This is a genomic window from Cupriavidus sp. L7L (assembly GCF_004353535.1).
Lineage (GTDB): Bacteria > Pseudomonadota > Gammaproteobacteria > Burkholderiales > Burkholderiaceae > Cupriavidus > Cupriavidus oxalaticus_A.
This window is the reverse complement of the sequence record NZ_SMNY01000049.1, coordinates 1-48,197: the sequence shown is the minus strand read 5'-3', so window position 1 is coordinate 48,197 and position 48,197 is coordinate 1. Positions and strand designations below refer to the sequence as shown.

Genomic DNA, 48,197 nt, shown 5'->3' with positions numbered 1-48,197 from the left:
CAGGGATGACTGAAACTGTCGAAGCAGCTTCGGATGTCGCCCTCTAGAATCCACTCTGCCGAACAGCGGCGTGACAGAGCACTGAAACACTGTTCGATGGCGTCAGCGGTCGAACGTTCAGGCCGGAAGCCATAGGAGTTCAGGTCCGCCAGAGTTTCCGCAACAGGTTCCAGCGCGAGCTTCCACAAAGCCTGCATCGCCCGGTCCCGCATGCAAGGAATCCCCAACGGACGCCTTTTCCCATTGCTCTTGGGTATATAGATGCGCCGCAACGGCATCGCTCGATAACCGCGATGCCGCAGCGACAACATCCCTTTCCACCTGGCCGCCGGAGATGTCCAAATCTTCCCGTCCACTCCCGGCGTTCTCTTGCCTCGATTCTCCATCACTCGCTTGACGGCCAACATCTTGCCGCTATGCGAGCGGGTCAGCAGACGTTGCAAGACTTTCGCCTTGCCCCATCGACCTTCCCGAACTGCCTTGGCGATACGCATCTGAAGCCGCTTCACTTCCGCTTCGATGCGGGGCCAGTTTGCCTGATCCCACATTAGAGCAGCAGGCGAGGACGCACCAACGCCCGGCACCTTCGTGTCGTTCGCCGTCATCTGCTTTTCCTCGTGCAACAGTTTCTCAAGATTCTCTCGCCATGAATGACCATGCGGAAGTCTGCCCGCTTTCGCGTAGAGTAATGTTGCCTTGCGACGCAACTCCTATCCGACCCGTTACAGGCCGACGTTCGCTTTCTCCGCCATCCTTTGCCCGCACCGCCAACAGTCTTCCTTGCGGTCGACCTGCCCATGTGGCCGGGCAGCGATACGGGTTTACCGTGTTCCGCGTCGTTCGCACGGATGGTTTAGGTTCCGCCTTTCCACCGGTGGCATTGTGTGTCCGTGCTGCCCGAGTACTTAACGAGCAGACCTGCCACATTCCCGTTTGGGTGAGGCCTGTCAGTGTCTTTGGCCCCTTGGTGATGACGATGTTTATCGGCGATTCAGATCCCTTAACCTTGCCATCCAGCCTAGCGCCCCCTCCGCGTCGACACTCGCAGAGGAACGTCGATCTCGCGATCTCCGTTTGGCTATTGCCGGGCTACATTGTCTCGGTGGCTTCATACCCAGCCGTTGCCAGCCACGCATGCACCGATAGACTACGGGCGACGGAACGCCCGGTTTCCTCCCGTCAGACTTCGACGGCAAAACAACGAACTACGCGACTTTCACGTCGCACAAGGACGATTACCCCGTTTTGGCGCGCTCTCATATGTTCGCCCCCGCGTCGCCGATGGAAGGCGTGCCCCGGCTTGGTTCTGGCGAGTGCTCGCTCCTTCGCCAGCCAATCCTAAACGGCACCTTCGGCACGTCGTCAAACTAGTCTCCCTCATAGGCAATCGTGCTGAGCGCTTGTCGTAGTCGCTTCATCTCGCCTGCGCCAATAAGCTCCTCGTATTCCTGCTCGACTGCGTCAATTGCTTCGTGGATCCTGAGCAAATATTCCAAACCTGCCTCGGAGAATGAAACCAGAAACGCGCGGCCGTCAACTTCGTCTTCCAACCTGATGACTAGCCCGGCATCTTCCAGTTCCTTGATCGCCTTGGCCACCGCTTGCTTGCTGATGCCCACACGGCGCGCAAGCTCAGAGCTGCGGGTACCTTCGAGATCAATGAATGGAAGGAGGTTGCTGCCTGGCAGCGACGATTGCATGCCTTCCCCGCTTCCCTCCATTCTGGCCGCAAGCCGACTGACGAAATCTCTACGCGCAAGTAGCAACAGGCGGCCGATGCCGAAACGTCTTGCGTGGCGCAGTTCATCAATTTTTTTAGTGCTGATCATGCTTGGAATGTATCCGATGTTGATGCGCATTTCCAATCTCACGCACACAGACGTTACGTATGATGCATATGGTCAACGTGGTTGACTACTTTGCGGAAAAGTTCTAGGATTACTTCAACGACAACTGGCCGCGCAAACGATGCAGGCAAGTGAAAAACACAAAACCAGAGGAGACAGACATGGCGACAGTCCGTGCATACGGCATTGCGCTGCTAGCAGTTGCCACCTTGTGGTCGGGGTCGGCATCTGCGCACGACTATCCTGATCACCCAGTGCGTTTAGTGGTCCCATACCCGCCGGGGGGTAGTACCGACCTGATCGCCCGCCTTTACGCAGAAAAGCTGTCCAAGGAACTCGGTCAGGCCGTGGTCGTAGACAATCGCCCTGGCGCTGCCACCAATATCGGCAGCGAGGCCGTCGCCAGAGCAAAGCCTGACGGTTACACGATCCTTTTCGGTGGGGGCGGCCCCACCATCAATGCAATCTTCGGGCCGATGCCCTCGTTTGACCCATTGGCCGCCTTCGCTCCAATCAGCTTGATCGCCAGAGTGCCATTCGTGGTCGCGGCGAACCCCAAAGCGCCCTTCTCCAATATCAAAGAGTTCTTGGCTGCGGCCCGCTCTGCGCCCGGAAAGTACTCGATATCAAGCGCCCAGTTGAACCTCTACGTTGAACTGCTGAAGAACCGCGCAGGAATCCGCCTGTTGCATATCCCGTACAAGGGCGGCGCGCAAGCCGCCACGGATGCGATCGCAGGCCAAGTCGATTCTGTCTACGCTCTTGTACCAGTGCTGTTGCCGCACCTGCAGGCCGGCAAACTCAAGGCGCTAGGCATCACTTCAAACAAGCGGCTGGAAGCGTTGCCCGCTACGCCGACATTTGTCGAAAACGGCGTGGATTACGACATCACCATCTGGTATGGCCTGCTTGCGCCCGCTGGCACGCCCAAGCCAATCCTGAATCGCTTGGCGGCTGCCACGCAGAGCATTGTCGTCGAGTCCGATTTCGTGCAGAAGGTCAATGCCGTCGGCGCTGTGGCCATCGCGAGCCAGCCCGGAGAATTGAGCGCGCAGATGAGGGCAGAGAACGCCACATGGCAAACGGTCGCCAGGACCATTCCGGCCCTGCTGCAAAGCACCGCCAATAAATAGGGGAAGCAGGATGTTCGAAAGACACATTGAAGAGTTTGAGCAACGCACTCGCGAAGCGATGTCCATGGGCGGGCCGGAAAAGCTAGAGGCGCGCAAGGTCCAAGGCGTTTTGAATGCAAGGGAGCGTATCGACCGACTTGTCGACGCCGGCACGTTCCTGGAGGCGGGTCGGTTTGCCACCTCCATCCGGCCTGAGGTCCGCGATCGCACACCGGCTGACGGCAAGATCACCGGATATGGCCGGATCGGAGGAAGGGAAGTCGCCGTCGTCTCCAACGACTTCACGGTGATGGGCGCCTCAAGCAGCTCCGTGAATACGAGCAAGGTCGGCCACATGAAACATGTGGCAACCCGCCGCGGCTTGCCCATGGTGTTCCTTGGAGAATCCACGGGCGCCCGCATGCCGGATGTCATGGGCGCAGCGGGCGTGGGCAGTGGCGACCGGCCGACGCAGTACCGCCGTACCCGCGAAACGCCATGGGTATCGGCGGTGTTGGGGCACTGCTACGGCTCGTCTTCTTGGTATGCCGCCCTTGCGGATTTTGTGGTGATGCGCAAAGGCGCTATTACCGCAGTTTCCAGCGTCAAGCTGACCTCGATGGCGATCTCTGAAGAAGTCGATCCGGAGTCGCTGGGCGGATGGCGGTTACATACCGAAACAACCGGCATGGTCGACCTAGCGGTGGATAGCGATGAAGAAGCGCTGGACGCTGTAAAGAAGTTCCTTTCCTATCTGCCTAGCCATCACAACGAAGCGCCACCTGTGTATGCGGTTCCGGCAGGCTCGGGGGCGGAAATCGGCAAGATACTAGACATCCTGCCGGAGTCGCGCAGTCGTGTCTATGATGTTCGCAAGATCTTGGCGCTGATCTATGACAAGGACTCCGTGTTTGAGTTGAAGGCCCGCTTTGGCAAGTCCATCGTCACCGCACTGGCGCGCCTCGACGGAAAAACCGTGGGAGTTGTCGCTAGTAATCCGATCGCTAAGGGCGGCGCCATCGATCCTGATTCCTGCGCAAAGGTTGTGAGCTTCATGGTGCTTTGCGACTCGTTCAATATCCCATTGGTCTTCATGGTGGATCAGCCTGGCTTCCTGATCGGAGTGGAAGGCGAGCGCAAAGGTGCCATCGGGCGCGTGATGAACTGGATGAACGCGCTATCGCTTGTTACTGTGCCGAAGATTTCGGTAGTCATGCGCAAATCCTACGGCCAAGCTGTCCTCAACATGGGCGGCGGGGGCAACGCCGATGAAGTTGCCTGCTGGTTTAGCGCAGAAGTCAATTTCATGGACCCCAGATCCGCCGTGTCCATCGTCCATGGCGTTAAAGAGCATGACGATCCGGCTCGCTTTGGAACCTTGCTAGGCGAAATGACCAAGGGGACTACCGCCTACGATGCGGCAGCCGTGAACGCTGCGCATGCGGTTATTCATCCTGCCGACACCCGAGCCTACCTGATACGCACTCTCGAGATTCACCAGATGCGCTTGAGCGGGGGCGTCGGCGAGCACTTGATGCGCACTTGGCCAACTAGCTACTAGAAAGCCCTTTGCTGGCGCAAGAATCGATGCGCGACGCCGTACAGGCGTCGTGCAGGGTATCTCACACCTCTTTCCAGGGGAAACAGCATGTTTAACAAGGTCATCGTGGCCAACCGTGGCGCGGTCGCGGCCCGGGTATTACGCGCCCTACGAGAACAGGGTATTCGCTCCGTCGCGGTCTATTCCGAAGCGGACGCCCGCCTACCCTACCTGGCACAAGCCGACGAGACGTTCTGCATTGGGGCGGCGGAAGCAAGGCAAAGCTATTTGAACCAGGATGCGATCCTTCGAGCCATGCGTGCCTGCGGCGCAGACGGTTTGCATCCAGGCTACGGCTTTCTTGCCGAGAATGCCGAGTTCGCCCGCAAAGTGAACGCCAGCGGAGCGCGTTTCATCGGGCCAAGTCCCGAGTGGATCGACGCGATGGGACACAAGACCCGCGCTCGGGAACTGATGGCCCGCCACGGCTTGCGCATGGCACCCAGTTCGGGACTGCTGGATGGCGACGAGGCTGCAGCGCTGAAGGCGGCGCACGAGATTGGCTATCCCGTCCTCGTCAAGCCAGCAGCCGGCGGCGGCGGGATCGGCATGCTGGCCGCACGCGACCCCGATGAACTGCGCTCGGCGATCGAACGCGCGGCTTCCCTATCGTTGCGTAGCTTCGGATCCGCAGAAGTTTATCTCGAGCGGCTGATGCACAAGCCGCGGCATATCGAGTTCCAAGTGCTCGCAGATCGCCATGGCAATGTCCGCCACCTCTTCGAGCGAGATTGTTCGATCCAGCGCCGACATCAAAAGGTCATCGAAGAATCTCCAGCTCCTCTGCTGCCGCGTGGCCTTGTCAATACCGCAGCCGATGAAATCGTCGAAGTCTTACGCAAGCTGAGCTACGACGTCATCGGCACAGTGGAAACCCTGCACGGTGACGGTGCCGGCTTCCAGTTCCTGGAGACCAACACGCGGCTACAGGTCGAGCATGCGGTGACCGAGGAAATCACTGGCATTGATTTGGTGAAAGCACAAATCAGGCTCGCCAGCGGCGAGCGGCTTAATACTGTCCTTCCAGAGGAAATCGCTGTAGACGGGCATGCCATTGAGGCACGCATCTATGCCGAGGATCCGGTGCGATTTCTGCCGTCGCCGGGGATCCTGAAGACTCTTCGCTTTCCATCCGGCACGGGTATTCGCATCGAGACTGGTTTTGAAGAAGGTGCAACGGTGACGCCTTATTACGATCCTTTGATCGCAAAGATCATCGTTCACGCTGCCCATAGACAGGCAGCAATCGATCGCCTGATCGAGGCCATTGACGGCACCGTGATCGAAGGTGTTAAGCACAATCTTCCTTTCGTTCGGCGCGTGCTGCAAAACGAAGCATTCCGCCGCGGTGACGTGCATACGGGGCTGGCCACAGAGATTCTGGCAACCGCCTCACAAAAGGCATAGCTAGAGAACCTTCATTGCAGCCTTGTGGCTGCCAATAGATATCAAGGAGAACATCATATGGCGCATATCGAAATTCAATGCGAGGTGACGGGAAAAGTTTGGAAGACGCTCGTTCCGGAAGGCACCCCGATCGCTGCGGAGGAGCCGATTCTGATCGTGGAGTCCATGAAAATGGAGATTCCCGTCATGAGCGACAAGGCCGGCACACTTATTGAACTCCGCGTGCAGGAGGGGGATGCCGTCGAGGATGGGCAGGTGATCGCGATCGTCCGGGTGTGACCACCGTTTTTGCTTACGTAATGAGAAGAAGGGGAGGCGGTGGCAGGATCTCCGCGCTGCTTACAGCGGTCGTCGTGGTTTGGTCAATTCGGTCGACCTCCCCTCATCAAGATCAATGGAGACATGGACAATGCGGAAGCTACGCAGACATCTGGTGAGCTTGCTTGGAATCCTGATAGCAGCCACGAGTGCAACTGCTGAGGAGTGGAAGCCCACCAACCGCGTGGAGTACATCATTCCCGCCGGAGCCGGGGGAGCGGTGGACAACTACGGTCGGATCATGAAGCAGGCGCTCGATTCGCGTGGTGTGTGGGGAGATCAAGTCTTGATCATCAGCAACAAGCCCGGCGGCCAGGGCATGATCGCAGCAGCGCCGCTGTTGCAGAGACCGGGAGATGCCACGGTATTCACTATGCTATCGACGGGCCAAATGCTGGCGCAGGTCCAGGGAGAGTTCAAGCACGATCTCCTGAACGATTTCACCATCGGTCCAATCTTCTTCGAGGAGGCGATCGGCGTGGCCGTCCGCGCCGACTCACCGATTCAAACTGCCGCCGATTTGGTGGCGCAACTTCGTCGCGCGCCGTCTTCCCTCAAGATTGCCGTGGCCCCTGGGCTCAACAACCATATCCATATCGGCATTCTCAAGCCGCTTAAGGCTGCCAGTGTCGATACGAGCAAGTTGACAGTTGCACCGTTCCGCTCCTCCGCCGAATCCGTCGCTGCCTTGCTGGGCGGCCACGTGGACGTCGCGTCTGCAAGTGCTGCCAATCTGCTCAGCGGGGTCAGAAACAAGACGCTGCGCGTGATTGCAGTGTCGTCGAGCACCCGCCTCAAGGGTACGCTGGCCCACGTCCCAACCTGGAAGGAGCAAGGTGTTAACAGCGTGTTCACCTCAATCCAGGGAGTCCTGTTTCCCAAGAACCTGAGTCCGGAACAGATTCGCTTCTGGGACAAAACATTCCGGATGCTTTCAACTTCGCGCGAATGGGCGGGCGCGCTGGAGCAATACGAAGTCACCCCCAGATTTATGGACCATGCACAGGCCCGGGCATATGTCGCCGAGCAGTTGAAGGCATCAGCCGTTCTCGTGCGTGAACTGGAACTGACAAAATGAACCAACATCACGTGGAACAAGATAACCGCCCTCTGGCTGGCCTTCGCGTCATTGAGATCTGCACCACAATCGCCGGCCCTGCTTGCGGCAGACTCCTGGCGGACTTTGGTGCCGATGTGATCAAGGTCGAACCACCTGATGGTGATCCGGTCAGGCAAATGGGCAGCCATGTTGGTGAGGTGTCACTGTATGGTGCGTCGATATTGCGCGGCAAGCGCTCCATCGCTATCGACCTGAAGACGCCAAAGGGCCGAGAGATCGGAGAAGCCCTGATTGAGAAGGCGGATGTCGTTCTCGAGAACAATCGGCCCGGTGTGCTGGAGCGCATGGGTCTAGGATATGAGCAGATGTCAAAGCGCAAGCCCGGCCTCATCTATGTGCGCATCAGCGGCTATGGGCAGGATGGCCCTAACTCTCGGCTGCCAGGCTACGGGGCGATCTGTGAAGCTTACGGCGGGGTACGCCACATGACGGGCGATCCTGATCGCCCCCCTTCGCGCGTGGCACTCGCGACGACCGACTATCTGACCTCCGTCTATGCCGCATTCGGTCTCATGGCTGCGCTGCGGCACCGGGATCGAACAGGCGAGGGGCAAGTCGTGGATGCGGCGCTCTACGAGACGGCGTTTTCGCAAATGGAGGCCATTGTCCCGGCGTATGAACAGCTGGGGACCGTACCTATGCGGCAAGGACCGAACCTCCCATCGATGGCGCCCAATAGCTTATACCCGACCCGCGACGGTGGCTATGTGCTGATCGCCGCCAACAGCAACGCGACTTTCTTTCGGCTGGTCGAGGCAATGAAACAACCCGAGCTGCTGTCTGACGCCCGTTTTTCGACAATTCGTTCTCGCGGCGAGCCAGCCAATATGCGGGCGCTCGATGCGATCGTGGGTGCCTGGACTTCCCAGTCGAACGGCGCCGACACTGAAGCTCTCTTGCGAACAGCTGGCGTGCCAGTGTCGCGTGTCCTAACCATCCAGGACATCTTCGCGGAACCACACTATCGCGCAAGGAACATGATCGAAGCCGTACCGCATCCTACGCTTGGCACATTGAGTCAGATCGGAGTCGTGCCAAAGCTATCGGCCACCCCGGGGCGCATCAATCACTGTGGTCGAGAAATTGGGGCCGATACCGAAGGCATTCTCCGGCAAGAGCTTCGTTTGAGCGATAGCGAGATCCGTGTGCTACTCGAATCCGGCGCGGTACGAACGGCGACCGCATCCACCGTCTGAAACACTCAGGGAGACCTAACATGCAGGCCAGTAAGGAATGGGCAGGCGCATTGCAAGAGCTTGAGCAGCGCCGCCGCTTCGCGCAGGCAATGGGCGGCGAGGACGCCTTGGCCAGGCTGCGCGCCACCGGTAAGCTCAATGCTCGCGAACGCATCGATGCTTTGGTTGACCCCGACTCTTTTGAAGAGTTCGGTGCCTTGGCCGGTAAGGGCCGCTATAAGGCGGACGGAGACCTGGAAACGCTGACGCCTTCAACCCAAGTCATGGGTCTTGCGCGGGTCAACAACCGCAAGACGGTCGTTGTTTCTGATGATTTCTCGATTCGTGGCGGCTCATCCGAGGCGGCCGTTGCCGAGAAATGGATCTATGCTGACCGCTATGCATACGAGTATAAGCTACCGCTTGTACGGATGGTCGATACCGCAGGCGGCAGCGTCAAGCTGTTGAAGCAAATGGGTTACACCAAGATCCCCGGCTATGCCCTTTTGCCTGGTGCGGCTTTGCTCGGCTGTGTACCGGTGGTTGGAATCGCCATGGGCGCTTGCGCAGGATTAGGCGCAATTCGCGCAGCGACGGCGCATTTCTCGATCATGATCAAGGGCAAGAGCCAAGTCTTCGCGGGTGGCCCACCAGTCGTCAAGCAGGCGCTGGGCTACGACATCGACAAGGAGTCTCTAGGCGGTTACGACGTGCACAAGATCAGCGGGGTGGTACACAACGCCGCTGACACCGAGGAAGAGGCATTTGCGTTGGCGCGGCGCTTTCTCTCCTATCTGCCACGGAATGTTTGGGAGGCGCCGGCTAGGATAGTGGTCGGTGACTCAGCCAAACGCACCGACGATTGGTTGAACGACGCGATACCCAACGACCGACGCCGTATTTTTGCGCCTCGCAAAATCCTGCAATCCATCTTCGATCAGGGATCGGTGTTCGAAATGTCGCCGCATTTCGGAGGTTCGTTGATCACCTGCCTGGCCAGGCTTGATGGCTACGCGGTGGGCGTAATGATCAACAATCCCATGGTCATGGGCGGTGCACTAACGCGTGCAGCCTCCATCAAGATGGAACGATTTGTCGATCTTTGCGACACATTTCATCTGCCCATGGTAAACCTCGTGGACCAACCAGGCACGATGACCGGCCTTGAGGCTGAACGGGATGGCACGATGTATGCCACCCTCAGAGCAGGCGCTGCCATCGAACAATCGTCCATTCCATGGTGCGCAATCGTAATCCGGCGCTGTTTTGGGTTGGCCGGCGCAATGCTGAGCCCGAAGTTCGGCGCTAGCGGGACGGCACTCGGACACCGCTTCGCGTGGCCGTCCGCGCGCTGGGGCTCGATTCCGATTGAGGGCGGCGTCGCCGCAGCGTATCGCAAGGAAATCGAAGCGGCCGAAGATCCGCAAGCACTGCGCGAACAACTGGAAGCCGAGTATCACAAGGTCAGCTCACCCTTCCGGACTGCGGAAAGATTCGGCATCGTCGACATCATTGAGCCAGCGGCAACACGTCCCTTGCTTTGTGGTTGGGCGGAGGACGCGTATCAGCGAACCCTTCTCACCTTAGGCACCAAGGCGCGCACCATGCGTTGATATGCGATCAGCATAGAACCCTATCGCTCCCTTCTATGGGGCTCGTTACACAGAGGAGCAGCAGATTGAATCGATCGCGGGTCGATTCACGTCGCTCTCGTGCGCCATAGAACCGTTGCTCCGATACATACCCTTTCTCGCTGCAGCATGAGCATGAGCCGCCAACACCGCTCTAAGGCTAGCACGCAGTGAGACTCATCGTCGCTGTGCAGACAGTGCGCGTCTTTTACAGGAGAGTTTCCGTGGACAATTTTTCCATTTCCAGCTCACACAGCGACGTCTCGGGGCACAGTACACGCTTGCACTTTTCCACATTGGGCCATCGCAGCCTCCAAGCTGTATGGCACCCGTGCACGCCGCTTAAGCCTAGCGGGACTGACGAGCCTCTGGCGATCGCACGTGGCGAAGGGCCTTGGCTGATCGACGCAGATGGCCAGCGCTACTTCGACGCCACCAGCTCCTGGTGGGTCAATCTGTTCGGCCACGCCCACCCTTTCATCAACGCCGCGCTCAAGGCCCAGCTCGACACGCTCGAACATGTGATGCTGGCCGGCTGCACCCACGCGCCTGCGGTGGAGCTGGCCGAGCGCCTGTCGGCCATGACCGGCGGCGCGCTCGGCCACGCCTTCTATGCCTCGGACGGCGCCTCGGCGGTGGAGATCGCGCTCAAGATGAGCTTCCACTTCTGGCGCAACACCGGCCTTCCGGCCAAGCGCGAGTTCGTCTGCGTGCGCCACGGTTACCACGGCGAGACCATCGGCGCGCTGGCGGTCACCGACGTGGCCGTCTTCCGCGACGCCTACGATTCGCTGCTGATGCATTCCCATGTGGTGATGTCGCCCGACGCGCGCCAGGCCGGCCGCGACGAGTCCGCCGCCGAGGTGGCGCAGCGCGCGCTGGACGAGCTGGAGGCGCTGCTGCGCGAGCGTGCCGGCCAGATCGCCGCCATCATCATCGAGCCGCTGGTGCAGTGCGCCGCCGGCATGGCGATGCACGACCCCGGCTACCTGGACGGCGTGCGCGCCTTGTGCGACCGCTACCGCGTGCACCTGATCGCCGACGAGATCGCGGTGGGCTGCGGGCGCACCGGCACCTTCTTCGCCTGGGAGCAAAGCCGCGTCGCCGGCGAGCCGCTAGCGGGCGGCCTCTGGCCGGACTTCCTGTGCCTGTCCAAGGGCATCAGCGGCGGCTACCTGCCGCTGTCGCTGGTGCTGTCGCGCACTGCCATCCACGACGCCTTCGTCGCGGACGATGTCGGCCGCAGCTTCCTGCATTCGCACTCCTACACCGGCAATCCGCTGGTCTGCCGCGCCGCGCTGGCCACGCTGGACCTGTTCGAGCAGGATCGCGTAATCGAGCAGAACCGCCTGCGCGCCCAATGGCTGGCCGAGGCCATGGCCGCCCTCGGCACCGATGCGCGCCTGGTGCACGCGCGCCAGCGCGGCCTGATCTGGGCTGCCGACGTGCGGCCCGAGCTGGCCGGCGCCGGCTTCGCCGCGCGCTTCCACCAGGCGGCGCTGGCTCAGGGCGTGCTGGCGCGCCCCATCGGCAATACCCTCTATGTGCTGCCGCCCTATGCTTTCGACGCGGGCCTGGCGCAATGGCTGGCGCGCCGCCTGCAGGCGGCGCTCGACGCGACGCTGGGGGATTCCTCGCCCGCTATCGATGACGCGGCGCAGCTCGATGCTGGGGAGGTGCGCCATGCTGCTTGAGCGCCTGGAACAGGCCGCCGCCGAACGCACCGCGCGTGGGCTGACGCGCCGCCGCCGCACCGCCCACACCGCCTGCGCGCCACACCAGGCGGTCAGCGACGGCCAAGGCGGAGCGCGCTCGCTGCTGAGCTTCTGCAGCAACGACTACCTCGGCCTGGCCAACCACCCCGCGGTGGTCGACGCCTTCGCTGAGGGCGCCCGCCGCTACGGCGCCGGCAGCGGCGCCTCGCATCTGGTCAACGGCCACTCGCTGGCCCACAACCAGCTCGAGGCCGAGCTGGCGCGCTGGCTGGCGCCCTGCATCCCCGAGGCCCGGGCGCTCTATTTCTGCACCGGCTATATGGCCAATCTGGCGGTACTGAGCGCCCTGGGCACGGCCGACACCACCCTCTTCTGCGACAAGCTCAACCACGCCTCGCTGATCGACGGTGCGCTCCTGGCGCGCGCCGACGTGCGGCGCTACCCGCACCGCAACACCGCCGCGCTGGCCAGGCAGCTTGCCGCCAGTGACAGCCTGCTCAAGCTGATCGTGACTGACGGCGTGTTCAGCATGGACGGCGACATCGCCCCGCTGGCTGAGCTGCTGGCGCTGGCCGAACACCACGACGCCTGGATCGTGGTGGACGACGCCCACGGCTTCGGCGTGCTGGGGGAGCGCGGCCACGGCGTGCTGGAGCATCTTAGGCTGGCCTCCGAGCGCTTCATCTACATCGGCACGCTGGGCAAGGCCGCCGGCGTGGCGGGCGCCTTCGTGGCCGCACACACCACTATCGTCGAGCACCTGGTCAACGTGGCCCGGCCCTACATCTACACCACGGCCGCGCCGCCGGCCGCCGCCCAGGCGCTGCTGACCAGCTTGGCACTGATCACGGGCGAGGAGGGCCACCAGCGGCGCGCGCAGCTGGCGCAATCGATCGCCCAACTGCGCGCCGGCCTGCAGACCCTGCAGGCCGGCCATCCGCAAGCCGGCTGGCAGCTGGCCGACAGCGCGACGCCCATCCAGCCGCTGATCGTGGGCGGCAACGCGGCGGCGCTGGCGCTGTCCGAAGCGCTGGACGGCGACGGCATCCGCGTCGCCGCGATCCGGCCGCCGACCGTGCCGGAAGGCACGGCGCGCCTGCGCATCACGCTGTCGGCCGCGCATGGCGCCGCCGACATAGCGCGCCTGCTGGACAGCCTGGGCGCCCTAGCAGCGCAGTGGGAGGCAGCATGAGACCGACGGCCCCTTTCCATGACATCGCCTGCTTCGTTACCGGCACCGACACAGGCGTGGGCAAGACTCACGCCTGCGCCGCGCTGCTACACGCGCTGCGCGCCGCCGGCTGCGCTAGCGTCGGCATGAAGCCGGTGGCGAGCGGCAGCGAATGGCGCAACGGCCATTGGCACAACGATGACGTGGCCGCCCTGCGTGCCGCCGGCAGCGTGGACGTGCCGCCCGATCTGACTTGCCCCTTCCTGCTGCGCACGCCCTGCTCGCCTCATTTGGCCGCCGCGGCCGAGGGCGCGCGAATCACGCCTGAGCCCATCCGCGCCGCCTTCGCCGCCCTGCGCGCGCAAGCCGGGGCGGTGGTGGTGGAAGGCGTGGGCGGCTTCCAAGTGCCGCTGGCCACCGGCCCGGCCTGCTGGGACACGGCCGACCTGGCCGTCATGCTCGACCTGCCGGTGGTGCTGGTCGTCGGCATCCGGCTGGGCTGCCTCAACCACGCGGCGCTGACCGCCGCCGCCGTGCGCGCGCGCGGACTGCGGCTGGCCGGCTGGATCGCCAACCGCATCGATCCCGACATGGCCCTGGCCGGCGAGAACATCGCCACCCTGCGCGAATCGTTAGGCGCGCCATGCCTGGGCGAGCTGCCCTGGCTGCAGGCGTCGGCCGAAGCCGCCGGAGCGCTTAATATCTCGCCGCTGCTGGCGGCCACCCCCGAACATCAACAGGTCGAGGCCCAAGGCCAAGCCGCCTGAACAGGATCCAGACATGACCATGATCGCCAACACCTCCACCCCCAACGGCAGCGACAATGACGGCACCATCGCCACGATCGATGCCGACGCTCTGCGCCAGTCCGCGCGCCGCGCCGCCGCGCAAGAACAAGCCGCTAGGCCGTCGCGTTGGAGCGTGGCCGAGGTGGCCGAGCTTTTCGCGCTGCCCTTCAACGATCTGCTGTTCCGCGCCCAGCAGGTGCACCGCGAGCATTTCGACGCCAACACGGTGCAGCTTTCCACCCTGCTCTCAATCAAGACCGGCGGCTGCGAAGAGGATTGCGGCTACTGCCCGCAGAGCGCCCACCACGATGCCGGGGTCAAGGCCGAGAAGCTGATGGTGCTCGACGAAGTGCTGCAGGCCGCGCGCGCGGCCAAGGCCAGCGGCGCCACGCGCTTCTGCATGGGCGCGGCCTGGCGCTCGCCCAAGGACCGCCACCTCGAGCCGGTGATGGACATGGTGCGCGAGGTCAAGGCGATGGGCCTGGAGACCTGCGTCACGCTCGGCATGCTCAAGGCCGAGCAGGCGCAGCAGCTCAAGGACGCCGGGCTGGACTACTACAACCACAACCTCGATACCTCGCCCGAGTTCTACGGCAAGATCATCACCACGCGCACCTACCAGGACCGGCTCGACACCATCGGCCACGTGCGCGACGCCGGCATCAACGTCTGCTGCGGCGGCATCGTCGGCATGGGCGAATCGCGCGAGGCGCGCGCTGGCCTGATCGCCCAGCTGGCCAATATGGACCCGTACCCGGAGTCGGTGCCCATCAACAACCTGGTGCAGGTCGAAGGCACGCCGCTGTCGGGCGTCGAGGCGCTGGACCCGTTCGAGTTTGTCCGTACCATTGCGGTGGCCCGCATCACCATGCCCGGGGCGATGGTGCGCCTGTCCGCCGGCCGCGAGGCCATGGACGAAGCCTTGCAGGCGCTGTGCTTCATGGCCGGCGCCAATTCCATTTTCTACGGCGACAAGCTGCTGACCACCGGCAACCCACAGGCCGACCGCGACCGCGCCCTGCTGGGCCGGCTCGGGATCCGTACTGAAGGTTACGCGGGGTGACGGCCGCCGCCCTTTCCGCACGCGCCGACGTGTGGTCGGAAGCGGCACAAGGGGGGCGCGCGCCTGGCCGCCCCTTGGTCGACGCCGAATTCCTGCGCGATCCCTATCCCGCCTATCACGCGCTGCGCGCGGCCGGCCCCATCCATTGGAGCGACGAGTTTTTCGGCGGTGCGTGGCTGTTGACCCGGCATGAGGACGTTGAGGCCGTGCTGCGCGACCCGCTCTACTCGGCGCGGCGCACCGGCGGCTGGGTGATGCGCGGCAGCGGGGACGAACGCCAGGCGCTGTGCCCCTTCCAGCGCCTGTTCAGCCGAGCCATGCTGTTCGTGGACGCGCCCGACCACACGCGGCTGCGGCAGGTGCTCAATGCGGGCTTCCGCCCGGCGGCACTGCGTGCATTCGCCAGCACCATCGAGCGGATGACCTCTGGTCTGATGGACAGGCTCGAAGGGGTGCAGAAGTTCGACTTTATGGAAGCGATGGCCAGACCGCTGCCGGCCATGGTGATTGCGAGCCTGCTCGGCATGGACGCCGCCGATCAGCCGGACTTTCTAGCTTGGTCCGAGGACCTGGCCACTTTCATTGGCGCGCCCGACCCCGACCTTGCACTGAAGCGGCGCGCGCAAGCCAGCTTGCTCAAGATGAGCGCCACCTTCGAAGCCATGCTCGCACACCGCCGGACGCAGGAGGCAAAAGGGCTGACGATCCGGCCCGGCGAACAGGGCCACCTGATCAGCCTGCTCATGCAGGCCGAGACTGAAGGTCGGATAAAGGGTGGGGCTGAATTGCTGGCGCAATGCGCCATGCTCTTGTTCGCCGGACACGAGACCACACGCAATCTGCTCGGCAACGGCTTGCACGCCTTGCTCAGCCATCCGGCGCAGTGGCAGCTCCTGCGACAAGCGCCGGAGCTGATGTCCAACGCCCTGCGCGAACTGCTGCGCTACGAGAGCCCGGTTCAGTACACAGGCCGACGGGTCACCACCGATACCATACTGCACGGGCTGCGACTGCGGCGCGGAGACTTGGTGGTGCCGCTGATCGGCGCCGCCAACCGCGATCCCTCGCGATATCGCGACCCGGACGCATTGGATGTTACCCGACGCGAAGGATCTCACCTCTCATTCGGCCATGGGCCGCATGTGTGCATCGGGGCGGCACTTACGATGATGGAAGCTGAGATCGTCTTTCGAGCGCTACTGACTAGACTGCCCCGAATCGAACTTGCGAATGCAGAACCGGATTGGAACGGCAACCCTGTCTATCGAGGTCTTGCCAGTCTTCACCTACGCCAAAACTAGAGGAAGCCAAACAAAGAACTGCTCCGTACGCCGTCTCGATCCGGTCCGAATCAAAAAAACATTTCTGCGCTAAGTCAACCTTTTGGCGTCCAAACCAAGGCTGCAAGGGCGTCGCTACCATCGCCGGTCCGCGCCACGAAACATCGGCGAAAACCTGGGGATGGTGGCTCCCAAAATCAATTGTCAGGGCGTCAAACAATAATTCTTACAGTGGAGATCAATGAGCATGAAGAAATCGCTTTTGGCGCTGGCAGCGCTTGGCGCATTTGCTGAGGTGGCGCACGCGCAATCGAGCGTGACCCTGTATGGCGTTGCGGACGCCAACATTGAATACGTGAGCAATATGTCGAGCGTCACGCCGTCGTCATCCAATGGCTTCAGAACTGGACCGGACGAGAATCTCTTCCGCATGTCGTCTGGTGGTCTGTCCGGCTCCCGTTGGGGCCTGCGCGGTATAGAAGACCTGGGCAGCGGCCTGAAGGCGCTGTTCGTGCTCGAGAGCGGTTTCGGCCTTGACAATGGCGGCATGCAGCAAGGCGGCCGCCTCTTCGGTCGCCAGGCGTATGCCGGCCTGGAGAGCGCACAAGCGGGGCGAGTCACGTTTGGCCGCCAGTACACCTCGATGTTCGACGTGCTCGCGAACTTCTCGCCGCTCGGCTACTCGACCCAGTACGAGCCGGTGGTGGCGCAGCTGGGCCTGAACTTCCGTTCGGACAACACGGCCAAGTACACCGGCAAGTTTGGCCCGGTGACTGCCATCGCCCACTGGTCGTTCGGCAACGGCGTCGCCGGCGGCGGCGAAGTCCCGGGCGAGTTCCGCCGCGACACCGGCTACGGTGCGGGCGTGGGCTGGGCGGCCGGTCCGTTCGGCATTTCGGCCGCTTATGACCAGTACAACCCGACCCTGAACACCGCCGGCGCCACCGGCGAGTTCAAGAAGGCCGCGGTCGCCGCGAGCTATGCCTTCGGCCCGGCCAAGGTGATGGCTGGCTACCGCTGGGGCATGAACTCGGCTCCCAACGGCAACAACATCCTGAAGGACAACTACTACTGGGTCGGCGGCAACTACCAGGTCACCCCGACGCTGGGCCTGACGCTCGCCTACTACTACGACGACGTCAAGAACCTGAACCTGGCCGCCAACGGCGCCACCAACAACATCAAGAACCCCTGGCAGATCTCGTTTGTCGCGGACTACAACCTGTCCAAGCGCACCGACGTCTACCTAACCACCGCCTACGCGAAGAACGCCGGCATCAACTTCGACACCTCGGCCATCAGCTTCGCCAACGGCTACTTCCTCGGCAGCGGGAAGGACAACATGGTCGGTGTGGCGGTGGGCATGCGTCACAGATTCTAATCGCCACGGCTTGGCGCATGCCAGCTCAAGCGCCGCCGGGGGCGACAACCGCGGCGCACTGGGCGAATGCGCCAAGCCGCGCGCTGGCGCCTCTCTGTTTCATTCCTTCGCGTTTCATGCCTGACCTCCCGCCGGAATGTGCAGCAGAGCGACGATCTGCCCTCGCAGACATAGCCGACCGAGCGGCCATCGCCGTCCACAGCGGGCAGGCGCAGAATCACGGCCGAGGCCACCAAATCGATATAGCGCACGCGCTTTTGCTGCTCATTCAGATCGTTTTCGGTAATGAAGTGAAGGCGTGATACGACTCGATCTTGTTGGTGGTCGCCGTCACTTCCTGCCGCATGTTCTCCTGCGAGATCCAGCGCAGCAGGTAGGCCGTGCGCAGCACGCGACCGAGTTCACGGGCCGCCGCAAACAGCCGGTTGTGCCGGCCCTCGTGGCTCAGCTTGCGCAGCAGATGGCGACACGACGCGGCCGGTCTGGCTTGAGATCGCCATCTGCATCAAGTCTTTCCAATGGTTGCGGATCAGATTCCAATCGATGACATCGCTGAACAGACGGTCGATGTGCTGGAAGCGGATGCCCTTCTCCGCCTTGTAGAAGCGCAGATCCTTCCAGAGGGCCGGCCGGGATTCGCAAAAAATCCGCCACATCTCCGGCAACTCATTGATTTTCTAGGGAATCTAGCCTTCCAGCGCCCCGGATAACGTCCCGAGCTGCGGCCCCGACCAGAGGGGGCTCAAATTGCGAATGAGTGCGCAAAACAGCACATGTCGGCAAAAATGGGCTGAGGTCGGGAGCGCTTGGCGCGTCGATCTGTCATCAAAGGCGGGCAAATTCCACATCCTGGCACGCACGCTGTCGAGGGGCTCCGATACCGGACCCAAGGGAGGTAGCGGATTTGGAAAACAGGGGGTGGACCTTGGCAGCTTCAACTGACGACAGAACAATCCGCAATGATGACGAGATCTGGTACATGGGGCACATCAATCTGGATGTCGTGCGGCACTAAGAATGCCCTCGATCCACGATACCGCCTATCCGGCGCTGCCGGCTGAGCTTACCGCCGCCGAACTGGAAGCTGCGTTCACACCGACACCGACCGAGATCCGCTTCGCGCGCAGCCAGTCCCGTCGCACCTCAACGACGGTCCTGATTCTCGTGCAGCTCAAATTGCTGCAGCGCCTTGGCTACTTCCCCATGCTGGCTGAGGTGCCTCCTGTCGTGATTGATCACGTGCGCGCAGCACTGCGGGCCTCTGCCCTACCTCGCGCAACAGTCAAGCGCTACGATGCCTCTGGCACCCGGTCCCGCCATCAGAAGTTGCTACGCGGGTATCTCCACATTCGACCGGTCGAAGCCAACACGCTGAAATGGCTGGAGGCGCTCGCAACCGAGGCGGCGCACACCAAGGTCGAATTGCCCGACATTATCAACGTGCTGATCGAAGAGCTGATCCGGCTACGGTGCGAACTGCCGCCATTAGCCAGTCTTCACCGAATGGCCACCCAGGCCCGCAGCCGGTGCAACGAAGCCATCTATCGTGCCATCGCTGACGCGCTCGACGACTCGCAGATCGCTCGGATTGAGGCGTTGTTTAACGGTCAGGGCGAGCAATCCGGTTGGAACCAGCTCAAGCGCGAGCCCAAGCGCCCCGCCGCACGCGAAATCGCAAGCTTCCTCAAACACATCCAGACCCTGCGAAGCCTGGCCGACGGTCTCCCACAGGCACCAGCATTGCTTTCCGTGTCCAAACGCACGCAACTGGTGACGGAGGCCCGGGCGCTTGACATTGCTGAGCTCAAGTCGCTCAAGCGACCCAAACGATTAACTTTAGCAGTGCTCTTCATTCACGCGCAGTTGCAGAAGGCGCTCGACGATGTGGCCGAAATTTTCATCAAGGTCATGCGCAAGCTCGGGGGCCTCGCCAAGACCCGACTGCAACAATATCAACTTGCGCATGCGGACTCCTTGGAAGACCTGGTCAGCCAGTTCCGTGATGTGCTGCAAGTTCTGGAGGATGACGGCATTGCCGATATCTTCCGGCTGGATAAGGTGCGTGAGGTCCTCGGTAACGATGCAGCAGGTGCGCTTGCCCGCTGCAATGAGCATATCGCGTACGCTGGCAACTTCGATCTCCCATTCATGCTCGCGCCTTACCGCCAGCAGCGCTCCCTGCTCTTTCAGTGCCTTGAGGTCTTGCCGCTCAAATCCAGTTCGCAGGACAAGACAGTCTTGGTGGCATTGGCCTGGATACAGGGCTTTCGGACCTCGCACCGCGAACATTTGCACCTTACGGACGACGATCTACTGAACCTTCCGCTCGACTGGCTCCCGGCCAAGTGGGAGAAGGCCATCTTTCCGGATGGCCGGAGTAGTCGTCTGCTCCATCGTAGGTACTTTGAGTTGTGCGTGTTCGATCAGGTCATGCGTGAGCTGAGCTCAGGCGATCTTTACGTGGAGGGCAGTGACCGTTTTGACGACTTCCGCCTCCATCAGGTATCCGAGGAGGTGTTCGAACGGGAGTTACCGCATTACTGTGAAATCGTTGGCCTGCCAACGGATGGCGAGAACTTCGTCAGAACACTATCGGACAGACTGAGCACGGCACTCGACGAGGTGGATGCCAACTTCCCCGAGAACGACGGCATCGAATTCGGAGAACAGGGGCTGATTATCCACCGGCCCAGCAAGGCACCTGACCCGCCCAACATGATGCTGATCGACCAGGCTATCACCGCATCGATGCCGCAGATCAGCATCCTTGACGTGCTGACCGAAACGGAGCAATGGCTCAATCTGCACAGACTGTTCGGTCCATTGTCCGGCTTCGATGCCAAGATCGATGACCCTCGCAAGCGCGTTATCTGCACGCTGTTCTGCTACGGCTGCAATCTGGGACCGAGCCAGACGGCTCGGTCCGTCAAGGGGTTGAGCCGCAAGCAAATTGCCTGGCTGAACCTGCATCACGTCACGGAAGAGCGGCTCGACAAGGCCATTGTGAAGGTCATCAACGCATACAATCAATTCGCGCTACCGAAGTACTGGGGCAGTGGCAAACGCGCGTCCGCGGATGGCACGAAGTGGACTCTATATGAGCAGAATCTGCTGTCGGAGTACCACATCCGTTATGGCGGGTACGGCGGAATTGGCTACTACCATGTCTCCGACATGTACATCGCGCTCTTCAGCAACTTCATTCCGTGCGGCGTGCATGAGGCAGTGTACATCCTGGACGGCCTCATCAGAAATGGCTCTGAGATTCAGCCGAATACCATTCACGGTGACACCCAAGCGCAGAGTGGCCCGGTGTTTGGCCTGTCCTACCTGCTGGGCATCAATCTGATGCCGCGCATGCGCAATATCAAGGATCTGGTGCTATACAAGGCGGATCGACGCCGACGATACGACCATATCGAGCGCCTGTGCCGCCGGTCCATCGACTGGGATCTGATCCAACGACACTATCCTGACATGATGCGGGTGGCCGTCTCGATCAAGGCAGGTAAGATGACGCCGTCGACCATCCTCCGCCGGCTGGGTTCGGAGAGCACGAAGAATAAGCTTTACTTCGCGTTCCGGGAACTGGGCCGCGTTATCCGCACGCTGTTCCTGCTGAAGTATCTGAGCGACCCGGAGCTCCGGCGCACTATTCATGCCGCGACCAACAAGAGCGAGCAGTTCAATGACTTCGCGCAGTGGCTGATGTTTGGCGGCGACGGCGTCATTGCCGAAAATCTGCGGCACGAACAGCGCAAGGTGATCAAGTACAACCAGCTGGTCGCCAACATGGTCATCCTCCACAACGTTCAGTGGATGTCGCGCAAGCTCAAGGATTTGCAGGAGCGCGGGCATCCGGTGAATGCCGACGTCCTCAAGGCGTTGTCGCCTTACCGGCGCGAGCACATCAACCGGTTCGGCGATTACCTGCTCGACCTGCAGCGACGCGTGCCGCCACTCGACCCATCGATCGATTTCGTATTCAAATCAGCGGCTTAGCGAAGATGTGGCGGATTTTTTTCGAATCCCGGCCACCCCTCCTATTGCCCCTTCTTCCAGACCCTGCATGACGAAACTCGCCCCGTGGGCAACCTCGGCCGTGGAACACATTACTCCATCCTCCGGGCGCCGGTCTGGCATGACGAGCGTAAGCGGTCTTTTGAGGGCGTCCCTTGCGGCCGCCGGCGGTATCCGCTAGGCGTCTGAGGACTTGAGCGTCCAGGGCAGCAGAGCCTCGTAGTCGTCGGCGGTCTGTGCGTGTGGCAACGCCTTGAACAAGGCAACGAGATACTGATACGGATCGACGTCGTTGGCCTTGCAGGTTTCCACCAGTGAGTAAAGACTTGCGCTGGCGTTGGCACCGGCCACGGTGTCGCAGAAGAGGAAGTTTCTCCGTCCGATCACGAATGGCCTAATCGCGTTCTCGCAGGGATTATGCCGGCTCCCCGATTATGCCGCGTCGTGCACGCGCGTAACGGTGGGTATGGCCTTTCATGATCGCTGTGTCGGCATAAACATATGATGTCTCAGGCTGGCTAATGCGCTGGCCAGGAGAGATCAGATGAATGCAACACGCACAGTCAGCGAATCCGGCGGGCTGCCGGCCCATCACATCGATGCATTTCTTGATCGTCTACGGACGGCACACTATTCCGAGGTATCGCTTCGCAAGAAACGAAGAGTCCTGTGCGCGTTCTCCGGGTGGATGAAGAACAGGAACATTGACCTGATCGATCTCGATGAGTCTGTCACGGCTCGTTTTATGAATCGCATGATCGACGCTTCAAGAGACCGCGTCCAGCGTGCGCGTCCCACCTTACGGCAGTTTCTTGCCTATCTGCGCGCGGAAGCCATTGTGTGTTCGCCGACGTTGGGCGGCCAGTCCGAGATTGCGCGCATTTATCGCCGATACCTGGACCATCTGAGGCAGGATCGTGGACTCGCGAAGAACTCGCTGCTCGTCTACGGCCCCTTCATTCGCGACTTTCTCGACAGCCACTCGGCCAACGACGGAACGATATTGGCAGATGCATTTTGCGCCGTAACGATCCGAGATCATTTCCTTGCCTACAGCGAAGGTCGATCGGCGGAGTACACGCGGCTGATGGCAGTTGCGCTTCGCTCGTTCTGCCATTTCCTCTTTCTGCGCGGCGATACGGCCCGAGACCTGTATGAGTCAGTGCCGTCAGTTCGTAAGTGGCGACAGTCAACTGTACCGACGTTCCTCACGCCTGAGCAGCAAGAAGCTCTCATTGCGTCCGCAGACCGGTCGACTCCGACTGGGCGCCGTGACTACGCAATCCTGCTGTTGTTGGCGCGGCTCGGTCTACGTGCCGGAGAAATAGTTGCCATGCAGCTCGACGACATTCACTGGCGTTCGGGGGAACTCGTCGTTCATGGCAAGGGGCAGATGGTGGAGCACGTCCCCCTGCCATCGGAGGTCGGAGCAGCAATCGCTACATATCTCCGCGATGGTCGCGGAGCAAGTGCATCGCGGCACGTATTCCTTCGTAGATTGGCACCTCGGGTTGGTCTGGCGGGACCGGCGGCGATTGGCAAGATTGTTTGTCAGGCCTTCGCACGTGCAGGTTTCCGCCCCGCGTGCCGTGGTTCCGCACATCTGTTCCGTCACGGTCTGGCGACGACGATGATTCGCCACGGGGCCTCGATCGCAGAAATAGCCGAGGTCTTGCGGCATCGCTCACCGGACAGTACCGCGATCTATGCAAAGGTCGCGTTTGAGGACCTGCGCGGGGTCGCGCGCTCGTGGCCCACGGCGGGAGGTGCAATATGACTTCGATCCGTGACTCCCTCGCTCGGTACGTGGCGGTCCGCCGCGCTCTCGGGGCATCATTCTATGAACCTGCATTGGCACTCGGTCATTTCGTTGATCTTCTGGAACATGAAGACGCAGAGTTCATTACTACCGATCTGGCTCTGCGCTGGGCGATGACGCCCGCACTCGTCGAACGCGCCACCTGGGGGCGGCGCCTCTCTCAAGTGAGAGGATTCGCCAGATGGATGAACGTCATTGACGGTCGAAACCAGATTCCTCCAGGAGGACTCCTGAGTGCCCGCAGACGGCGCAATGCCCCGCATATTTACACGGAGCAGGAAATTGATCTGCTTATGACCCGCGCCGCTCAACTGCGATCCCGAACCGGCATGCGAGCACTGACCTATTCGACGCTCATCGGGCTTCTTGTAGCGACGGGCCTCAGGCCAGGCGAAGCGCTTCGGCTCGACCGGTCCGACGTTGACCTCGTCAGCGGGATACTCTCCATCCGGGAATCGAAGTTCGGCAAATCGCGCTTTGTTCCTGTAGCAGAGTCGACCCGGGTGGCACTCGAACACTATGCCAAGAAACGCGATCAACTCTGTCCTTCACGATTGAGCGAGGCGTTCCTGGTTAGTGAGCGCGGCAAGCGATTGAAGGCCGGAACTGCACGAAGCATGTTCGTCAGAATGTCGCGCGCTGTCGGTCTGCGATCGGCGACAGAGGATGGGCGCGATGGTTACGGCCCGCGCCTCCAGGACTTCCGGCATAGCTTCGCGACGGGAAGGCTGGTCGAATGGTATCGCGCCGGTCTGGACGTAAGTCGAGAACTGCCGAAACTTGCCGCCTACCTCGGGCATGTCAACATCGGTCTTACGTACTGGTACATCGAAGCGGTTCCTGAGTTGCTTGAACTCGCGGCAGCCTATCTCGACAAGGACTGTCCGGGAGAACGGCCGTGAGCGCCGCCAGCCTCCCAGCCCTGGTTCAGCGCTTCTTCACCCAGCGCCTGCTCGAGCAGCAAGGTCTGAGTTCGCATACGGTGGCAAGTTACCGTGACACGTTCCGGCTGCTGCTGGCGTTCGCCACTAAGCATATCGGGCGCGCGCCGTCAAAGCTCCGAATCGAGGACTTCGACGTGTCGTTGATCGAGGAATTCCTGCAGCACCTCGAACACGGCAGAGGCAATTCTGTGCGCACACGCAACACGCGGCTTGCCGCCGTGCATGCCTTCTTCCGGTTCGTCGCAGTCAGCGAGCCTGCGTTGTTTCTGCAGTGTCAGCGCATTCTTGCAATCCCATCCAAACGCTGCGAGCACGGCCCAGTTGAGTTTCTGACCGAGAGCGAGGCCGCCGCTCTGGTAGGGGCGCCTGACGTACGAAACTGGATCGGCAACCGCGACCGAACGCTGCTTCTTGTAGCGGTTCAAACGGGTCTGCGCAATAGCGAATTGACCGCACTCCGGCGTCAGGATGTGACGCTCGGCACAGGCGCCCACGTTCGTTGCCTTGGCAAAGGCAGAAAGATGAGATGCACTCCGCTGCGACCGGATGTAGTTGCCGTCCTGAAACAGTGGCTGCTGTATCAACCAGGCGAACCAGGTGATCCGGTCTTCCCCAGTTCGCGCGGTGGTCATCTCAGTGCCGATGCTCTTCAGCGACTCGTTTCGCGCAACGCTGAGATCGCGCGCCTCTCGTGCCCCTCGCTGAAGAAGAAATCAATAACGCCTCATACGCTTCGGCACACGGCCGCGATGAGCCTGATGCATCACGGCGTCGACCTGACCGTGATCGCGCTCTGGCTCGGTCACGAGTCCTCCGAGACGACTCAGATCTATTTGCACGCCGACATGCAACTCAAGGAACGCGCGCTCGCGCACGCCACGGCGAGCGGTGTCGCGCCGACACGCTACAAGCCTCCAGATCCGTTGCTCGCCTTCCTGGAGGCTCTTTGATAATGCCGACAATCGGAGCGATCGGGAACAGAGATCCGCCCAACCGTCGTGTGCGTGGATTCATGACGCGGCATAATCGGGGAGTCGGCATAATCCCTGTCATGCCGCTAGCGGCATGACAGGGATTGTTCGAGATCGGCCAAGTTCCGTTCTCGATGTAGCGCACGAGCTTTGGCCACTGCCCATGCAGGTAGTGCAGCGCCTTGCCGAACAGGCTTTGCGGCAGTACGGTATGCAGGTGTTGCAGCAGCATCGTTTCGATCTCGGCCAGCAGCGGCTGGCTTTGTTCGGCGCGAACTTGCTGCCGTTGTTCCGGCCTCATCTCGAGCGTGTGGCGTTCGATGGCAAACAGCTTGCCGATGCGCTGCAGGAATCCGGTGACCGTGTGGTCGGCGCGCTTGTCCTTGGGCAAGGCTTGCTCCGCCTCGACCAGGTAGCGCCGCGCGTGCGCCCAGCATCCGAGGTGCACCAACTGATAGGTGTTTGCGACGTCGTCGTATGGTGCATAGCCGTCGGTCATCAACACCGCCCCAGGCTTGATGCCGGCATAGAGAGCCGTAGCCTGCTTTGTCTCGCGTGTGGGGCTATAGGCAAACAACCGTACCGGCGGGCCCGTGCCATTCATCTGCGCCCATAGGAAGCTCTTTCTCTGGGCAGGCCTGCCGGGCTCCTTGAGCACCTGTACCGTTGTCTCATCACCGTACACGACGTCTGCTTCCAGCAGATGGTCACGCAGCAGGTTGATGATTGGCTGCACGGCTTGGCCTACTCGCACTATGCTTGCGGCCAGGGTGCCGCGAGAGAGGTCCCCGCCGAAGCGATGCAGCAGCGCTGCCTGGCGGTACAGCGGCAGGCCATCCTGATACTTCGAGGTGATGCACCAGGCCAGCGCCGATTCGGTAAGGAGTCCCTTGGGAATAATGCGTGCCGGTGCCGGCGTCGTCTTGATGCCGCCGTCGCAGCATGGGCAGGCGTACTTGACCCGCTGGTGCTGGATCACGCGGACCTGTTGCGGCACGATGTCGAGCTGTTCGCTGACCTCAACGGCAATCTCGACCAGAGTCTGGCCATCGAGGGGGCAGACGCGTTCCGATTCGGGTAGTTCGTGACGAACCTCGACACGGGGCAGCGCCGGGTCGAGCGGCTTACGGCCACGCTTCTTGCGTGTGTGCCCGGCCACTTCGGTCTCGGGCGTACCTTCTTCTTCCTGCGCCGGCTGCGCGGCCGCTGCCGCCATGGCTTCGGCCTCATTGAGGAACAAGTCCTTCTGCTCCGAGCCTCGCGCCTCGCTCTTGGCGGCGAACAGCTTACGCTGGAACGCCTTGAGCTGTTCCAAGAGCAGGTCTCGCTGGACCGTCATCACACGCAGCTCGCCCTTGATTGCCTCGCGTTCCGCGAGTATTGCCTTGAGCTCGAGTTCGGCGTCTCGCAACAGTTGCAGCTCGGCGGCGGTAACGGTGACGGGCGTGGATGGCATGGCGGGTTAGACCGCTGCCGCCAAGCAGCGTTCACGCAGCGCGATGGTATTCTCGGTGCGGGTGCCGGCGCATCGCCTCGATGTCGATTCCCTCGAGCAGCCAGTGCAACTGTTCGACCGTCAGCGTGGCCACCGACGCCTCGCGTGGCCAAGCAAACCGGTCCGCCTCCAATCGCTTCAACAGTAACCAGAAGCCGTTGCGATCCCAGCCGAGAATCTTGATGCGATCGGCCCGCTGGTTGCGGAACACAAATACAGCAGATGCAAACGGATCCAGCCCGAGCGCCTGCTCGACCAGCAGTGCCAGACCGTTGATGTTCTTACGGAAGTCCACAGCGTCGCGATGCAGGTACACCCGCAGCCCAGCGTCGAGGCGGAACATCAATGGCCTCCATTCAGGGCTTCGATCATTGCCCTTACGAGCGCCACGTGTCGCTCGTCGCATTCGAGCTCGAGTGATACCCCGTTGGGTAGCTTCGCGCTCAAGAGTGCCAGCGGTAGCGCTCGCTGCGGTGGCGAATCGGCAGTCGCTGAGGCCGCTTCGCGGCGAGGCACCACGACCTTTGCAGGTGTCTCGATCGGCCGCGAATCCAGAACCTCCTGGACAACCGGCACGAATGCCGGCAATGCACCTCGCGCCTGCGCTGAATCTCGGTACTCCCGAATCCATTTGCGCAACTGATTAGCGTTGATGCCAGCCTTGAGAGCCGTGCCCGAAACCGATGCTCCCGATTGAAGGCAGAACTCAATCAGACGCCGCTTGGCCGCTGGCTCGTAGTCGCGCTTCCCATTGGAGCGGACTCGCACCGCCTGCAGCGGAAATAGGTCAATCTCGTCTTGGATCATGTTTGCGTCCGCAAAGTCTTTGCGGACGCAAGCCTGCCAACGTTCAGCCTTCAATACCAGACGTCGTCAATTGAGCGCTTACTGACGAGCTTCTGAACCGGCTCGACCGCTGTGCATTCCTTGACCTCGCGGTCATCTGGGACGAGGACCATGACGATCGCGTGATCGACGCGCTTATGACGTTTTACGTCGGCGGCCTGCTCTCCCCTGTGCGGTATATCGGGGAGCGCAAGGGTACGCTTTCTGTGTTGTTGGCTCCAGATGCAATGCGGACTTGGACCCCGAAGGCGCTACAGCAGTATCGCGACGATATCGAGGATGCTTGCCAGAGCCTGGAAGATCCGTGGACGGCAAAAGTTGACGCCGCCGATGGACGCGAGCACTCGATCATTCACAGTTCGGCCGAGAACGTCTCCATATACCTCCGCAACATCGACCTGCTATGGGAACTGGGGGTCAAACCAAAGACGCGATCGTAGCCCCACGCTCTAGTGCGCAACGCGCAACACCTCAGTCGTCAGACTCCCAGCCTGGCGTGTCCTTCCGTTGCGCCTCCACACAAGACTCAACGCAACAAAGACGGGTGCCACGGGCACGCAACACGTGCTAGGTCAAGAAAGTGCGCGCCCTGTGGAAAACTCTGCCGCCTTCCCGCTGAAATGCAACAAAACGGGAAAAGCCCAGCGCAACACCAGGCCACAGGTGCCAAGAATGTCAAATTTCGCGGCAGGGGAGCGTTTTTTTCTGCATGAAGCGTCAACCGGCGGCCGACACAAAACTGATGACATTCAGGACGCAAAGTTGATGACACATGGTCGGGTATCCCACATGAATACTCAGTGGCGACACGAGAGTCGTGACAACTCAGCCAATACCTGCAGCAATATGGTCGGCCAGCGGACGGCCTTGCTAAGCTAAACCCCACCCCTTGGCTAGCATGTCAGCAGTTTGGTGTCATTTTTGGTGACAGCATTTCATCGCGACCCAGCCAAAGTTCCTTAACAGTCAAAGACCTTCAATCACGGCCGTTAAAAGGAACGCCGTCTATAGCCGTGGTGGTGGGCTGCTGGGAGCCGGAATTGGCTGGATTACGTGCGATTATTCTGGATCGGAAACCCAGAATTAGATGGACTGGCTGCTGCGCGAGGGCGATCGGATGAATGCGCTAGTGCTGTCGGCCGATTTCTATCGGTTGCGGGCCGCCCAGCAGGTCCTCATCTGGGGAGGACGAAGATGCTTCCTGCCTGAACTCGTAACACGACCAGAGATGATCGATCGCGGGGGACTACGGCGCAACCTATCCGCGGGTTCTTTGCCACAAGCTTGGTCACGCTCGCACGGTCAGCGCGGCGGTGCGGAACCTATTGGTACTCTTCCCGCATCGCTATAGGGCTCGCCGCTGCCAGCGCCACAAATGCCACATTGCGCGATTAAACCCCTCTTACCTGCCCCGGCGGTAGCATGTAGCCGATGCCCACCAGGTTCATCAGGGAAAAAATCCCCCGACCTTCATCACGACATTTGGCGTGAATCGGCTCCGGAACGCCTCGGCAAAGCCATGAGAGGTGACGAAGCCCTCGTTCAGCGCGACAAATGGTTCGTCGCGGCATGCGCGCAGGTCGACCGCCGCCATCGACCGGCGCCGCACCCAGAAGCCTTCGTAGTCGTGTTCAGCTTCCTCGCACAACGCCTGGTAGGAGGCAAGGTCGGGAATCGTGGCTGGTCAAGCGGCAGTTGTGACAAACCACAATCCGCTAGCGTTGCTGCGAGCAGCGTATCTCCGTCACTGGTGGCGCATACCAACGGCATGCCTCCACAGTCTGATTCCAGATGCGCTCGGGCATGCCGCTATTCGCCGCCCTCGTCGAGACTCCCCCCATCTCAAGCCGAGGTGCGGATAGCTACATTCCGAATTCGGCAAGGTCCGTCGTTACGACGAGCGCCTGCCACTCAGTTAGCGGTGACTTTGGCGTCCTTAATCACACCGCCCCACTTCTTTCGGTCGAGAACCAGAAACTCCCTGAATTTTTCAGGTGACCCTCCTATGACCTCGATGCCGTCGTCGCTCAATCTCTTGGCCACGGCAGGCTGCTTTAGTGCTTCGGTTGTATCGCGGGCAAGTCTAGCTAGTACGCTAGGAGGCGTGCCCTTACTTGCACATAGTCCCACCCACGCCACCGGCTCGAAAGAACTGATACCTTGCTCAGCAAATGTCGGCACATTCGGGAGAGCTTCCAACCTTCGTGACGCAGCGACACCGAGAATCCGGAGCTTTCCCGATTTGACATGTTGCATCGAGCTTACAGGCTGGTCGAAGATTAGCGACACTTGGCCGCCGAGAAGGTCCGCCATAGCTTGCCCGGTACCTTTATAGGGAACGTGAACAATGTCCACACCGGTACGGAGTTTGAACATTTCCCCCGCCAGATGGCCCGCTGTGCCGTTACCAGAAGAGGCGAAGTTCAACTTGCCAGGGTTCGCCTTAGCGTAAGCGATGAGTTCCTTGACGTTATGGATCGGCAATGATGCATTGACCAGCGCAATGTATGGCGTATTGCCAATCAGGGTGACGGGCACAATGTCTGCTGGTTCGAAAGCCATACGCTGGAGGAATGGCTGAATCGATTGCAGTCCAGTAGTGCAAACCAGCAAAGTGTGACCGTCAGGGGGGGATTTCAGCATGACGTCGGCGGCGATTGCGCCTCCGGCACCTGGACGGTTATCCACAATTACCTGCTGGCCCAGCGATTGGGATAGCTTCGGCGCGATGAGTCTCGCCACAATATCGGTCGAGCCGCCAGGTGCGAAGCCTACTAGCAGACGCACAGGCTTTGTTGGATACGACTCGGCACTATGTCCCACAATCGACCACGGCAAGACGATGGCCATACTCAGCCAAAAAAAATGTCTCAGCAAATTCATGCTCGAAACTCCATAAGAACGGTTGGCTACCTGCGAAAAGCTGCCGAAATCAGCGTGTTAAGGCAGCACTATTCCTTATGCGCAAGTGGGAAAAAAAGGAGGCAGACCGCCCCAAACAGCTTGCCCCAAAGGCGCAACCGTGCACGTGCACGGCGCCCCTCCGTCAAGCTTCCTTATACGCGCTCCATAACCATCGCGATGCCCTGACCAACGCCAATGCACATAGTGCATAGTGCGTAGCGGCCCCCGGTCCGGTGCAGCTGGTACATTGCCGTGGTCACTAGACGAGCGCCGCTCATGCCGAGCGGGTGGCCCAGTGCGATGGCCCCGCCGTTAGGATTGACGCGCTTGTCGTCATCGGCGATGCCCAACTCACGCAGCACCGCCAGACCTTGCGCCGCAAAAGCTTCGTTCAGTTCAATGACGTCCATTTGGTCGAGCGTCATACCGAGCTGCTTCATCAGTTTCTGCGTAGCAGGCGCTGGGCCGATGCCCATTACACGTGGCGCCACGCCGGCGGTTGCCATGCCGACGATGCGCGCGCGAGGAGCCAGACCGTGCGCCTTGATCGCATCTTCATTGGCGAGCAGCAGCGCGCAGGCGCCGTCGTTCACGCCCGAGGCGTTGCCAGCGGTCACCGTACCGTCCGGCCGGACTACGCCACGCAGCTTCGCCAGCGTTTCGAGGCTGGTAGCGCGCGGGTGCTCGTCGCGCTCGACCACGATGGGCTCGCCTTTCTTTTGCGGAATGGTGACTGCGGTGATTTCCTGCGCCAGCGTGCCATCGGCTTGCGCACGCGAAGCCCTCTCTTGACTGCGCAGGGCCATCAGGTCTTGGTCTTCACGGTTGATTTTGAAATCCGTGGCGACGTTCTCTGCCGTCTCTGGCATCGAGTCCACACCATAGGCGGCTCGCATGGCAGGGTTGACGAAGCGCCAGCCGATGGTAGTGTCGAAAACTTGGGCGTCACGCGAGAAGGCACTGGTGGCTTTCCCCAGGACGAACGGAGCACGGCTCATGCTCTCCACGCCGCCGGCAATCATCAGGGAAGTTTCTCCCGACCTGATGGCCCTAGCCGCCGTGCCGGTCGCGTCCATGCCGGAGCCGCACAGGCGGTTCACGGTCGAGCCCGGCACGCTCTGTGGCAGACCGGCCAGCAGCAGCGACATGCGTGCGACGTTCCGGTTGTCTTCACCGGCTTGGTTGGCATTTCCATAAATGACATCGTCGATGGCGGACCAGTCCAAATTCGGGTTACGCGCCATCAGTGCCTTGAGCGGTACCGCTCCAAGGTCGTCCGCGCGTACCGCTGACAGGCTGCCGCCGTAGCGACCGATAGGGGTACGGATGGCATCACAGATAAAAGCTTCGGTCATGTTTGCGTCCATGAGTAATCGCGTTTCAAGAGATGAATCGACAGGTTGCCGGCTGAACTCTGCTCATACAAAGTGCGAGCCAGACGCCCCTATCAGGGTGACTTGTTTCGTTGATTGCCGTACTCCTCGCTTGCCTGTGTCGACGCAGCCACGGGCTGTAAGGCCCTGACCGCAGATTGGCGGGCGACTGGGAAGCGGCTTGCCCTCCGACAGACCGCCAAGTGCAGCACCTTCCAAGGTCCCTCGAGTTCAGTTGGCTGTTCCATCTCAGCGAAGTGCTTTCCCAGAATGACCCCTGCCTCGATGGCAGAAGCAAGTACCACGACTCTCCACGACGGCTCGGCGTCCTCTGCCCACATCTCGTAAAGCCTTCGCAGGACTCGATGGTATTGGTTACCACAACGTGTTGCGTTCCTCGCCTCGTGGTGGGCCCGCATCGTGACAACTCGAACTTGCTTGAGAAGAGCAGAGTACTGTTGACTCCGGTATGACTGCCGCTGTGCCATCTGTCGATTTCAAACTGACGTCGAAGGCGAGCGGCACTCGCATGGTGCTATGCGCTACAGCCACGGCGTTACGTGACGGGCATCCCGGTCATTGGCCGGGACGAATGCGTGGGTCACTCAGTGAACAGGGGGCTTAAGTCCGCAGCTTTGAAACCAGGACCCACCAGAAGCTTCAGCCGCGACATCTTCTCGTTGAGTGCAGCAAGGCCCGCGCCGCGAGCCCAGAATACTGGGCCGCCCTGCCATCGGGGGAATCCGTAGCCATTTGCAAGAGCGACGTCAATGTCGCTGGGTCGGTCCGTCACGCCCTCGGCAAGCAAGTGCGCAGCCTCGTTGACCATGCTTAGCAAGACTCGCTCAACGATGTCCTCATCACTTACGGCCTGAACGCTCAGACCCTTCTCGGTCCGGGCGTCACCAATGAGTTGGTGCACGACTGGGTCTATCACCTTGCGGCCGTCAGCCTCGTAGGCGTAATACCCTGCTCCAGACTTACGCCCGAACCGCCCCATTTCACAGAGTCGGTCGGGAATCGATACATAGCGCGCCTCCGGGTCACGCAAATGGGCCCGGGACTGTCGCATGCGCCATGCGATATCCAGTCCTGACATGTCCGCCACCGCGAACGGCCCCATCGCGAATCCGAACTTTTGGAGTGCGGCATCAATTTGGTGCGGATAGGCTCCGTCTTCCAGCATCAGCTCACACTGATAGCGGTACGCGGCATAGATGCGGTTGCCGATGAAGCCGAAGGCGTTACCAGTCAAGACGGGCATCTTGCGCAGCCGCTTTGCTACCGTAACGCCCGTCGCAATTGCCTGCTTCGAACTGCGCTTGCCGCGCACGACTTCCACCAGCTTCATGACGTTGGCGGGACTAAAGAAGTGCAGTCCAATTACGTCGTCGGGTCGTGACGTGGAGTCGGCAATGGCATCCAGGTCCAGATAAGAAGTGTTCGATGCCAGGATCGCTCCTTGCTTCGCAAAGCGGTCTACCTGTGCAAACACTTCCCGCTTTACGGCAAGGTCTTCGAACACCGCTTCGATGACCAGGTCTGCTTGGGACAGAGCGGTCCATTCGAGGCTCGCCGCAAGTGCACCCGTTCTCTTAGCTGCTTCAGGTTGTGCCAACTTGCCCTTCTCGACCTGGGTGTCGTAGTGGTTCTTGATTCGCTCAGTACCGCGACGAAGCGCTTCGGCATCCCGCTCCACCAAGACCACGCGATACCCTCCGTCGAGGGCGGCAATCGCAATCCCCGAGCCCATCGTTCCGGCACCAATCACCGCCACCAAGCCGATGTCAGCCGGTTCGACATCGCGAAGCTCCGGATGCTTCAACGCTTCACGTTCAGAAAAGAAAAGATGACGAAGCGCGAAGGCGTCGTTCGACATGCGCAAGTCGGTGAAGACAGCGCGTTCCGCCTTCAAAGCTTCATCGACTGGCAGCCTTACACTCGATTTGACCGCCTCGATTGCTGCAGCGACTTGAGGGCGGCCCTTGCCTTGGCGCAGAGCGGCTGCCTCGGCGATTGCAACAGCGGCCGAATCTGCCGGCGGTACAGAAATGTCACGCAGCCTGCGCTTTCCTCCCATTTTGCGAGCGTATTGGACAGCGCATTCCAGAAGGTCGCCATTCGCAATCTCGTCCAGCACGCCGACCTTCAGCGCGCCCTCTGCAGCCACGCGCTTTCCACTGCAGACCCAATCGATAGCAGCCGGAATTCCAATCAGCCGCGGCAGGCGTTGCGTGCCGCCAGCGCCGGGAATCATCCCCAGGGTGACTTCGGGAAGTCCCACGACCAGATTTCGGCTGCCGACTCTGGCGTCACAACCCAGTGCGAGTTCAAAGCCACCGCCAAGCGCGGCTCCATGCAACGCAGCGACGACTGGCTTCTCGCAGGTCTCAATAGCGGCGATTACCGCAGGTAGTTCCGGCCGCTCCAGCGGCTTGCCAAACTCCCGAAGGTCCGAGCCCGCGATAAACGTGTTGCCGGCGCCAATTAATACCCCGGCTTCGAGGGACGGAACCGATGAAAGCGTCTCAATTGCTTCAAGGATTCCCTGACGTACTCTCAGGGAGCCGGCGTTGACTGGGGGATTGTCGATGAAGATTGCCAGGACGTTGCCGACACGCTCCGTACGAACTTGGGTGCTCATTGGTTGCCTCCATTCGATAGTGCTGTAACGAGTTCGGGCACGACGGTGTTCAGATCGCCCACCAGGCCGTAGTCGGCCACGGCGAAGATCGGGGCTTCGGCATCCTTGTTGATCGCGACGATGACCTTGGAGTCCTTCATACCGGCCAGGTGCTGGATCGCGCCGGAGATACCGACGGCGATGTACAGCTGCGGCGCGACGATCTTGCCGGTCTGGCCGACCTGGTAGTCGTTCGGCACGAAGCCCGCGTCCACGGCGGCGCGCGAGGCACCCAGGGCGGCGCCCAGCTTGTCGGCCAGCGGCGTCAGCACCTTGGTGTAGTTCTCGCCCGAGCCCACGCCACGGCCACCCGAGACGATGATCTTGGCGGCGGTCAGTTCCGGACGGTCGCTCTTGGCCACTTCGCGCGAAACGAACTGCGAAACGCCGACGTCTCCCACGGGCGGTAGAATTTGCACGACGGCCGAACCGCCTTCGCCGGCAGCGGCGTCAAAAGCGGTGCAGCGCACCGTGATAACCTTGATCTTGTCTTCCGACTTGACCGTGGCGATGGCGTTGCCGGCATAGATCGGGCGCTCAAACGTGTCCGGGGCGACGACCTTGGAGATTTCCGAGATCTGGGCCACGTTCAGCTTGGCGGCCACGCGCGGCAGGATGTTCTTGCCGTACGGGGTGGCCGGAGCCAGGATGTGCGAGTAGTCGTTGGCCGCATTGGCCATCAGCGCCAGCGCCTGCTCGGCCACGTTCTCGGCCAGGCCGTCGCCAAGGTACGTTGCGTCAGCCAGCAGGACCTTGGTCACGCCGGCGATTCCGACGGCAACTTGAGCGGCAGCAGCGGCATTGGCGCCTGCCACCAGCACGTGCACGTCGCCGCCGCACTGGGCTGCGGCGGTCACGGTGTTCAGCGTGGCGCCCTTGATCGATTGATTGTCGTGTTCAGCAATGACGAGTGCAGTCATGTTCTATCTCCCCCGCGCTCAGATAACCTTGGCTTCGTTCTTCAGTTTCTGCACCAGCGTCGCGACGTCCGGCAGCATCACACCGGCGCTGCGCTTGGCAGGCTCGACCACCTTCAGGGTCGACAGGCGCGGCTTCACGTCCACGCCGAGGTCTTCCGGCTTGACGGTGTCCAGCGGCTTCTTCTTCGCCTTCATGATGTTTGGCAGCGTGACGTAGCGCGGCTCGTTCAGGCGCAGGTCGGTCGTCACCACGGCCGGCAGCTTCAGCGACAGGGTTTCCAGGCCGCCGTCGACTTCACGGGTCACCGAGGCCTTGCCATCGGCCACCACCACCTTCGAGGCGAACGTGGCTTGCGGCAGGCCGGCCAGCGCGGCCACCATCTGGCCGGTCTGGTTCGAGTCATCGTCGATGGCCTGCTTGCCCAGGATCACCAGTTGCGGCTGCTCCTTGTCGATCAGCGCCTTCAGCAGCTTGGCCACGGCCAGCGGTTGCAGGTCTTCGTTCGACTCCACCAGGATGCCGCGGTCGGCACCGATGGCCATCGCGGTGCGCAGGGTTTCCTGGCACTGCGTGACGCCGCACGAGACGGCGATCACTTCGGTAGCAACGCCGGCTTCCTTCAGGCGCACGGCCTCTTCGACGGCGATTTCGTCGAACGGGTTCATGCTCATCTTGACGTTGGCCAGATCGACGCCGCTGCCGTCCGCCTTGACGCGGACCTTGACGTTGTAATCCACCACCCGCTTGACTGCGACAAGAACTTTCATAACATCACACTCCGGAAAATAGATAGGCCCAGCACATACCTTGGGATGGCTGGCGGCGCAATGACCAGTTGGAAAGACTGGATGTCTAACGGGATTGGATCGCGCTGGCTTGTCAGAATCTTCCCGTAAAGCGATCGAAACGAATACTTCCAATTCCTTCCCTAGGCATAACAAAATCGCATGCCTATTACTCGGCACGCGACAAGATCGTCTTGCATCCGTCTCGAAAAAAAATGGCGAACATCGCTGTTCGCCCAATGGAGACGCCCCATGAAGAAAGTTAAACCTACTGTGCGTGGCATCTGCAGCAGCGCGGATCTTCACTTGCTCGGGACCGTCATGTCTTTCCCCAGACGATTCCAGCGCTCATAACGGATGGCACCTCCGACATCCAGCTGGGTGTCAGTAGTTCGTCATGAAGAGCATGCCGAAAACATGGTCATGTAGGACTTCCCTAGCAGAATAAGTTCAGGCGCACCGGCCCATTCACGTGAAGAAAGGCGCTCCGCGGGTGGTGGGATCGCTTACAGCGCCTCTCCTTCCGCCAGCACCCCCGCAGCGCGAAGGGACGCAGCCAGCCATTTTGCAGTTGTGTCACCGCGTGAGATGGCCTCCAGACGTGCAGCCTCGTCTGCCACCTTGCGCTCGGCGAGTTGCAGCATATCGGCGGCCTTCTCGCGCTCGATCACCACGACCCCATCTGCGTCCCCGACAACCAGATCGCCTGGCCGTACAGCAACGCCGCCCGCAGCAATGGGGTGATTGATTCGGCCGGGGACATATTTCGTTGGCCCGGCCGGATTGAAACCCGCGCTGAACACCGGGAAACCGAGATTCAGAAGCTCCGCACGATCCCGGATTGCACCATCCACGACCACGCCACCGAGGTTCAACTTCTTGCACGCGCTCAGCATGAGCGTACCCATCAGCGCTGCGGTCAGGTCACCTTTGCCGTCAATCACCAGGATGTCTCCGGGACGCGCCAGCGCAATGGCGGCATGAATCATCAGGTTATCGCCAGGGCGCACTTCGACCGTGAAGGCGGGCCCCGCGAGGCTCATTGAATGGTGGACTGGTGCGATGCGTCCGTGCATGGCACCACGCCGTCCAGCTACATCGGCGAGGATCGCAGCTTGGAAGGCCTTGGCCTGGCCTACAACGTCCGGGGAGACGCGGTCAATTTGGCGAATAATTTCAGGATGGTTCATAAACGAGGGAATTGTAAGTTTGACCCCGTGGCGGCTTCGCCGTCACGGCGAGCAAGTTGGTGGAGTACAGGACGAGCGAGATGCTCGTCCCGTACCAGTTTGGCTAGCGCACCAGGGCTTCTGCGGCTGAGCCAAGTCGGCGGCAGCCTTCCATCAGGGTGTCCATGTCAGTAGCAAAGGAGAGACGGAAATGCGTATCGACGCCGTAAGCTGAACCTTGCAGGACCGCCAGATCTTGCGCGTTCAACACCCAGTCCACCCAGTCATCGCTGTTGTTGATGACCTGTCCATCGGGCCGCTTGGAGCCGAATAGACCAGCGCAGGACGCGAACACATAAAAGGCACCATCAGGCGCAAAACAGTCGATGCCATCGACACCGCTTAGCGCAGACACGACAGCGTCGCGACGTTTCTGAAAGATACTGCGGTTTGCATGGACAAAGTCTTGAGGGCCGTCCAACGCAGCGATCGCTGCGGCTTGAGCAATGGAGTTAGCACCCGAGGTGCTCTGGGACTGAAGCTTGACCATCGCCTTGATCAAGGGAGCCGGTCCGCCAGCGAAGCCAATGCGCCAGCCCGTCATGGCGTACGCTTTTGACACGCCATTGATAGTCAGGGTGCGATCCTGCATCGCCGGGACCGCCTGGGCGAATGTCGTGAAGGTGCCGTCCCCATAGGTCAAGTGCTCATAGATATCGTCAGTCATCACCCATACATGGGGATGACGTTGAAGCACTTCGCCTAGTGCGACCAGTTCTTCGCGGCTGTAAGACGCTCCACTCGGGTTGTTGGGCGAATTCAGAATCAGCCAACGCGTGCGCGGCGAAATCGCTCGCTCAAGGTCGTCGGGCCTAAGTTTGAAGCCATTTTCGGCCGGACAATCTACGAAGACCGGCTGACCACCCGCCAGAAGCACGATATCCGGATAGGAGACCCAGTAGGGTGCGGGCACGATGACTTCGTCTCCCTTCTGGACCGTACATAGAACGGCATTGAAAATGACCTGCTTAGCGCCGTTGCTTACGATGATCGCATCGCGTGCGTATTCAAGGCCGTTCTCACGCAGGAACTTTCGAGCCACCGCTTCGCGCAGCGCTACGGTCCCGCCCACGTCGGTGTAACGCGTCTTCCCTTCCGCCATCGCTTGTATCGCGGCCTCGCGAATGTGCTCGGGGGTTTCGAAATCCGGTTCACCTGCCGTCAAACCAATGACGTTGCGACCTTGGGCACAGAGTTCCCGGACGCGCTGGCCGGCCATCGAACTAGGCGACGGTTTGATTCGGTTAAGTCGTTCTGCAAACTGGAGCATGATTGTCAACTTCAACTAGATTGAGTGTGGGCCGATTGCGTCGCAACCCTGCTGGACAGATCGCGATCGGCCGGGTTTTATACGTGGCGAATATCGGCGACAAACTTCTTCGCGCGAGGATGTTCCGGTGCAGCGAAGAACTGCTCAGGCTTGTTGCATTCGAGGATCTGGCCCTGATCCATAAAGATGACCCGGTCTGCCACCTCGCGCGCGAACCCCATCTCGTGAGTCACACACACCATCGTCATGCCCTCCAAGGCAAGCTGCTTCATGACCTGCAGTACCTCTCCCACCATTTCTGGGTCCAGGGCGCTCGTTGGCTCGTCGAAGAGCATGACCGGAGGACGCATGGCCAGAGCCCGGGCGATAGCGACGCGCTGCTGTTGCCCGCCAGAGAGCTGCGGAGGATAGGCATCGGCCTTATGTGCGAGGCCCACCTTGTCCAGTAACGCCATAGCGCGATCGCGAGCTTCGGCTTGGGAAACCTTCAGCACATCCATCGGCGACAGCATGATGTTTCGCAGCACGGTCATATGCGGAAACAGGTTGAACTGCTGGAACACGAATCCAATCTCGCTGCGCAGGAGATTGATGTTGACGTCCTTGCGATGGACATCGGCACCGTTCACGAAGATCTCGCCTTTCTGAATCGGTTCGAGTCGATTGATGGTGCGAATCAGTGTCGACTTTCCAGAGCCGGAGGGACCGCAGACGACCACAACCTCGCCCTTGTCGATGTTTTCGTTGACGTTGTTAAGCGCGTGGTAGTCCCCGTACCACTTGTTGACATTGTTGAAGCGGATCATTGGACGGTTGCTCCTATAGGTACGGCGCTGAACTTGCGGGGGGAACGTCGACCAGTTTCCAGACGCTTCACGCCAAGGTTAAGTGAATAGCAAACGATGAAATAGAACGCGGCGAGGATCAGGTAGACCTGGAACGGCTTGTTCAATAGCTGCCCATTGACCTGGTACGCGGCATACGTCAGTTCGTTGACGCTGATGATGTAGCCCAGCGAGGTGTTCTTGATCAGGTTGATGAACTGATTCAGGATGCTAGGGGTCATGCTTCTTAGCGCCTGCGGCAGGACCACCCGCCACAGAGTTCGGCAATAGGACATACCGAGTGATCGCGCTGCCTCCACGTGTCCGCGGGGAACCGCAAGGATGCCCGCGCGAATGACCTCACCAAGGAACGCTGCCTCATACACGATCAACGCACAGATGACTGTCGTCACCCCGGATACGCTGCGGCCCACAAGCACCGGGACGATGAAATAGGCCCAGAAGATCAGCATTAGGACCGGGAGCCCCCGCACCACCGTTGTGAATGCAACCGCCGGCAAGGCAAACGCCTTGATTGGGCTTGTGCGGGCGACACCGATCAGCACGGACAATGGGAACGCCAGTACGAGACCTGCTACTGCCATGCACAACGTCAGAGCTAGGCCGCCGAGGGGACCCTCCGGAAATTGCCCGAGCAGGAATATCAGCCCGTACTCCTGCAAAATATGGAGAATTTCGTTCATCGTGCCCCCTTCGCTGTCATGTCAAGCCGTTGATGGGCGAAGCTGCCGAGTCCCATGATCAGGAACGAAACGCACAGGTAGAAGATGGACGCGATCGCGAAAGCCTCGAACGTGTGAAACGTTTCGTTCTCGATCTGCTTGGTGACGTACGTTGCTTCCGCCACACCAATGACCATTGCGAGGCTGGTCGATTTGAATAGGCTCAACGACTGATTGACTAGGGGCGGCACGGACACCCGCACCGCTTGCGGCAGGATCACGCGACGCACAGCCTGCACGTAACTCAGCCCCAACGCGCGCGCTGCCTCAAGCTGGGTCGGTGGTAGCGATCGGATGCCGCTGCGCAGGTCCTCCGACATGTAGGCCGCAGTATTGAGCGACAGCGCGATGAGCGCGAAGATCAGTTCGCCATTGCTGGCGTTGATTGCGACCTGCCAGGAGTTTGGCAAGATTTGCGAGATGCCGAAGTACCAGAAGAAGATCTGGACGAGACCGGGCACGTTGCGGTGATAGCCTACGAACGCCTCGCAAAGCTTTTCCACGACCTTGATGGTCGAAGACCGCAATGCAACGATGATGAGTGCAAGAGCGAATCCGCAAATCCATGAGGACAGAAACAGGCCTATGGTCCGCAGGCCGCCCATGAGCAGCCATCGTACATAAGGCCCCTCATGGAGGAAGGAAAAATCTAGTGGTTCCATGACTAACTCGGAAGGCTGGCGGGGCTGGCGTTCGGCCAACCCCGCATATGGGTTACTCAACCGCTGAGAGCGGCGTCAGCTTCTTTTCCCGCTTGATGTTGAAGGGGGTCTGGGGACCAGCCCACTTGTTCCACATGGCATCAAGCTCGCCTTCCTTTTCCATTTTCGCGAGCGCCGTGTTGACCGCAGCGAGTAAAGCAGGCTCACCCTTCTTCACGCCCAACGCGGTCGGTTCCCAATGCAATTGCCCGTCGACGAATCTCATCTTGCCGCTGGACTCGTTCACGTAGCGGGCGCCGGACATTTGGGCGATCGCGAAAGCCTGCGCCTTGCCCTGTTGCAGGGCGAGGAACGCGGTCGGCGAGTCCTGGAAGGTCACGATTTCTGCGGATTGCAGCAGGCGCCTGGCGTAGAGCTCTGGCGTCGAGCCCTTGACGGTGCTGATCTTGATGTCCTTCGCCTGGCTGACATCCTTGATGGAAGAGTCGACCGGGACTACCAGCTTGATGGGGACTTGGTAGTGAATGTCTGAGAACGCGATCTGGCGGGCGCGCTCCTTGGTGTAGCCCAGCGCGGCGGCCACGATGTCGACGCGACCCAGGGCCAGTTCTGGAATACGCGATTCCACGCTCAAGGGTCGGTGCTCGAGTTTCACACCCAAGTGCTTGGCCACCGCTGCACAGGTTTCGACATCAAAGCCCACGATCTGGCGGGTCTTGGGATCCTGATAGCCGAGGGGCTGACTAGTAGACAACGTGCCGCAAATCAGGGTCCCTCTTGCCTTGATGTCGGCCAACCGGTCAGCGTGAGCCGTACCGGTCAATGCGACGCCTATACCTAGAAGGAACAGGCGAAGGCGCCGAGAGAGTTGGGGGTGCAAAGCCATTTCACTACTCCTATGGAACGTTTTCATAATGCCATTATGATTTTTCTTTGCAGCAATCGTGCCACATCCTGACTGGCAACACCCTAGGGGTTTTCGCGGAGTTAAAGTGTCGCAAAGGACACATTGATGCCGGGGGACATGCACGTTTTCAGCGATCGGCGCACTTCTTCTGTGCACATCGCACCGACCTAAAGCGAGGGTTAGCCCCGGTCGCAAAAGATTGGATTTTGATTTCATAATGCCATTATGATTTCGTGAGCGGGCCATCTCGCGCTTGCCACGGAGGATCCACATGACCGACAACGAACTCCCTTCTCATGAACACCCCCCGCCCTTTGCAGACGCGACCGGCTCCGCGCCGGCGAAGGTGAGCAGGGTTGGCGAAGGTGCGCTGCTGCTTGAGGCTGAAGGAGAACTTGAGCTCAATACGCAGCGACTCGTCTGGGGCTTAGCCGACGAGGTTCAGCGCTGGAAAGGCGTGCTCGAGATCGTCGCTGGCATGACGAACTTGCTGGTGATCTACGACCCGTTCCGGCTGGAAAGTACGAGGTTGCAGGCGCGCCTACTCTTCGAATGGTCGCGCGCGAAGCCGAGGACGCGCGCAGGCAAGGTCGTTGAAATCCCCGTGGTCTACGGCGGCGAAATGGGGCCGGATCTTGCCGCGCTTGCCAGCCACGCTGGACTGTCGCCCCGGGAAACTGCGGTTCGACATGCCGAAACCAACTTTGTCGCCTATGCGCTCGGCAGTTCCCCAGGCTTTGCTTACCTCGGTGGCCTGCCCGCGTCCCTCTTTATGGCGCGGCGTGCCGTCCCGATTCTCAGTGCCCCGGCGGGCAGCGTGATGATTGGAGGGAACCAGACCGGTGTGACATCCGCCGCAGGACCGACGGGCTGGCACATCATTGGGCGGGCAACCCGGAGCGTGTTCGATGCGGATGCTTCGCCTCCTGCGCTGATCGCACCCGGTGATACGGTGCGCTTTCGCATCGAGAGGATCGACGAATGATCGAAGTGCTTTCCACCGCAGCCTTGACCACCGTCCAGGACCTCGGCCGGTATGGGCAGCGACGTTATGGCGTCGGTACCGCTGGTGCGATGGACCGGCTGGCCCTTACCCTTGGCAACGAAATGCTTGGGAACGATCCCAATGCAGCGGGTCTCGAGATCACCCTGACACCGTTCAAGATCCGGTTCCTGCGCGAGACTAGTTTTGCAGTCGCTGGCGCGGACTTTGACGCCAGCTTGGACGGAACACAACTCTTGCCTTGGTGGGCGACGACTGCCAAAGAAGGCCAAGAACTGATGCTGAAGCGCCCAGTCCACGGCGCGCGGGCCTATCTTTGTATCGCCGGAGGCATAGACGTTCCACCGGTACTCGGCTCGCGCAGTACGCAGATGCGCGGCGCGATCGGGGGCTATGAAGGCCGGCAATTGCGTAGAGGTGATGTGCTGACCGTCAATGATTGCCCGCTACGGCGCGGCAACTTTGGGATCATCCCTCCAGAGCATCGTCTGGCTCCAGGCAGCGCATCGGGATCTGTCACGGTTCGCGCCATTCCTGCGGGTGAATACGAGAAATTTACCGAGGCATCCTGCAAACAGCTTTGGACCACACCCTGGCAGATCACGCCACAAAGCAACCGGACCGGCTATCGACTCCAGGGGCAGAAGCTTGAACTGACGCAGCCACTAGAGATGCGATCCCACGGCATCATTCCGGGCGTTGTACAGGTTCCGCCTAGTGGACAGCCTGTCGTGCAGTTGGCGGACGCCAATGTCTCTGGCGGCTACCCAAAGATTGCGACTGTGATTAGTGCCGATCTATGGCGGCTTGCACAAGCCAGGATCGGAGAGCACATCTCCTTCGTCCAGGTTGATGTCGAAGAAGCTTTGAGCGCATCGAGAGCGATTGACGAATACATCAAGGAGGTGCGACGTGCTACTGCGCTTGCCATGCCATGGCGTTGACCTCGACGAGCTGGAGTTGGACAAGTTGTCTGCGGTCGGTGTCGTGGAACTCGCCGCGTACGCCGAGAGCCGGGGGATAGGAATCGAGCTCAAGACCGCTAATCTGTCCATGCGATCGCACGTACGGGTCCAGCAGACCACTGCGGTGCCTGATCCCGAGCCATCGTCTTCCATTGCACCAGCATCTATCGAGGTCTGCAGCGCCGACACCGTTGGCATCCTGCGACTCGAGCATCCAGGACGGAGCGCACCGCTTGCGCGTGCTGGGCAAGTCGTAAAGATCGGCGATCCCGTTGCCATCCTGCAGGTCGGAATTCGATACAGCGTGGTGCGCGCACCCTCCAATGGCACGATTCAGCGATGTCTAGTTGCCCCGGGAACGCTCGTTGGGTTCGGCGAGCCACTGATTGAACTCTTACCAGAGGTATCAGCATGAAGATCGATATCAACTCAGACATGGGCGAAGCCTTCGGTCCCTATCGCATGGGTGACGACGACACTCTCCTCACGCTCGTCTCGTCGGCCAACATTGCTTGTGGCTTCCACGCTGGCGATCCGGATGTCATGGCTCACACGGTTGCAACGGCCATCAAGAACGGGGTAGACATTGGTGCCCATCCGGGCTTTGACGACAAACGGCATTTCGGTCGGCGTCGTTTGCCGACCGATGCGAAGTCGCTTAAATCGGAAACGCTATACCAGCTTGGCGCACTGGACGCGATTGCGCGCGAGCAGGGGGCACGGGTATCACATCTGAGCTTTCACGGGGCTCTGGGCAACATCCTGTACAAAGACCGGGAACTAGCCGATGTCTTGGTCGGCGCGGTGGCAGCATTCAATCGGGACATCATTTTTCCCGTCACACCGAACACGGCCACGGAAGCGGCTGCCATAAAACACGGGCTACGTACGGTTCGGAAGTTCTTTGCCGACCGGGCATATGACAGCAACGGGTTGCTCGTCCCCCGCGGAACGCCAGGTTCCATCATCCATGATCATGATGTCGCCGCAAAGCGTGTGCTACAGCTATTGGACTCGGGCACGGTTACGACCATTGATGGTGAAACGCTGCGCATGCAAGCGCAGGTCGTCATGGTGCACAGCGAGACCCCTGGCGCGGTGGAACTGGCACGCGCCATCCGCAATGCATTGGAAACAAATGGAGGCGAAATCGTGCCCATGTCCAAGCTTGTTTGAGAGTAATGCACCGACATGGTCGGGAGTGCAGCTTCGGTGCGCTCACCCGCGACCCCGCACCAATTCCGAGCGAGTTACCGACCATCATGGCAAGCGAAGGCCGCCTATGGGCGGAATGGATCACCGCAACGCTTGGCACCAATTATGCATACCGTAATGGCATTATGGTTTTACTAAACGCCTAACTTTGATTTCGAGGATAGCTTCATGGTTAAATCCGCCCTTCTCGCCGCGGCCGCGCTCCAACTTGTGATTCCTGTTTGCGCTCTTGCTACCGAGTTTCCACACCAACAGCCGATCACCTTGATCGTAGGATTCGGACCGGGTGGCTCGACGGACATCATTGCGCGCTTCTTGGCGCCGAAACTCAAAGCCGCTCTGGGACAAACAATCGTGGTCGACAACCGGCCGGGTGCGAGCGGGATTATTGCTACCGAGGCGATGCTTCGAGCCCCGGCAGATGGCTACACGCTGTTCGCTTGCACGAATGGTGTTCTGACGACGCACAAGTATCTGTTCAAGCAACTGAAGTTCGACGCTGCGAAGGACATCCTTCCAGTGACTCAAATTGCTAGCGTCCCGTACGTGCTGCTCGCTCACCCCAGCGTGCCGGCGAACACGCCCGCCGAGTTCGTCGCCTTGGCTAAGAAGGAGCCTGGCAAGATCATGTACGGCTCGGCGGGTGTGGGATCGGCAGGCCACCTCGCTGCCGAGATGTTCTCGTCGAAGGTTGGCATCAACATGAACCACGTCCCCTACAAAGGGAGCGGTCAGGCGATGAGTGACCTGGTCGCAGGCACGATTAACGTCGCCTTCGACCAGCAATCGACCGTCGCGGGCTTCCTTGCCGGAGACCGCCTCAAGGCCATCGCGGTCGCCAGCAAGGAGCGCCTTCCGAGTCTGCCGAAAGTCCCGACTTTCAATGAGGCAGGCATCGCATTCGAAGCCGCCTCCTGGACGGGAATCTGCATTCGCTCCGGAACGCCTGCGCCCATCGTGGATAAGATTTCCCGAGCGGTTCGCGAAGTGATGGCGCAGCAAGATGTCCGGAAGCGATTCGAGGAACTCGGCATCCAACCGAAAAGCACAACTCCACAGGAGTTCCAGACGCTGGTGGCGAACGACCGCGATCGCATGGGCAAGGCCATCACGGCCATTGGCATTAGACCCGAGTAATATCGGGGCGCGCGATCAACAGCGCTCGCCCGCTGGGTGGGTGATTTCCCCGCCCTCCCCGGCTTGACCACCGCCGGGAACGAGCGCCACAAGCACGCTATGCAGGCATCACCGGCTGTCGAAAACCGACTTCGATCTTTGAGGCGTTACACGCGGAGACTAGACGCCACGATTTCTCCCGCCGAAAGCGGCAAGCGCCGTTACTTGCTCCTCGTTCAATCCTTTGTTTGCCAGCCGTCGAGTGTCAGGTCTGTAACGAACATGTGACCCGCAGCGTGCGTGAACATTTCCGGTACACCAGCGGCCAAAGCGACGGCCTGTGGCGTTACGCCACACCCCCAAAAGACTGGCGTATGCCCTTCTGGGAGGCCACCAAACTTAACGAACTCTGGAGCTTGCAGGTCATGGATACCGATCTGCGACGGGTCTCCGATATGCACGGGGGCGCCGTGTGCAAGCGGATAGCGGCTGGTCACTTGGACGGCACGTGCAACCAGTGGCGTAGGAACCGGCCGCATTGTAACCACCATCGGGCCGGAAAATGGACCGGCTGGTTGGCATGCAATTCCGGATCGGTAGGTAGCTACGCGACCATCCTCATTGTGCAGGTGAGGCATCGCGATGCCGCTATTGTCCAGGGCTTCGTCGAACGAAAGACTGCACCCAAGAAGAAACGCCACACTGTCGTCCCGCCAGACGCTCGTTAGGTCGCTGCGCTCCTCGACAAGTTGGCCGTCGCGGTACACCTTGTACCGTGAGAGATCCGTCCGGACATCAGCTCCGGGCGCGGCGAGTTTCGGCTCCGGATCTCCCGGATTCGTCACATCAATGACCGGACACGGAGAAGGGTTGCGCAAGCAGAAGCGCAGGAAGTCAAAGGCATACCGCGCACTCAGGACCACGAGGTTCGCCTGCAATCGTCCTCGCGATGCTCCATGCGTTGTCCCTGTCCACTGCGACGACCGAATGGCCAGTCTGACTTGTTGCGGCGACATGGTCGCAAGGTCCGTACGTCGGATCACCGCCTGTAGAGCGTCGATTCCTGCATTGACCTGTGTCACTGGATTCTCCTTCATCAAATTGCGCAGTACACGTTAGCGCCGGCGCCACGATAGCGAGCCGGGTGGCATTAGTTCGGAGAGCGCACGGCCACGACCTGTACTTCAATGAGATAGTGCGGCTGTGCAAGTGCAGCCTGCACGCAGGCGCGCACAGGCTGATGTCCAGGCACCACCCACTGGTCGTAGATCTTGTTCATTGCCGCCATGTCGCGAATGTCGTTAAGCCAGATGTTCACCGAGACCAGCCCCGTCTTCGACGATCCGGCCTCGGCCAACAGCTTGTCGACCTGTTCTAGGACGCTGGTAGTCTGCTCTTCGATGGTGCGACCTGAATTGGTAGCTGGAGTCACGCCTTTGAAGTAGACGATTCCCGCGCCATTGACGATCACGGCCTTGCTCATCCGTTCGTTGCCGGGAATGCGTTCGATTGAAGTTTGCATGTAGAACTCCTTCTTGCTGTTGCATGTTCTTAGAAACTGCCCGCTGTGGCGATGAAGCTGGCCCCACCGGGATGGATCGCAGGTCGAATTTACGTGCCTGAAAGCTATGCTGAGAGGTGCCCGCGCGCTTCCCCACACGACCGTTGAGGTGTTCTGTCCAGCGCGGACACGTCTGGTTCATGCTGCAGCTAGTCGACTGAGGTAGCTTGCAGCGACTTCGCCTGGCGTTCGGTACCCCAACTTCGAATGGCGCCGTTGGCGATTGTAAAAAATCTCAATGTACTCACGGACAGAGGCCATGGCTTCCATCCGGGTGGCATACCGATGGTGGTACACCAACTCTGCTTTCAGGCTGCCCCAGAAGCTCTCCAT

General features: G+C 60.6%; 43 protein-coding genes and 2 pseudogenes. 23 read left to right on the top strand and 22 right to left on the bottom strand.

All coding sequences use genetic code 11. From position 1 onward, the window contains the following. Together E1J61_RS32235 and E1J61_RS32230 are read right to left on the bottom strand one after the other, a co-directional pair. On the bottom strand, nucleotides 1-605 hold a 605-nt coding region (locus tag E1J61_RS32235), incomplete at its 3' end, for a reverse transcriptase N-terminal domain-containing protein (RefSeq protein ID WP_207951289.1). Between the two features lie 762 nt (nucleotides 606-1,367). Continuing rightward, complete coding sequence (locus E1J61_RS32230; RefSeq protein ID WP_133097908.1) at nucleotides 1,368-1,859, bottom strand: MarR family winged helix-turn-helix transcriptional regulator; 492 nt, start codon at nucleotides 1,857-1,859, stop codon at nucleotides 1,368-1,370. A 149-nt stretch (nucleotides 1,860-2,008) separates the two neighbouring features. Between E1J61_RS32230 and E1J61_RS32225 the strand changes: the two genes are divergently transcribed. From E1J61_RS32225 to E1J61_RS32165, 13 genes are all read left to right on the top strand, one after another. Further along, entirely contained in the window at nucleotides 2,009-2,980 is a 972-nt protein-coding gene (locus E1J61_RS32225; protein WP_133097907.1) for a tripartite tricarboxylate transporter substrate binding protein, read from the top strand. A 10-nt stretch (nucleotides 2,981-2,990) separates the two neighbouring features. Continuing rightward, entirely contained in the window at nucleotides 2,991-4,520 is a 1,530-nt protein-coding gene (locus tag E1J61_RS32220; RefSeq protein ID WP_133097906.1) for an acyl-CoA carboxylase subunit beta, read from the top strand. A gap of 87 nt (nucleotides 4,521-4,607) precedes the next feature. After that, nucleotides 4,608-5,966 (top strand): acetyl/propionyl/methylcrotonyl-CoA carboxylase subunit alpha, encoded by a 1,359-nt coding sequence (locus tag E1J61_RS32215; RefSeq protein WP_133097905.1) that lies wholly within the window; start codon nucleotides 4,608-4,610, stop codon nucleotides 5,964-5,966. Nucleotides 5,967-6,023: 57 nt separating this feature from the next. Continuing rightward, nucleotides 6,024-6,245, top strand: coding sequence for an acetyl-CoA carboxylase biotin carboxyl carrier protein subunit (locus E1J61_RS32210; RefSeq protein WP_133097904.1), 222 nt, complete (start codon nucleotides 6,024-6,026; stop codon nucleotides 6,243-6,245). 130 nt (nucleotides 6,246-6,375) lie between these two features. Then, on the top strand, nucleotides 6,376-7,362 hold the full coding sequence (locus E1J61_RS32205; RefSeq protein ID WP_165971595.1) for a tripartite tricarboxylate transporter substrate binding protein: 987 nt from the start codon (nucleotides 6,376-6,378) through the stop codon (nucleotides 7,360-7,362). Beyond that, on the top strand, nucleotides 7,359-8,600 hold the full coding sequence (locus tag E1J61_RS32200) for a CaiB/BaiF CoA-transferase family protein (RefSeq protein ID WP_133097902.1): 1,242 nt from the start codon (nucleotides 7,359-7,361) through the stop codon (nucleotides 8,598-8,600). Before E1J61_RS32205 ends, E1J61_RS32200 begins: the two co-directional genes overlap by 4 nt. Before the next feature lie 20 nt (nucleotides 8,601-8,620). Further along, a complete protein-coding gene (locus E1J61_RS32195; RefSeq protein ID WP_133097901.1) occupies nucleotides 8,621-10,192 on the top strand; it encodes an acyl-CoA carboxylase subunit beta in 1,572 nt (523 codons plus the stop codon). Between the two features lie 299 nt (nucleotides 10,193-10,491). Next, nucleotides 10,492-11,904 (top strand): adenosylmethionine--8-amino-7-oxononanoate transaminase, encoded by a 1,413-nt coding sequence (gene bioA / locus E1J61_RS32190; protein WP_243737071.1) that lies wholly within the window; start codon nucleotides 10,492-10,494, stop codon nucleotides 11,902-11,904. Further along, nucleotides 11,894-13,117, top strand: coding sequence for an 8-amino-7-oxononanoate synthase (bioF, locus tag E1J61_RS32185; protein ID WP_133097900.1), 1,224 nt, complete (start codon nucleotides 11,894-11,896; stop codon nucleotides 13,115-13,117). The genes bioA and bioF overlap by 11 nt, the downstream gene beginning before the upstream one ends. After that, entirely contained in the window at nucleotides 13,114-13,863 is a 750-nt protein-coding gene (gene bioD / locus E1J61_RS32180) for a dethiobiotin synthase (RefSeq protein ID WP_133097899.1), read from the top strand. The genes bioF and bioD overlap by 4 nt, the downstream gene beginning before the upstream one ends. A gap of 13 nt (nucleotides 13,864-13,876) precedes the next feature. Further along, nucleotides 13,877-14,947, top strand: a complete 1,071-nt coding sequence (gene bioB, locus E1J61_RS32175) for a biotin synthase BioB (protein ID WP_133097898.1) — start codon at nucleotides 13,877-13,879, stop codon at nucleotides 14,945-14,947. After that, nucleotides 14,944-16,248: a cytochrome P450 gene (locus E1J61_RS32170; RefSeq protein ID WP_243737069.1), complete on the top strand. Its 1,305-nt coding sequence runs from the start codon at nucleotides 14,944-14,946 to the stop codon at nucleotides 16,246-16,248. The genes bioB and E1J61_RS32170 overlap by 4 nt, the downstream gene beginning before the upstream one ends. Before the next feature lie 226 nt (nucleotides 16,249-16,474). After that, entirely contained in the window at nucleotides 16,475-17,608 is a 1,134-nt protein-coding gene (locus E1J61_RS32165; protein WP_133097897.1) for a porin, read from the top strand. A 209-nt stretch (nucleotides 17,609-17,817) separates the two neighbouring features. On the opposite strand, the pseudogene E1J61_RS32160 reads toward E1J61_RS32165, so the two are convergent. After that, nucleotides 17,818-18,228: pseudogene (locus E1J61_RS32160) on the bottom strand (Tn3 family transposase); the annotation flags it as partial. Nucleotides 18,229-18,625: 397 nt separating this feature from the next. Between E1J61_RS32160 and E1J61_RS32155 the strand changes: the two are divergent. Next, nucleotides 18,626-21,610 carry a Tn3 family transposase gene (locus E1J61_RS32155; RefSeq protein ID WP_133097896.1) on the top strand — a complete coding sequence of 995 codons (2,985 nt, stop codon included), beginning with the start codon at nucleotides 18,626-18,628 and terminating at the stop codon, nucleotides 21,608-21,610. A 195-nt stretch (nucleotides 21,611-21,805) separates the two neighbouring features. On the opposite strand, the pseudogene E1J61_RS32150 reads toward E1J61_RS32155, so the two are convergent. After that, nucleotides 21,806-22,048, bottom strand: a pseudogene (locus tag E1J61_RS32150) (transposase domain-containing protein); the annotation flags it as partial. Nucleotides 22,049-22,172: 124 nt separating this feature from the next. Between E1J61_RS32150 and E1J61_RS32145 the strand changes: the two are divergent. Genes E1J61_RS32145 through E1J61_RS32135 form a run of 3 tightly spaced genes read left to right on the top strand, consistent with a single transcriptional unit; the run spans nucleotide 22,173 to nucleotide 25,341 of the window. Then, nucleotides 22,173-23,405: a site-specific integrase gene (locus E1J61_RS32145; protein WP_133097895.1), complete on the top strand. Its 1,233-nt coding sequence runs from the start codon at nucleotides 22,173-22,175 to the stop codon at nucleotides 23,403-23,405. Beyond that, nucleotides 23,402-24,349 (top strand): tyrosine-type recombinase/integrase, encoded by a 948-nt coding sequence (locus E1J61_RS32140; protein ID WP_133097894.1) that lies wholly within the window; start codon nucleotides 23,402-23,404, stop codon nucleotides 24,347-24,349. The genes E1J61_RS32145 and E1J61_RS32140 overlap by 4 nt, the downstream gene beginning before the upstream one ends. Beyond that, nucleotides 24,346-25,341, top strand: a complete 996-nt coding sequence (locus tag E1J61_RS32135) for a tyrosine-type recombinase/integrase (RefSeq protein ID WP_133097893.1) — start codon at nucleotides 24,346-24,348, stop codon at nucleotides 25,339-25,341. Before E1J61_RS32140 ends, E1J61_RS32135 begins: the two co-directional genes overlap by 4 nt. On the opposite strand, the gene E1J61_RS32130 is transcribed toward E1J61_RS32135, so the two are convergent. Genes E1J61_RS32130 through E1J61_RS32120 form a run of 3 tightly spaced genes read right to left on the bottom strand, consistent with a single transcriptional unit; the run spans nucleotide 25,244 to nucleotide 27,664 of the window. Next, a complete protein-coding gene (locus E1J61_RS32130; RefSeq protein ID WP_133097892.1) occupies nucleotides 25,244-26,818 on the bottom strand; it encodes an IS66 family transposase in 1,575 nt (524 codons plus the stop codon). The two genes, E1J61_RS32135 and E1J61_RS32130, sit on opposite strands and share 98 nt — an antisense overlap. 31 nt (nucleotides 26,819-26,849) lie before the next feature. Further along, on the bottom strand, nucleotides 26,850-27,200 hold the full coding sequence (tnpB, locus tag E1J61_RS32125; RefSeq protein WP_017514072.1) for an IS66 family insertion sequence element accessory protein TnpB: 351 nt from the start codon (nucleotides 27,198-27,200) through the stop codon (nucleotides 26,850-26,852). Beyond that, nucleotides 27,200-27,664: a transposase gene (locus E1J61_RS32120; protein ID WP_017514071.1), complete on the bottom strand. Its 465-nt coding sequence runs from the start codon at nucleotides 27,662-27,664 to the stop codon at nucleotides 27,200-27,202. Before E1J61_RS32120 ends, tnpB begins: the two co-directional genes overlap by 1 nt. 161 nt (nucleotides 27,665-27,825) lie before the next feature. On the opposite strand from E1J61_RS32120, the gene E1J61_RS32115 reads away from it, so the two are divergent. Further along, entirely contained in the window at nucleotides 27,826-28,143 is a 318-nt protein-coding gene (locus tag E1J61_RS32115) for a hypothetical protein (RefSeq protein ID WP_243737068.1), read from the top strand. A 1,007-nt stretch (nucleotides 28,144-29,150) separates the two neighbouring features. Here E1J61_RS32115 and E1J61_RS32110 read toward each other — a convergent pair. The 12 genes from E1J61_RS32110 to E1J61_RS32055 all read right to left on the bottom strand — a co-directional run bounded on the left by E1J61_RS32110 (nucleotide 29,151) and on the right by E1J61_RS32055 (nucleotide 41,983). Beyond that, nucleotides 29,151-29,297 carry a hypothetical protein gene (locus E1J61_RS32110; RefSeq protein WP_371704918.1) on the bottom strand — a complete coding sequence of 49 codons (147 nt, stop codon included), beginning with the start codon at nucleotides 29,295-29,297 and terminating at the stop codon, nucleotides 29,151-29,153. Between the two features lie 317 nt (nucleotides 29,298-29,614). Beyond that, complete coding sequence (locus E1J61_RS32105) at nucleotides 29,615-30,586, bottom strand: tripartite tricarboxylate transporter substrate binding protein (RefSeq protein ID WP_133097891.1); 972 nt, start codon at nucleotides 30,584-30,586, stop codon at nucleotides 29,615-29,617. 173 nt (nucleotides 30,587-30,759) lie between these two features. Further along, nucleotides 30,760-31,962 carry a 3-oxoadipyl-CoA thiolase gene (gene pcaF / locus E1J61_RS32100; protein ID WP_133097890.1) on the bottom strand — a complete coding sequence of 401 codons (1,203 nt, stop codon included), beginning with the start codon at nucleotides 31,960-31,962 and terminating at the stop codon, nucleotides 30,760-30,762. 619 nt (nucleotides 31,963-32,581) lie between these two features. Beyond that, nucleotides 32,582-34,624 carry a 3-hydroxyacyl-CoA dehydrogenase NAD-binding domain-containing protein gene (locus E1J61_RS32095; protein WP_133097889.1) on the bottom strand — a complete coding sequence of 681 codons (2,043 nt, stop codon included), beginning with the start codon at nucleotides 34,622-34,624 and terminating at the stop codon, nucleotides 32,582-32,584. Beyond that, complete coding sequence (locus E1J61_RS32090) at nucleotides 34,621-35,583, bottom strand: electron transfer flavoprotein subunit alpha/FixB family protein (protein ID WP_133097888.1); 963 nt, start codon at nucleotides 35,581-35,583, stop codon at nucleotides 34,621-34,623. Before E1J61_RS32090 ends, E1J61_RS32095 begins: the two co-directional genes overlap by 4 nt. Before the next feature lie 18 nt (nucleotides 35,584-35,601). Beyond that, a complete protein-coding gene (locus E1J61_RS32085) occupies nucleotides 35,602-36,351 on the bottom strand; it encodes an electron transfer flavoprotein subunit beta/FixA family protein (protein ID WP_133097887.1) in 750 nt (249 codons plus the stop codon). 524 nt (nucleotides 36,352-36,875) lie between these two features. Beyond that, complete coding sequence (locus E1J61_RS32080) at nucleotides 36,876-37,559, bottom strand: RraA family protein (RefSeq protein ID WP_133097886.1); 684 nt, start codon at nucleotides 37,557-37,559, stop codon at nucleotides 36,876-36,878. Between the two features lie 103 nt (nucleotides 37,560-37,662). Then, nucleotides 37,663-38,868: a pyridoxal phosphate-dependent aminotransferase gene (locus E1J61_RS32075; RefSeq protein ID WP_133097885.1), complete on the bottom strand. Its 1,206-nt coding sequence runs from the start codon at nucleotides 38,866-38,868 to the stop codon at nucleotides 37,663-37,665. Nucleotides 38,869-38,945: 77 nt separating this feature from the next. After that, entirely contained in the window at nucleotides 38,946-39,674 is a 729-nt protein-coding gene (locus tag E1J61_RS32070) for an amino acid ABC transporter ATP-binding protein (RefSeq protein WP_133097884.1), read from the bottom strand. After that, nucleotides 39,671-40,396 (bottom strand): amino acid ABC transporter permease, encoded by a 726-nt coding sequence (locus E1J61_RS32065; RefSeq protein WP_133097883.1) that lies wholly within the window; start codon nucleotides 40,394-40,396, stop codon nucleotides 39,671-39,673. The genes E1J61_RS32070 and E1J61_RS32065 overlap by 4 nt, the downstream gene beginning before the upstream one ends. Beyond that, nucleotides 40,393-41,097 carry an amino acid ABC transporter permease gene (locus E1J61_RS32060; RefSeq protein ID WP_133097882.1) on the bottom strand — a complete coding sequence of 235 codons (705 nt, stop codon included), beginning with the start codon at nucleotides 41,095-41,097 and terminating at the stop codon, nucleotides 40,393-40,395. Before E1J61_RS32060 ends, E1J61_RS32065 begins: the two co-directional genes overlap by 4 nt. Before the next feature lie 52 nt (nucleotides 41,098-41,149). Continuing rightward, nucleotides 41,150-41,983 (bottom strand): ABC transporter substrate-binding protein, encoded by an 834-nt coding sequence (locus E1J61_RS32055; protein ID WP_133097881.1) that lies wholly within the window; start codon nucleotides 41,981-41,983, stop codon nucleotides 41,150-41,152. A gap of 292 nt (nucleotides 41,984-42,275) precedes the next feature. Between E1J61_RS32055 and pxpB the strand changes: the two genes are divergently transcribed. From pxpB to E1J61_RS32030, 5 genes are all read left to right on the top strand, one after another. Then, complete coding sequence (pxpB, locus tag E1J61_RS32050) at nucleotides 42,276-42,989, top strand: 5-oxoprolinase subunit PxpB (RefSeq protein WP_133097880.1); 714 nt, start codon at nucleotides 42,276-42,278, stop codon at nucleotides 42,987-42,989. Further along, entirely contained in the window at nucleotides 42,986-43,951 is a 966-nt protein-coding gene (locus E1J61_RS32045) for a biotin-dependent carboxyltransferase family protein (RefSeq protein WP_133097879.1), read from the top strand. Before pxpB ends, E1J61_RS32045 begins: the two co-directional genes overlap by 4 nt. Next, entirely contained in the window at nucleotides 43,920-44,387 is a 468-nt protein-coding gene (locus E1J61_RS32040; RefSeq protein WP_133097878.1) for a biotin/lipoyl-containing protein, read from the top strand. Before E1J61_RS32045 ends, E1J61_RS32040 begins: the two co-directional genes overlap by 32 nt. Further along, complete coding sequence (locus tag E1J61_RS32035; protein ID WP_133097877.1) at nucleotides 44,384-45,148, top strand: LamB/YcsF family protein; 765 nt, start codon at nucleotides 44,384-44,386, stop codon at nucleotides 45,146-45,148. The genes E1J61_RS32040 and E1J61_RS32035 overlap by 4 nt, the downstream gene beginning before the upstream one ends. 207 nt (nucleotides 45,149-45,355) lie before the next feature. Further along, entirely contained in the window at nucleotides 45,356-46,324 is a 969-nt protein-coding gene (locus E1J61_RS32030; protein WP_133097876.1) for a tripartite tricarboxylate transporter substrate binding protein, read from the top strand. Between the two features lie 215 nt (nucleotides 46,325-46,539). Here E1J61_RS32030 and E1J61_RS32025 read toward each other — a convergent pair whose 3' ends face one another. The 3 genes from E1J61_RS32025 to E1J61_RS32015 form a co-directional block, all read right to left on the bottom strand. Next, nucleotides 46,540-47,385, bottom strand: a complete 846-nt coding sequence (locus E1J61_RS32025) for a putative hydro-lyase (protein ID WP_243737067.1) — start codon at nucleotides 47,383-47,385, stop codon at nucleotides 46,540-46,542. A gap of 68 nt (nucleotides 47,386-47,453) precedes the next feature. Beyond that, nucleotides 47,454-47,825, bottom strand: a complete 372-nt coding sequence (locus tag E1J61_RS32020; RefSeq protein WP_133097875.1) for a RidA family protein — start codon at nucleotides 47,823-47,825, stop codon at nucleotides 47,454-47,456. Nucleotides 47,826-48,002: 177 nt separating this feature from the next. Continuing rightward, a partial coding sequence (locus E1J61_RS32015) for an IS3 family transposase (RefSeq protein ID WP_165971593.1) occupies nucleotides 48,003-48,197 on the bottom strand: 195 nt, incomplete at its 5' end.

Excerpts from the sequence above, each read along its gene's own strand:
- E1J61_RS32205 (WP_165971595.1), top strand. The coding sequence starts at position 6,376 with ATGCGGAAGCTACGCAGACATCTGGTGAGCTTGCTTGGAATCCTGATA.
- E1J61_RS32220 (WP_133097906.1), top strand. The coding sequence starts at position 2,991 with ATGTTCGAAAGACACATTGAAGAGTTTGAGCAACGCACTCGCGAAGCG.
- E1J61_RS32155 (WP_133097896.1), top strand. The coding sequence starts at position 18,626 with ATGCCCTCGATCCACGATACCGCCTATCCGGCGCTGCCGGCTGAGCTT.
- E1J61_RS32090 (WP_133097888.1), bottom strand. The coding sequence starts at position 35,583 with ATGACTGCACTCGTCATTGCTGAACACGACAATCAATCGATCAAGGGC.
- pcaF (WP_133097890.1), bottom strand. The coding sequence starts at position 31,962 with ATGACCGAAGCTTTTATCTGTGATGCCATCCGTACCCCTATCGGTCGC.
- tnpB (WP_017514072.1), bottom strand. The coding sequence starts at position 27,200 with ATGTTCCGCCTCGACGCTGGGCTGCGGGTGTACCTGCATCGCGACGCT.
- E1J61_RS32065 (WP_133097883.1), bottom strand. The coding sequence starts at position 40,396 with ATGAACGAAATTCTCCATATTTTGCAGGAGTACGGGCTGATATTCCTG.
- E1J61_RS32165 (WP_133097897.1), top strand. The coding sequence starts at position 16,475 with ATGAAGAAATCGCTTTTGGCGCTGGCAGCGCTTGGCGCATTTGCTGAG.
- E1J61_RS32080 (WP_133097886.1), bottom strand. The coding sequence starts at position 37,559 with ATGAACCATCCTGAAATTATTCGCCAAATTGACCGCGTCTCCCCGGAC.
- E1J61_RS32105 (WP_133097891.1), bottom strand. The coding sequence starts at position 30,586 with ATGAATTTGCTGAGACATTTTTTTTGGCTGAGTATGGCCATCGTCTTG.
- E1J61_RS32120 (WP_017514071.1), bottom strand. The coding sequence starts at position 27,664 with ATGATCCAAGACGAGATTGACCTATTTCCGCTGCAGGCGGTGCGAGTC.
- bioD (WP_133097899.1), top strand. The coding sequence starts at position 13,114 with ATGAGACCGACGGCCCCTTTCCATGACATCGCCTGCTTCGTTACCGGC.
- E1J61_RS32140 (WP_133097894.1), top strand. The coding sequence starts at position 23,402 with ATGACTTCGATCCGTGACTCCCTCGCTCGGTACGTGGCGGTCCGCCGC.
- E1J61_RS32225 (WP_133097907.1), top strand. The coding sequence starts at position 2,009 with ATGGCGACAGTCCGTGCATACGGCATTGCGCTGCTAGCAGTTGCCACC.
- E1J61_RS32145 (WP_133097895.1), top strand. The coding sequence starts at position 22,173 with ATGAATGCAACACGCACAGTCAGCGAATCCGGCGGGCTGCCGGCCCAT.
- bioB (WP_133097898.1), top strand. The coding sequence starts at position 13,877 with ATGACCATGATCGCCAACACCTCCACCCCCAACGGCAGCGACAATGAC.
- E1J61_RS32045 (WP_133097879.1), top strand. The coding sequence starts at position 42,986 with ATGATCGAAGTGCTTTCCACCGCAGCCTTGACCACCGTCCAGGACCTC.
- E1J61_RS32215 (WP_133097905.1), top strand. The coding sequence starts at position 4,608 with ATGTTTAACAAGGTCATCGTGGCCAACCGTGGCGCGGTCGCGGCCCGG.
- E1J61_RS32110 (WP_371704918.1), bottom strand. The coding sequence starts at position 29,297 with ATGGCGGCGGTCGACCTGCGCGCATGCCGCGACGAACCATTTGTCGCG.
- E1J61_RS32200 (WP_133097902.1), top strand. The coding sequence starts at position 7,359 with ATGAACCAACATCACGTGGAACAAGATAACCGCCCTCTGGCTGGCCTT.
- E1J61_RS32230 (WP_133097908.1), bottom strand. The coding sequence starts at position 1,859 with ATGCGCATCAACATCGGATACATTCCAAGCATGATCAGCACTAAAAAA.
- E1J61_RS32130 (WP_133097892.1), bottom strand. The coding sequence starts at position 26,818 with ATGCCATCCACGCCCGTCACCGTTACCGCCGCCGAGCTGCAACTGTTG.
- pxpB (WP_133097880.1), top strand. The coding sequence starts at position 42,276 with ATGACCGACAACGAACTCCCTTCTCATGAACACCCCCCGCCCTTTGCA.
- E1J61_RS32035 (WP_133097877.1), top strand. The coding sequence starts at position 44,384 with ATGAAGATCGATATCAACTCAGACATGGGCGAAGCCTTCGGTCCCTAT.
- bioF (WP_133097900.1), top strand. The coding sequence starts at position 11,894 with ATGCTGCTTGAGCGCCTGGAACAGGCCGCCGCCGAACGCACCGCGCGT.
- E1J61_RS32030 (WP_133097876.1), top strand. The coding sequence starts at position 45,356 with ATGGTTAAATCCGCCCTTCTCGCCGCGGCCGCGCTCCAACTTGTGATT.
- E1J61_RS32020 (WP_133097875.1), bottom strand. The coding sequence starts at position 47,825 with ATGCAAACTTCAATCGAACGCATTCCCGGCAACGAACGGATGAGCAAG.
- E1J61_RS32085 (WP_133097887.1), bottom strand. The coding sequence starts at position 36,351 with ATGAAAGTTCTTGTCGCAGTCAAGCGGGTGGTGGATTACAACGTCAAG.
- E1J61_RS32055 (WP_133097881.1), bottom strand. The coding sequence starts at position 41,983 with ATGGCTTTGCACCCCCAACTCTCTCGGCGCCTTCGCCTGTTCCTTCTA.
- E1J61_RS32075 (WP_133097885.1), bottom strand. The coding sequence starts at position 38,868 with ATGCTCCAGTTTGCAGAACGACTTAACCGAATCAAACCGTCGCCTAGT.
- E1J61_RS32060 (WP_133097882.1), bottom strand. The coding sequence starts at position 41,097 with ATGGAACCACTAGATTTTTCCTTCCTCCATGAGGGGCCTTATGTACGA.
- E1J61_RS32095 (WP_133097889.1), bottom strand. The coding sequence starts at position 34,624 with ATGAGCACCCAAGTTCGTACGGAGCGTGTCGGCAACGTCCTGGCAATC.
- E1J61_RS32070 (WP_133097884.1), bottom strand. The coding sequence starts at position 39,674 with ATGATCCGCTTCAACAATGTCAACAAGTGGTACGGGGACTACCACGCG.
- E1J61_RS32210 (WP_133097904.1), top strand. The coding sequence starts at position 6,024 with ATGGCGCATATCGAAATTCAATGCGAGGTGACGGGAAAAGTTTGGAAG.
- E1J61_RS32195 (WP_133097901.1), top strand. The coding sequence starts at position 8,621 with ATGCAGGCCAGTAAGGAATGGGCAGGCGCATTGCAAGAGCTTGAGCAG.